This is a genomic window from Martelella sp. FLE1502, assembly GCF_053484255.1.
On sequence record NZ_JBAKFQ010000003.1, the window covers coordinates 1 to 57,492 of the forward strand.

At 61.3% G+C, this 57,492-nt stretch carries 51 protein-coding genes, 1 tRNA gene and 3 pseudogenes (1 of these 55 only partly in view); 25 read left to right on the plus strand and 30 right to left on the minus strand.

Annotation, left to right across the window (positions count from 1 at the left end; all coding sequences use genetic code 11):
• Positions 1-51: 51 nt before the first annotated feature.
• A complete protein-coding gene (cel5A, locus tag V6767_RS03285) occupies positions 52-1,149 on the minus strand; it encodes an endoglucanase Cel5A (RefSeq protein ID WP_448472127.1) in 1,098 nt (365 codons plus the stop codon).
• Positions 1,150-1,470: 321 nt separating this feature from the next.
• Here cel5A and purU point away from each other — a divergent pair, with 321 nt between their 5' ends.
• From purU to V6767_RS03315, 6 genes are all read left to right on the plus strand, one after another.
• Positions 1,471-2,355 carry a formyltetrahydrofolate deformylase gene (gene purU, locus V6767_RS03290; RefSeq protein WP_448472128.1) on the plus strand — a complete coding sequence of 295 codons (885 nt, stop codon included), beginning with the start codon at positions 1,471-1,473 and terminating at the stop codon, positions 2,353-2,355.
• A gap of 543 nt (positions 2,356-2,898) precedes the next feature.
• Positions 2,899-3,105 carry a hypothetical protein gene (locus tag V6767_RS03295; protein ID WP_448472129.1) on the plus strand — a complete coding sequence of 69 codons (207 nt, stop codon included), beginning with the start codon at positions 2,899-2,901 and terminating at the stop codon, positions 3,103-3,105.
• Between the two features lie 87 nt (positions 3,106-3,192).
• Entirely contained in the window at positions 3,193-3,522 is a 330-nt protein-coding gene (locus tag V6767_RS03300; RefSeq protein WP_448432297.1) for a DUF883 family protein, read from the plus strand.
• A 36-nt stretch (positions 3,523-3,558) separates the two neighbouring features.
• Entirely contained in the window at positions 3,559-3,945 is a 387-nt protein-coding gene (locus tag V6767_RS03305) for a hypothetical protein (RefSeq protein WP_448472130.1), read from the plus strand.
• A 70-nt stretch (positions 3,946-4,015) separates the two neighbouring features.
• A complete protein-coding gene (locus V6767_RS03310; protein ID WP_448472131.1) occupies positions 4,016-4,834 on the plus strand; it encodes an aldo/keto reductase in 819 nt (272 codons plus the stop codon).
• Positions 4,835-4,973: 139 nt separating this feature from the next.
• Positions 4,974-5,246 carry an usg protein gene (locus tag V6767_RS03315; RefSeq protein WP_448432291.1) on the plus strand — a complete coding sequence of 91 codons (273 nt, stop codon included), beginning with the start codon at positions 4,974-4,976 and terminating at the stop codon, positions 5,244-5,246.
• 34 nt (positions 5,247-5,280) lie between these two features.
• Here the strand turns inward: V6767_RS03315 and V6767_RS03320 are convergent, their stop codons facing one another.
• The 10 genes from V6767_RS03320 to msrA form a co-directional block, all read right to left on the minus strand.
• The gene (locus tag V6767_RS03320) at positions 5,281-5,802 is read right to left on the minus strand and encodes a hypothetical protein (protein ID WP_448472132.1); all 522 of its coding nucleotides are present in this window, start codon (positions 5,800-5,802) and stop codon (positions 5,281-5,283) included.
• Positions 5,803-5,838: 36 nt separating this feature from the next.
• Positions 5,839-7,167: a thymidine phosphorylase gene (deoA, locus tag V6767_RS03325; RefSeq protein ID WP_448472133.1), complete on the minus strand. Its 1,329-nt coding sequence runs from the start codon at positions 7,165-7,167 to the stop codon at positions 5,839-5,841.
• 3 nt (positions 7,168-7,170) lie between these two features.
• Positions 7,171-7,944, minus strand: a complete 774-nt coding sequence (deoC, locus tag V6767_RS03330; RefSeq protein ID WP_448472134.1) for a deoxyribose-phosphate aldolase — start codon at positions 7,942-7,944, stop codon at positions 7,171-7,173.
• Between the two features lie 3 nt (positions 7,945-7,947).
• A complete protein-coding gene (locus tag V6767_RS03335) occupies positions 7,948-8,742 on the minus strand; it encodes a purine-nucleoside phosphorylase (RefSeq protein ID WP_448472135.1) in 795 nt (264 codons plus the stop codon).
• Positions 8,739-9,137 carry a cytidine deaminase gene (cdd, locus tag V6767_RS03340; RefSeq protein WP_448472136.1) on the minus strand — a complete coding sequence of 133 codons (399 nt, stop codon included), beginning with the start codon at positions 9,135-9,137 and terminating at the stop codon, positions 8,739-8,741. Before cdd ends, V6767_RS03335 begins: the two co-directional genes overlap by 4 nt.
• A 1-nt stretch (position 9,138) precedes the next feature.
• The gene (locus V6767_RS03345; RefSeq protein ID WP_448432279.1) at positions 9,139-10,110 is read right to left on the minus strand and encodes an ABC transporter permease; all 972 of its coding nucleotides are present in this window, start codon (positions 10,108-10,110) and stop codon (positions 9,139-9,141) included.
• Between the two features lie 3 nt (positions 10,111-10,113).
• Positions 10,114-11,226, minus strand: coding sequence for an ABC transporter permease (locus V6767_RS03350; protein ID WP_448472137.1), 1,113 nt, complete (start codon positions 11,224-11,226; stop codon positions 10,114-10,116).
• A 7-nt stretch (positions 11,227-11,233) separates the two neighbouring features.
• Positions 11,234-12,739, minus strand: coding sequence for an ABC transporter ATP-binding protein (locus V6767_RS03355; protein ID WP_448472138.1), 1,506 nt, complete (start codon positions 12,737-12,739; stop codon positions 11,234-11,236).
• A gap of 138 nt (positions 12,740-12,877) precedes the next feature.
• The gene (locus V6767_RS03360; protein ID WP_448432273.1) at positions 12,878-13,870 is read right to left on the minus strand and encodes a BMP family lipoprotein; all 993 of its coding nucleotides are present in this window, start codon (positions 13,868-13,870) and stop codon (positions 12,878-12,880) included.
• 233 nt (positions 13,871-14,103) lie between these two features.
• Positions 14,104-14,754, minus strand: coding sequence for a peptide-methionine (S)-S-oxide reductase MsrA (gene msrA, locus V6767_RS03365; RefSeq protein WP_448472139.1), 651 nt, complete (start codon positions 14,752-14,754; stop codon positions 14,104-14,106).
• A 254-nt stretch (positions 14,755-15,008) separates the two neighbouring features.
• On the opposite strand from msrA, the gene V6767_RS03370 reads away from it, so the two are divergent.
• A tRNA-Ser gene (locus V6767_RS03370) sits at positions 15,009-15,098 on the plus strand.
• Between the two features lie 290 nt (positions 15,099-15,388).
• Here V6767_RS03370 and V6767_RS03375 read toward each other — a convergent pair.
• The 8 genes and pseudogenes from V6767_RS03375 to V6767_RS03410 form a co-directional block, all read right to left on the minus strand.
• Positions 15,389-15,831 (minus strand): annotated as a pseudogene (locus V6767_RS03375) (transposase); the annotation flags it as partial.
• Positions 15,832-16,120: 289 nt separating this feature from the next.
• Positions 16,121-17,173: an ABC transporter ATP-binding protein gene (locus V6767_RS03380; protein WP_448472140.1), complete on the minus strand. Its 1,053-nt coding sequence runs from the start codon at positions 17,171-17,173 to the stop codon at positions 16,121-16,123.
• 68 nt (positions 17,174-17,241) lie between these two features.
• Positions 17,242-19,350: an ADP-ribosylglycohydrolase family protein gene (locus tag V6767_RS03385; protein ID WP_448472141.1), complete on the minus strand. Its 2,109-nt coding sequence runs from the start codon at positions 19,348-19,350 to the stop codon at positions 17,242-17,244.
• Positions 19,351-19,381: 31 nt separating this feature from the next.
• Positions 19,382-20,215, minus strand: coding sequence for a carbohydrate ABC transporter permease (locus V6767_RS03390; protein ID WP_448472142.1), 834 nt, complete (start codon positions 20,213-20,215; stop codon positions 19,382-19,384).
• Complete coding sequence (locus V6767_RS03395; protein WP_448472143.1) at positions 20,212-21,057, minus strand: carbohydrate ABC transporter permease; 846 nt, start codon at positions 21,055-21,057, stop codon at positions 20,212-20,214. The genes V6767_RS03390 and V6767_RS03395 overlap by 4 nt, the downstream gene beginning before the upstream one ends.
• Positions 21,058-21,159: 102 nt before the next feature.
• Entirely contained in the window at positions 21,160-22,476 is a 1,317-nt protein-coding gene (locus V6767_RS03400; RefSeq protein WP_448472144.1) for an ABC transporter substrate-binding protein, read from the minus strand.
• Positions 22,477-22,508: 32 nt separating this feature from the next.
• Positions 22,509-23,513: a LacI family DNA-binding transcriptional regulator gene (locus V6767_RS03405; RefSeq protein ID WP_448472145.1), complete on the minus strand. Its 1,005-nt coding sequence runs from the start codon at positions 23,511-23,513 to the stop codon at positions 22,509-22,511.
• A 707-nt stretch (positions 23,514-24,220) separates the two neighbouring features.
• A complete protein-coding gene (locus V6767_RS03410; protein ID WP_448472146.1) occupies positions 24,221-25,087 on the minus strand; it encodes an AraC family transcriptional regulator in 867 nt (288 codons plus the stop codon).
• A gap of 141 nt (positions 25,088-25,228) precedes the next feature.
• Between V6767_RS03410 and V6767_RS03415 the strand changes: the two genes are divergently transcribed.
• The 12 genes from V6767_RS03415 to V6767_RS03470 all read left to right on the plus strand — a co-directional run bounded on the left by V6767_RS03415 (position 25,229) and on the right by V6767_RS03470 (position 41,814).
• A complete protein-coding gene (locus V6767_RS03415) occupies positions 25,229-26,521 on the plus strand; it encodes an ABC transporter substrate-binding protein (RefSeq protein ID WP_448472147.1) in 1,293 nt (430 codons plus the stop codon).
• 118 nt (positions 26,522-26,639) lie between these two features.
• Positions 26,640-27,497 carry a carbohydrate ABC transporter permease gene (locus V6767_RS03420; protein ID WP_448472148.1) on the plus strand — a complete coding sequence of 286 codons (858 nt, stop codon included), beginning with the start codon at positions 26,640-26,642 and terminating at the stop codon, positions 27,495-27,497.
• A 1-nt stretch (position 27,498) separates the two neighbouring features.
• Positions 27,499-28,395, plus strand: coding sequence for a carbohydrate ABC transporter permease (locus tag V6767_RS03425; RefSeq protein WP_448472149.1), 897 nt, complete (start codon positions 27,499-27,501; stop codon positions 28,393-28,395).
• Positions 28,396-28,399: 4 nt separating this feature from the next.
• Complete coding sequence (locus tag V6767_RS03430) at positions 28,400-29,506, plus strand: ABC transporter ATP-binding protein (protein ID WP_448472150.1); 1,107 nt, start codon at positions 28,400-28,402, stop codon at positions 29,504-29,506.
• Between the two features lie 12 nt (positions 29,507-29,518).
• Positions 29,519-30,535, plus strand: coding sequence for a Gfo/Idh/MocA family protein (locus V6767_RS03435; protein WP_448472151.1), 1,017 nt, complete (start codon positions 29,519-29,521; stop codon positions 30,533-30,535).
• Positions 30,532-31,278 (plus strand): ThuA domain-containing protein, encoded by a 747-nt coding sequence (locus V6767_RS03440; RefSeq protein ID WP_448472152.1) that lies wholly within the window; start codon positions 30,532-30,534, stop codon positions 31,276-31,278. The genes V6767_RS03435 and V6767_RS03440 overlap by 4 nt, the downstream gene beginning before the upstream one ends.
• A 4-nt stretch (positions 31,279-31,282) precedes the next feature.
• Positions 31,283-32,680, plus strand: a complete 1,398-nt coding sequence (locus V6767_RS03445) for a sulfatase-like hydrolase/transferase (RefSeq protein WP_448472153.1) — start codon at positions 31,283-31,285, stop codon at positions 32,678-32,680.
• Positions 32,680-34,218, plus strand: coding sequence for a sulfatase family protein (locus V6767_RS03450; protein ID WP_448472154.1), 1,539 nt, complete (start codon positions 32,680-32,682; stop codon positions 34,216-34,218). Before V6767_RS03445 ends, V6767_RS03450 begins: the two co-directional genes overlap by 1 nt.
• The gene (locus tag V6767_RS03455) at positions 34,215-35,657 is read left to right on the plus strand and encodes a sulfatase family protein (protein WP_448472155.1); all 1,443 of its coding nucleotides are present in this window, start codon (positions 34,215-34,217) and stop codon (positions 35,655-35,657) included. Before V6767_RS03450 ends, V6767_RS03455 begins: the two co-directional genes overlap by 4 nt.
• 348 nt (positions 35,658-36,005) lie before the next feature.
• Positions 36,006-37,541, plus strand: a complete 1,536-nt coding sequence (locus V6767_RS03460; protein WP_448472156.1) for a winged helix-turn-helix domain-containing protein — start codon at positions 36,006-36,008, stop codon at positions 37,539-37,541.
• 242 nt (positions 37,542-37,783) lie between these two features.
• Positions 37,784-41,296, plus strand: coding sequence for a S8 family serine peptidase (locus V6767_RS03465; RefSeq protein ID WP_448472157.1), 3,513 nt, complete (start codon positions 37,784-37,786; stop codon positions 41,294-41,296).
• A 38-nt stretch (positions 41,297-41,334) separates the two neighbouring features.
• On the plus strand, positions 41,335-41,814 hold the full coding sequence (locus V6767_RS03470) for a hypothetical protein (RefSeq protein WP_448472158.1): 480 nt from the start codon (positions 41,335-41,337) through the stop codon (positions 41,812-41,814).
• 322 nt (positions 41,815-42,136) lie between these two features.
• Here V6767_RS03470 and V6767_RS03475 read toward each other — a convergent pair whose 3' ends face one another.
• Positions 42,137-43,036: a LysR substrate-binding domain-containing protein gene (locus tag V6767_RS03475; RefSeq protein WP_448472159.1), complete on the minus strand. Its 900-nt coding sequence runs from the start codon at positions 43,034-43,036 to the stop codon at positions 42,137-42,139.
• A gap of 93 nt (positions 43,037-43,129) precedes the next feature.
• Between V6767_RS03475 and V6767_RS03480 the strand changes: the two genes are divergently transcribed.
• The 4 genes from V6767_RS03480 to V6767_RS03495 are packed head-to-tail and all read left to right on the plus strand — an operon-like array spanning position 43,130 to position 47,302.
• Positions 43,130-44,317, plus strand: coding sequence for a PLP-dependent transferase (locus V6767_RS03480; RefSeq protein WP_448472160.1), 1,188 nt, complete (start codon positions 43,130-43,132; stop codon positions 44,315-44,317).
• Positions 44,318-44,325: 8 nt separating this feature from the next.
• Positions 44,326-45,474 carry an amino acid ABC transporter permease gene (locus tag V6767_RS03485; RefSeq protein WP_448472161.1) on the plus strand — a complete coding sequence of 383 codons (1,149 nt, stop codon included), beginning with the start codon at positions 44,326-44,328 and terminating at the stop codon, positions 45,472-45,474.
• Positions 45,474-46,562 carry an amino acid ABC transporter permease gene (locus tag V6767_RS03490; RefSeq protein WP_448472162.1) on the plus strand — a complete coding sequence of 363 codons (1,089 nt, stop codon included), beginning with the start codon at positions 45,474-45,476 and terminating at the stop codon, positions 46,560-46,562. The genes V6767_RS03485 and V6767_RS03490 overlap by 1 nt, the downstream gene beginning before the upstream one ends.
• On the plus strand, positions 46,559-47,302 hold the full coding sequence (locus tag V6767_RS03495; protein WP_448472163.1) for an amino acid ABC transporter ATP-binding protein: 744 nt from the start codon (positions 46,559-46,561) through the stop codon (positions 47,300-47,302). Before V6767_RS03490 ends, V6767_RS03495 begins: the two co-directional genes overlap by 4 nt.
• 111 nt (positions 47,303-47,413) lie before the next feature.
• Here the strand turns inward: V6767_RS03495 and V6767_RS03500 are convergent, their stop codons facing one another.
• Both V6767_RS03500 and V6767_RS03505 read right to left on the minus strand, forming a co-directional pair.
• Positions 47,414-48,025: a ZinT family metal-binding protein gene (locus V6767_RS03500; RefSeq protein ID WP_448472370.1), complete on the minus strand. Its 612-nt coding sequence runs from the start codon at positions 48,023-48,025 to the stop codon at positions 47,414-47,416.
• A 1,230-nt stretch (positions 48,026-49,255) separates the two neighbouring features.
• A complete protein-coding gene (locus tag V6767_RS03505) occupies positions 49,256-49,471 on the minus strand; it encodes a hypothetical protein (RefSeq protein WP_448472164.1) in 216 nt (71 codons plus the stop codon).
• A gap of 140 nt (positions 49,472-49,611) precedes the next feature.
• Between V6767_RS03505 and V6767_RS03510 the strand changes: the two are divergent.
• Positions 49,612-49,809 (plus strand): annotated as a pseudogene (locus V6767_RS03510) (autotransporter domain-containing protein); the annotation flags it as partial.
• Between the two features lie 35 nt (positions 49,810-49,844).
• On the opposite strand, the gene V6767_RS03515 reads toward V6767_RS03510, so the two are convergent.
• The 5 genes and pseudogenes from V6767_RS03515 to V6767_RS03535 form a co-directional block, all read right to left on the minus strand.
• Positions 49,845-50,147, minus strand: a complete 303-nt coding sequence (locus V6767_RS03515; protein ID WP_448472371.1) for an IS110 family transposase — start codon at positions 50,145-50,147, stop codon at positions 49,845-49,847.
• Positions 50,136-50,840, minus strand: a pseudogene (locus tag V6767_RS03520) (transposase); the annotation flags it as partial. The gene V6767_RS03515 and the pseudogene V6767_RS03520, both read right to left, overlap by 12 nt.
• Positions 50,841-50,904: 64 nt before the next feature.
• Entirely contained in the window at positions 50,905-51,222 is a 318-nt protein-coding gene (locus tag V6767_RS03525; RefSeq protein ID WP_448472165.1) for a YciI family protein, read from the minus strand.
• On the minus strand, positions 51,219-51,686 hold the full coding sequence (locus V6767_RS03530; RefSeq protein ID WP_448472166.1) for a nuclear transport factor 2 family protein: 468 nt from the start codon (positions 51,684-51,686) through the stop codon (positions 51,219-51,221). Before V6767_RS03530 ends, V6767_RS03525 begins: the two co-directional genes overlap by 4 nt.
• A complete protein-coding gene (locus tag V6767_RS03535) occupies positions 51,683-52,420 on the minus strand; it encodes an RraA family protein (protein ID WP_448472167.1) in 738 nt (245 codons plus the stop codon). The genes V6767_RS03530 and V6767_RS03535 overlap by 4 nt, the downstream gene beginning before the upstream one ends.
• Before the next feature lie 220 nt (positions 52,421-52,640).
• On the opposite strand from V6767_RS03535, the gene V6767_RS03540 reads away from it, so the two are divergent.
• Positions 52,641-54,221 (plus strand): IclR family transcriptional regulator domain-containing protein, encoded by a 1,581-nt coding sequence (locus V6767_RS03540; protein ID WP_448472168.1) that lies wholly within the window; start codon positions 52,641-52,643, stop codon positions 54,219-54,221.
• Between the two features lie 201 nt (positions 54,222-54,422).
• On the opposite strand, the gene V6767_RS03545 is transcribed toward V6767_RS03540, so the two are convergent.
• The 3 genes in view from V6767_RS03545 to V6767_RS03555 are tightly spaced (at most 1 nt apart) and all read right to left on the minus strand, a layout consistent with a single transcriptional unit that may run on beyond the window.
• Complete coding sequence (locus V6767_RS03545) at positions 54,423-55,517, minus strand: mandelate racemase/muconate lactonizing enzyme family protein (protein ID WP_448472169.1); 1,095 nt, start codon at positions 55,515-55,517, stop codon at positions 54,423-54,425.
• Positions 55,514-56,332 carry an NAD-dependent epimerase/dehydratase family protein gene (locus V6767_RS03550; RefSeq protein WP_448472170.1) on the minus strand — a complete coding sequence of 273 codons (819 nt, stop codon included), beginning with the start codon at positions 56,330-56,332 and terminating at the stop codon, positions 55,514-55,516. The genes V6767_RS03545 and V6767_RS03550 overlap by 4 nt, the downstream gene beginning before the upstream one ends.
• Before the next feature lies 1 nt (position 56,333).
• Positions 56,334-57,492 carry the 3' portion of a TRAP transporter large permease gene (locus V6767_RS03555; protein ID WP_448472171.1) on the minus strand. The gene runs 131 nt beyond the window's last position, so the window shows 1,159 of its 1,290 coding nt (coding positions 132-1,290); its start codon lies beyond the right edge, outside the window — the gene reads right to left on this strand; its stop codon occupies positions 56,334-56,336.

The following is a 57,492-nucleotide window of genomic DNA, read 5'->3' on the forward strand; positions in this document are numbered from 1 at the left end:
AAATCGCACCAAAACGGAATCCCATACGATTCATTCATCACGCCTGATGCTCTAGTGGGCGTTGCAGGCGAGCCGTGTGTCCGGTTCGTTCAGGACCGGCTGCAGCGTGGTGAGCTGCGCCTTGCCGCCATTGCGCAGATCCGGCTGGATGATCATCGGCGAATTCTTCGGCCACCATTCGCCGCTTGCCCAATATGCCCATCCGATCCAGGCCTTGGGATTTTGCTCGATGATGTCGACCATCTGCTTCAACCCCTTGAGGCAGGAAAGTTGGTCGGTTGTGCCGAATTCGCCGAGGAAGCCCTGGTAATCATTGGCGTTCAGCCAGTTGGTGAAGCTCTGGATGGCGCTCACGGCGCCATCGATCTTGTTGCAGTTGTCGGCTTTGCCCGAAAAATCGTCATCGGCATATTGGTGCACCTCGAAGGCGAAATTGTCGACGGGGTCCTGCACGCCGGTCATCACCGATGCATTGGAGTTGCCGTAGAAACTCTGGCTCCAGCTATGCGCGCCGGACCAGGCGGTGCCGGGCACGAGCACGAGATTGCCGGCGCCGATATCGCGGATCGATTTCAGCGCCGCGTTTGCCGCCGTCAGCCAGTCCACGGCTTCGATGTCATGCGGCTCGTTCATCAGGCCGAAGATCACATCCTCGTCATTGGCGAACACGGCGCCAAGGCGCTTCCAGAAATCGGCGAAGGCTTCGACCGGCACGTTTGGGCTGCCGATCACCTCGCCGCGATAACGCGCGTAATTATGGGGATCGAGGATCACCACCATGTTGTTGGCATGGGCGTCGTCCACCGTTTGCTGAATGCGCGACAGTTCCGTGGAATCCAGTATGCCGTTCAACTGCGGCTGTAGACGCTCCCACAGAAAGGGCAGGCGGATGGCGTTGAATTTGTCATTGGCAAGCGAATCGATGGTTTCCTTGGAGGGATAGATATAACCCTCGCCATAGGGATCGCCCGGCTTGCCGAATTCCGCGCCGGCGACATTGATGCCGCGCAGGCTCATCTCACAATCGGCGGCCATGCCGGCCTGCGCCGAGACCGAAAGGGCGGTCAGCGAAACAGCCGCCGTAAAAAACAGCTTTCTGATGCTGGCAGAGGCGCTGGGGCACGGCAAAAACCCTTTCAGACTTGGCATTCACAAAACTCCGGACATGGCTCCATCAAATGGCGCCTCTATGGTAGCAGCGATGAATTAACAGGAATATAGCGCACACCTTTGTCAATGATACGGCGACATATCTTATTTGGTTTCCCGGCCGTCGTTTTTCCAGTTATGACCGACCTCAGCCTGCTTGCGTGGCGGCAATCGACCTTTATGCGTCGCCAATGCAAAAGCGCGATCGGCCCGCCCATAGTCTGATGCGCTGGACACGGCAGCGGTTGAAAGCGCTGCCGCAAGCTTTTATGACCGATCGGCCGCCGCGACAGGTTGGCCCTCAAGGAATGGGAGACGGCTATGAATGATTATGTGCTTACGGTGACCTGCCCGTCCACGCGCGGCATTGTTGCCGCGATCTCCGGCTATCTCGCCACCGAGGGCTGCAACATCATCGACAGTTCGCAATATGACGACCTGGACACCGGCCGGTTTTTCATCCGCATCAGTTTCATTTCAGAAACCGGCGCCAGCCTCGACAGACTGAAAGACGGTTTCGAGGCGATCGCGGCCCCGTTTTCGATGGATTACAAGTTCCATGACGGCTCCTACAGGATGAAGACGCTGATCATGGTCTCGCGCTTCGGCCATTGCCTCAACGACCTGCTCTATCGCTGGCGGATCGGCGCGCTGCCGATCGATATCGTCGGCGTCGTCTCGAACCATCTCGATTACCAGAAGCTGGTGGTCAATCATGATATTCCGTTCTTCCATATTCCGGTGAACAAGGAGAACAAGGCGGCGGCAGAGGCGCGGCTGATGGAGCTGATCGACCAGACCGATACCGAACTCGTGGTGCTGGCGCGCTACATGCAGGTTCTTTCCGATGCGCTGTGCCGGAAGATGGAGGGGCAGGTGATCAATATCCACCATTCCTTCCTGCCGTCCTTCAAGGGCGCCAATCCCTACAAGCAGGCCTATCAGCGCGGCGTGAAGCTGATCGGCGCCACCGCGCATTACGTGACGCCGGATCTCGACGAGGGGCCGATCATCGAGCAGGAGACAGTGCGCATCACCCATGCCCAGAGCCCGGACGACTATGTGGCGCTCGGGCGCGATGTCGAGGCGCTGGTTCTGGCCCGCGCCATCCACGCCCATATCCATCATCGGGTGTTCATCAACGGCAACCGCACGGTGATTTTTGCGCCGTCTGCGGGCTCCTACGCCTCCGAGCGGATGGGCTGAGGCCCCGGCCTGCAACGCGGTCATAATTCAGGCTGCATCCAGGGATTGTATTTGTTGACGGACGGTCAATTTTATCGGCCGGGCCCTTGTTCGTCGTTTGCCTCGCGCTATCTATGGGAAGGCGGAGGATTACGGACCCATCGGTGCTTTCGCCCGGAAAATAAATTTCAATTTTTCGAGCGATTGTGTCATGAATTTGAAGAATATCCTCATTATCGGTAAAATATAACTCTGGTATTCGTGGCCGGTTTTGGCTATCAGGATAACCGGAATGCGGCCCTGTGCCGTTTCAGGGAGAGGAGGCGTTCGATGCCCGTCGAGATGGATACTTTAGAAATCAATCAACGCCGATATCTCAATTATGTCCTGTTTTGCGTCTGTCCTTCGAAAGGCAGTGCGGCATGACCCATCAACCGGAGCCCGGCTTTGGCTTTGTCCTGAGAAGCGCCCGGTTTCATATGCGTCGGACTGCACACGCAGGTTGAAAACATACGTCTAAAACATAAGAGGCCGGCCGCTTTTCAAGGGTCGGAGGTGCATTTCATGAAAAAGCAGATGGTTGAATTCGCCGGCCAGCCGGTCGGCATCGTCATCCCCGAAAACGGTCGCTTGAAGTTCGTGGCGGTGAAGTTTCACGTGCATGGTCTCGACGGCCGGTTCTACGAGACGATGGAAGAACTGCGCCTTGCCATCCGCTCCCATGTGGAGACCTTTTATCGTGAGGGGCCTGATCAGGCTCTGGCGGGCTGATTTTCGCGTTCCCTGTTGCTTTGATCTGGAACAAGGATCATGCTCGGGCGTTATCGTAAGGAAGTAGCCTAATTTCAGGAGTTCACAATGGTAGCCAATAAATCGACGGAAGCCCAGGCGGGCAAGACGACGGAAGCCGACATTCAGGCGCAGATCGATCAGCTGCGCGGCGATATCGCCGAACTGACGAAGATGATCGGCGCGCTTGGCAATCAGAAGGCCAGTGACGCTCGCGTCAAGGCCGAGAAGTTCCGCGACGATGCGATCAAGAGCGGTCAGGATGCCTATGACCGCGCTCGCGACGAGGCGCTTTCCTTCGAGGAAGATGTTGAGGATCATATCCGCAGCCGTCCGCTTCAGTCGATCCTGATGGCTGCAGGGTTCGGATTTCTGATGGCGCTCCTGACGCGGCGCTAGATGATGGATCGGCTCATATCACTCGTGGCGGCCGCCATGGCAGTGGATGGCCGCATCATTGCGCGTTCAGCCAAGCGGAACGCGGTTGTCGCCGTTATTCTGTTCTTCCTGTTTCTCGCCGCCTTTGTCAGCGGCGTTGCAGCGCTTGCCATCTATCTTGCGGAAAAATTCGGCCCCCTCGGCGCCACCTTGACGATCGCCATCGCTTCGCTCGCGCTGGCGCTGTTCGTCCTTGCCTATGCGATGATGATGAACCGCATGGAGCGGCGGCGTTTCCACGCCGCGAAATATGCGACCGAGGAGATGCTTCAAAGCGTGGTCGGCGTCGTGCCGACCATGATCAACCAGAAGCCGATCACGGGCGTCGCCTCCATCGCCGCGCTGGCCTTCGTGCTGATGCGCGCCTACCAGAAAAAGAATTGACGACGGCAACGGAAAACGGTCGGCGGGCTTGCCCGCCGCCTTTCCGTTCGCGCGTCGTAGGGAATGATACATGACAATGAAGACCGTCAACGGCATACCGCAGATGGGATTCGGAACCTGGAAGCGGAATGACAGCGAAGCCTACGATACGGTGATCGCCGCTCTCGAAGCCGGCTACCGCCACATCGATACCGCCCAGGCCTATGACAACGAAACCGAAGTCGGCAATGCGATTTCCGATTCCGGCTTCACGCCTGCGGATATCTTCGTCACTACCAAGGTCTGGATCGACAATTACGGCCCGGCTTCCTTCCGTCCGAGCGTGGAGGAGAGTATGGCGCGGCTGCGGCTCGACAAGCTCGATCTGCTCTTGCTGCACTGGCCCGGCCGCCCGGACGGACCCGCGTTCGAGGACTATATCGGCGAACTCGCCGCTGTCTATGACGACGGCCTGACCAAACGTATCGGCGTGTCCAATTTCAACACGACCCTGCTGGCGGAAGCTGCGCGTCTTCTCGGCGACCGCAAGATTTCCACCAATCAGGTCGAGTGCCACGTGTTCAACCAGAACAGGGTCGTGGCCGATTACTGCCGGGCGCACGATATCGCGCTCACGGCCTACTCGCCGCTCGCCCAGGGCATGGTTGTCGGCAATCCGATCCTGAAGGAAGTGGCGGACGCGCACGAGACCGGCGAAGGCGTCATCGCGCTCGCCTTCCTGATGGCGGAAGGCCATGTGGTGATCCCGACCTCAAGCCGGCCCGAACGGGTGAAGTCCAATCTGGACGCGGCGTCGATCCGGCTCTCCGGCGAGGAGGTCATGCGCATCCGCGAGCTCGATGCGGGCATGCGATTGATCGATCCGGAATGGGCGCCCGATTGGGACTGAGCCTTTCGGATTTCTTGGCAGCACTCAAGGCGAAGCGCTGCCAAGATATCGAATTTGTTTATTAAAACGAAATTTTCAGATTGAAGCCGCCGGCAAAATACGTCAGCCTCTGATATTGTCAACGATAATGAGGTGGACCATGAAACTTGCATCGGACTTCGAGTTGCAGCTTGCCGGCTACGGGCTCACGACAGCGCATATCCTCTACCGCCTGCCGGATTTCGAAAGCCTGCTTCAGACCTATGTCTGGCAGGACTACGATCTTGCCCCCGACTTTCCCGAGATGCACAAGTTCCTCGATTTCTGGCGGGAAAAGCTCGACGGGCCGCTGCATTCCGTCCGCTACGCCCACAGGCGGCTGATCGGCCCCAATGAATGGCGACAGGTGTCGGGGGAATTTACGATCCACTGAGTTGATATCCGCATTTGTCGGAGAGCCGGCTCGCTCACTCCTCGGTATCGATCACGGCCTGCAACTGCTCCTTGGCCGAGATTGCGATGCCGTCGGGATTGGTCGCCAGAATATCGTCGATGCGGGCAACGCCGTCTTCCTCCACGAGGGTAAAACGCGCGGTCGAAAAGATCTGGTATTCATCGGCTTCGCCCATGCAGGCGAATGACTGGAACTCCACGGTGACATGGGTTGCTGCACCGTCCCGGGTCGGCGGCGAGATCATCACGTTTTCGAGTGGGCAACCGTCCTGGGCATTGGTCACGACGTCATAGTCGAAGGGGGAGCCGGCTTCCGTAGCATAGGGCGTTTCCATCGCCTCGGCATAGAGCGTCTGGAAATCCGCGCTGAAGAGACGGGACAGGCGTTTGTCGGAGAACAGCGGCTCGTAGTCCGAGGCGCCTTCGGCCCAGTTTTTCTCCGTCACGGCCATCACCTCGCGCACCGGCTCTGTCGGCTCGGCGGCAAATGCCGGGGCGGAGAGAACGAGAATGGCGAGCAGGGTCTTGAAGGTCATCGGTGCGTCCTTCTGCTGATGCATGTGTTGCCGAGACTACAGGTCGTCGCCCCGCAGGTCGACCCGGTCAAGGATGAGTGGGCGTTCTACCGGTGGGCTGTCGGTGATGGTGATGGCCGCGCGCAGGCTGGCGGCGGCCTGCCGCCAATCGTCCTCGCCGGCGGCATGAAGCATGGCGAGCGGTTCGCCGGCCTCGATCCTGGACCCGAGCGGCTTCAGCCCGGAATAGCCGACGCTGTGGTCGATGCGGTCCTTTGGAAGCTGCCGCCCGCCGCCGAGCGATACCACGCTCAGACCGATCGCCCTGGCGTCGCAGGCGGAAAGATAGCCGGAGGTGGGGGCTTCGACCGCGCGGATAATCGCGGCCTTTGGAAGATAGCTCTCCCAACGCTCGACGAAGTCCGCCGGCCCGCCAAGACCCGACACCATCCGGCCGAAACTCTCAAGCGCTCTGCCGCTTGTTAGCGTCTCGAGCGCCATTTCGCGCGCGCGGTCATGGTCTTCGGCAAGGCCGGCATTGGCGATCATCTCGGCGGCGAAGGCGAGCACCACCGCTTCAAGCCGCGTCCCGGTCTTGTCGCCCTTTAGAAACGACAGCGCGTTTTCGATCTCCACCGCATTGCCGACGGCATCGGCGAGCGGCTCGTTCATGTCGGTGACGAGCGCCGTGGTGGCGAGCCCGGCGCCGCTTGCGACCCGCACCAGAAGGCGGGCGAGAGCCTTGGCGTCCTCGGGATCGGTCATGAACGCGCCATTGCCGAACTTCACATCCAGCACCAGCGTTTGCAGCCCGGCCGCGAGCTTTTTCGACAGGATCGACGAGACGATCAGCGGCATGGATTCGACGGTGGCCGTGACATCGCGTATCGCATAGAGCCGCTTGTCGGCCGGCGCGAGTTCCGCCGTCTGGCCGATGATCGCTGAGCCGGTCTCATTGATGACCCGCCGGAGCGTCGTTTCATCGGGACTGATATTGTAGCCGGGTATCGATTCCAGCTTGTCGAGCGTGCCGCCAGAGGGGCCGAGCCCGCGGCCCGAGATCATCGGCACGGCCAGGCCCGCGGCGGCCGCGATCGGGGCAAGCATCAGCGAGACATTGTCGCCGATGCCGCCGGTGGAATGCTTGTCGGCGATCGGACGCTCGATGCCGGGCCAGGACAGCACATGGCCGGAATCGCGCATGGCAAGCGTCAGCGCCACGGTTTCCGCTTCGTCCATGCCGCGGAAGAACACGGCCATGGCGAAAGCGGCGGCCTGTGCCTCCGAAAGCGTCTCGTCGCTGAGCGCGCGCACGAAGCTGGCGATCTCCTCGCCCGAGAGCGTCAACCCGTCGCGTTTCCTGCGGATGATCTCCTGGGCGAGCATGGCTCAGTAACCGCCGGACGCCGCGCTCGACTGCTTGCCGTCAAGCACGGCCTGGATGTCGTTCAGAAGGCCGGATGCGCCGAAGCGGAAGGTCGTGGGCATCACCCAGCCTTCGCCCATCACGGTTTCGGCGAGGCTCAGATAGAGCTGGGCGTCGCGCACCGAAGAGATGCCGCCGGCGGGCTTGATGCCGACCTTGCGGTCGGTCTGGCGGATGACGCCTAGCATGATGTCGGCGGCTTCCAGCGTGGCGTTGATCTTGACCTTGCCGGTTGAGGTCTTGATGAAGTCCGCGCCCTCGGCAATCGCGAGCTCCGCGGCCTTGCGGATCAGGCCGGCATCGGCCAGTTCGCCGGTCTCCAGAATGACCTTCAGCAGCACCGGTTCGCGGCAGAGAAAACGCACGGCGCGGATCATCTCACTGACAGCCCATTCATTGCCGGCCTTCAGCTTGGCATAGGGGATCACCAGGTCAATTTCGTCGGCGCCGTCGCGGATCGCCTGTTCGGTCTCTTCCTCCACGGCCGAGATCGACATGTCGCCCGCGGGAAAATTCACCACGGTCGCGATCTTGATCAGATGGTCGGGGCCGAGCATCTGCCGGGCAAGGCTGACGAAGCGCGGCCAGATGCAGATCGCCGCCGGCGTGCCGTAGGGCGTATGGGCGCGCTCCAGCAGCGTCTCGATATCCTTGTCGGTGCAGTCGTCGTTCAGATTGGTCAGGTCAAGCAGCGAAAGCGAGACCGACGCGGCCTCCTGAAGCGTGTGGTGTTTCATGGCTTACCCCTTGCCGATCGCGCGCTTGACGATGGCGGCCAGTTTCCGGCCGCCGATCGGCGCCATTTTCTTGGTTTCGTCATGGTCAAGCTCCCCCTGGCTCATACCCGCCCCGAAATTGGTGATGACGGAGGCCGCGGCGACCTTCAGACCCAGAAAGCGCGCCAGTATAACCTCGGGCACCGTCGACATGCCGACTGCGTCGGCGCCGAGCACCCGGGCCATGCGGATCTCCGCCGGCGTTTCGAAGCTCGGTCCTGAAAACCACATATATGTGCCTTCCGCAAGTATTATGTCGAGATCGGCCGCCGCCGCCCGCATGGCGTCGGCGAGTTCGCGGTCATAGGCACGGCTCATTCCGGTGAACCGTCGGTCGGATGTTTCACCGATCAGCGGGTTCATGCCGGAATAGTTGATATGGTCGGTGATCAGCATCACCGAGCCGGGCGGCATGTCCTCATGCAGCGATCCGGCGGCATTGCTGAGGATAAGATTTTCCACTCCGAGTGCGGTCAGCGTTTCCAGCGGCAGGCGCATCGCCGCGGCATCGCCCTGCTCGTAATAATGTACGCGTCCGGAAAGCACGACAACCGGTGTGCCGGCAAGAAGGCCGGCAACGAGACTGCCGTGATGGCCGCTGACGCCGCCTACGGGAAAACCGGGAAGCTCGGAAAAGGCAAAGCGTGTCGGGTTTTCGATCTCGTCCGCCAGCCCGCCAAGGCCGGAGCCGAGCACGATCGCATGGCGCGGCGAAAGGTCGCCGAGCGCCTCCTTCAGCAGAAGCGCTGCCTCGGTCATCCGATGTCCTCGGTATCGAAGGCGTGGGGCAGTAGGCCGCCGACGGTCACGGTTTCGCGTACGCCGGCATCGTCGCAGAGATAGACTTCAGCCCCGGCATCGGAAAATTCGGCAAGCTTCTGGCGGCAGCCGCCGCAGGGCGAGCACAGCGCCAGACGCGGCGCATAGACGGCAACGGCCTTGATCTTCGTCGCGCCGCCCATGATCATGTGGCCGATCGCGACGCCCTCGGCGCAGATGCCTTCCGGATAGGCGAGGTTTTCGACATTGGCGCCGGCATAGATCGCGCCGTCCTCGGCAAGGATGGCCGCGCCCACCGGAAACTTGGAATAGGGCGAATAGGATTTGGCGCTTGCCGCGCGCGCGGTCTCGAAAAGATCTGCGGGTGTCGCCATGTTAGCGCTCCTTGGTATAGGGCACGCCGCCGGCCTTGGGCGGGCGGGCGGTGCCGATGAAGCCCGCCAGGAGGACGCAGGTGAGGATATAGGGCATGGCCTGGAACACCTGCACCGGCACCTCGCCGATCAGCGGCATGGATTTGCCCTGCATGAAATTGGAAAGTGCCTCGAGGAAGCCGAACAGCAGGCAGGCAAACATCACCGGAACCGGCTTCCACTTGGCGAAGATCAGCGCCGCGAGCGCGATATAGCCCTTGCCGGCCGACATGTTGTTGATGAACGACGCCGACTGCGCGATCGCGAGATAGGTGCCGGAAAAACCGCAGAGCAGGCCGGCAAGGATCACCGCCCGGTAGCGAAGCCACGTCACCGAAATGCCCGCCGTATCCACCGCGCCTGGATTTTCGCCGACAGCGCGCAGGCGCAGGCCGAAGCGGGTCTTGTAGACCACCCACCATACGATCGGCACGGTGATGAAGGCGATATAGACGAGGATGTTGTTGCCGGAAATGACGTCGGAATAGAGCTTGCCGAAGAAGCCCATCTGGCTCGCCGCCTCCGCGCCCGGAAAATCGATGCCGGTAAAGCGGGCGCTGTTTTCAAGCTGCGGGGTGCGTCCGCCCTGGCGGAACCAGGCATTGCCGAGCACCACGGTCAGCCCCGCCGCTACGAAATTGAGGGCGACGCCCGAGACGATCTGGTTGCCGCGCGCGGTGATCGAGGCATAGCCGTGGACAAGGCTGAAGACGATCGAGATCAGAATGCCGCCGAGCAGCCCGAGCCAGGGCGAGCCGGTGTAATAGGCAACGACGGCGGCCGCGAAGGCCGAGGCCAGCATCTTGCCTTCCAGCCCGATGTCGAAAATGCCGGAGCGCTCCGAAAACAGGCCGGCAAGTGCCGTGAAGATCAGCGGAATCGAAAGGCGGATGGTCGAGCCCAGCATGCCGATGATGATGTCGATGCTCTGCATGGCTCAGGCCTCCGCCGTCATCTGTCGTCTGGAAAACACCCTGACCAGCGCCGGCCGGTAGAGGAATTCCAGCGCGCCGGCGAACAGGATGACCAGACCCTGGATCATCACGATCATGTCGCGGGTGATCTGCGGCATCATGAAGGAAAGCTGCGCGCCGCCCTGGTAGAGAATGCCGAACAGGATCGCGGCGAGCACGATGCCCAGCGGATGGTTGCGGCCCATCAGCGACACGGCGATGCCGACAAAGCCCGCCCCGCCGACGAATTCCACCTGCAACCGGTCCGCCGAGCCCATCACCACATTGAGCGCCATCATGCCGGCAAGCCCGCCGGACAGCAGCATGGTGACGATCACCGTGCGGGCATAGGGAATGCCGGCATAGGTGGCGGCCGACTTGCTCATGCCGAGCGCGCGCACCGAATAGCCGAACTTGGTGCGCCAGATCAGGAACCAGACGGCAACGCCCATGACCAGCGCGATGAGGAAGGAGACGTTGAGGGGCGCGGGACCAAGCCTGGACCCGAACATCGCCATCAGCCAGTCGAGGTTCGGAAGCTGGCCGCCGGGCGCGAAGCCACGCGTTTCCGGCGACATCGCGCCGGCGGGTTTGAGCACATGCACCAGCAGATAGACCATCAGCGCCGCGCCGATGAAATTGAACATGATCGTGGTGATCACGATGTGGCTGCCGCGCTTGGCCTGCAGCCAGGCCGGAATGAAGGCCCAGGCCGCGCCGAATATGCCCGCGCCCAGAACGGCGAAAGGCATGGTCACATACCAGGGCACGTAATTGCCGAGCGACAGCGCCACCAGCGCGCAGCCGAGCCCGCCGACATAGGCCTGGCCCTCCGAGCCGATATTGAACAGCCCGGCGTGATAGGCCATCGCCACCGAAAGCCCGGTGAAGATGAAGTTGGTCGCATAAAACAGCGTGAAGCCGATTCCCATCCCGCTGCCAAGCGCGCCGTTGATGAGAATGCCAAGCGCCTCGAACGGGCTCTGGCCGATCATCCAGATCACAAGGCCGGAAATCACCAGCGCCGTGACGAGGTTGAGCAGCGGCATCAGCAGGAAGGTGACCCAGGAGGGCAGGGGCGTATTGGCGGCGCTCATGAGGTCCTCAAGATGCTATCCCGGCCATCATCAGGCCGAGTTTCTGTTCGTCCGCCGTTGGCGTGGTTTCGCCGACGACCTCGCCGACGAACATCACCAGAATGCGGTCGGCAAGGGCGCGGATCTCGTCAAGCTCGACGGATACGAGCAGCACCGCCTTGCCGCCGTCGCGCATGTCGATGATGCGGCGGTGGATGAACTCGATCGCGCCGATATCGACGCCGCGGGTCGGCTGGCCGACAAGCAGGATGTCCGGATCGCGCTCGATCTCGCGGGCGACCACGATCTTCTGCTGATTGCCGCCGGAGAAATTGGCGGTCTTCAGCATGGGGTTGGGCGGGCGGATATCGTATTTCTCGATCTTCTCGCGGGCATCCTCCAGGATCGCCTGACGGTCGAGAACGCCTGCGCGGCCGTATTTCTCAAGATGATGATAGCCGAGAATATTGTTCTCGCGCTCCTCGAACGGCAGGATCAGCCCCATATGGTGGCGGTCCTCGGGAATATGGGCAACGCCTGCGTGCCGGATCTTCGCCGGATCGGCGTGAACGACCTTCTTGCCATCGATCCAGATTTCGCCGGAATGCGGCTTGCGAATGCCGGACAGCGCCTCCAGCAGTTCCGACTGGCCGTTGCCGGCAACCCCCGCAATGCCGACGATCTCGCCCTTGCGCACATCGAAGGAGACGTTCTTGACCATCGGCACGCCGCGGCTGTCGTGAACGGTGAGATTGCGCACCGAAAGCGCAACGTCGCCCGGCTTGGCCTCGCCCTTTTCCACGCGCAGCAGCACGCGGCGGCCGACCATGAGTTCGGCAAGCTCTTCCACCGTCGTCTCGGCGGTATCGCGGGTCGCCACCATCTCGCCGCGGCGCATGACGGAGACCTTGTCGGTGATCGCCATGATCTCGCGCAGCTTGTGGGTGATGAAAATGATGGTCTTGCCCTGGTCGCGCAGCATGCCGAGGATGCGGAACAGGTGATCGGCTTCCGACGGCGTCAGCACGCCGGTCGGCTCGTCGAGAATCAGGATTTCGGCGCCGCGAAACATCGCCTTCAGGATTTCGACGCGCTGTTGCAGCCCGACCGGCAGTTCCTCGATCACGGCGTCGGGATCGACCTCCAGGCCGTATTCCTCCTCAAGCCGCTTCAGTTCCTTGCGGGCAGCGCTCGCGCCCTTGGCAAGCAGCGCGCCGCCTTCCGCGCCGAGCATGATGTTTTCCAGAACGGTGAAATCCTCCACCAGCATGAAGTGCTGATGCACCATGCCGATGCCGGCATCGATCGCGACATCGGTGTCGGCGATCACCAGCTTCTCGCCATTCACCCGGATTTCGCCGTTATCGGCCTGGTAGAAGCCGTAGAGGATCGACATCAGCGTGGACTTGCCCGCCCCGTTTTCGCCGATAATGCCGTGGATCGTGCCCTTCTCAACCGTGAGATTGATGTCCTTGTTGGCATGGACCGGGCCAAAGCTTTTGTCGATGCCGATGAGTTCGATCGCGGGGCTCAAATGCTCTTACTCTCCAACAGGTCTTGCCGCAGCCATTGACAGGCGGGCAGGTTGACGCCGCCCGCTTGACGAAAATCGCGGGGCGGAAATCAAAAAGCGGGCGTCTGCGACACGCGCAGACGCCCGCCAGGGTTCACATCAATAGGGGCAGGTGTTGTCGACGGCGTAGTCGTGGACTTCGATCTCGCCGGAGATGATGCCTTCCTTCGCCTTTTCGACGGCGGCCATCATATCTTCGGTGATCAGCGCCTTGTTGTTGTCGTCATAGGCCCAGCCCACGCCGTCCTCGGCCACGCCAAGGCTGTTGACGCCGGCTTCGAAATTGCCGTCCTGGCTGGCCTTGAAGGCATCGTAGACGGCGTTGTCGACGCGCTTGACCATTGAGGTCAGAACCGAGCCGGGATGAACGTAGTTCTGGTTGGAATCGACGCCGATCGAATATTTCTCGGCGTCAGCCGCGGCCTGCAGCACGCCGAGACCGGAGGCGCCGGCTGCCGCGTAGATCACGTCGGCACCCTGGTCCATCTGGTTCTTGGTAAGCTCGCCGGCCTTGACCGGGTCGTTCCAGGCAGCGCCCGTGGTGCCGACGAAATTGCGCAGCACCTTGACGTTTTCATTGGCCGCATGGGCGCCCTGGGCATAGCCGCAGCCGAATTTGTGGATCAGCGGAATATCCATGCCGCCGACAAAGCCGACCGTGCCGGTTTCCGATTTCATCGCGCCGAGAAGGCCAACGAGATAGGAGCCCTGCTCTTCCTTGAAGACGACGGACTGGACGTTCGGCGCGTCGATCACGTCATCGACGATGTAGAACTCGGTATCGGGAAACTGCGGCGCGATCTTTTCGACAGCCGACTTCCAGGCGAACGACAGCGCCACGACCGGGTTGAAGCCCATCGATGCGAAGTTCAGGATCGCCTGTTCGCCCTGTGCATCGCCGGTGGGTTCGAAATCGCGGTATTCAACGCCGGTGTCGGCCTTGAATTTTTCGGCGCCGTTATAGGCGGATTCATTGAAGGATTTGTCGAACTTGCCGCCCGTGCCGTAGACCAGCGCCGGTTTGAAATCGGCGGCCAGCGCGGTGGTCGACATGGCGGCTACAGCCATAAGGCTCAAAATGGTCTTCTTCATATCGCAGCTCTGTTCCCTGTGCGTGAAACCCTGAGATCCCGGCCCCTGTCCGGGAAGGTCGCCGGCGCGCAATGGCCGACCCTGCCTTCATCGTTGCACGGCTCAGACAAAATTTCATCACAAAATTTGCCCGAAGGGTAAAAAACGGCGCGGGGTTATCAACAGGCAAGACAAACGAAAAGGGAGCGCGAACGCTCCCTTCGGCAAGATCGGTTTGCGGCAAGCCGATAAGCTCAGCCGATCGGGCAGGAGACGCCGGTGCCCCTGAGCCCGCAATAGCCGGCGGGGTTCTTCGCCAGGTATTGCTGGTGATAATCCTCGGCCGGGTAGAAAGCGCCGGCCTTCGCGATTTCCGTGGTGATCACATCGCCGCGGCCGTTTTCCTTCAGGGCAGCCTGGAAGCGATCGCGCACGCGTTCGGCAAGCTCAAGATCATCTTCGTTTTCAAGGTAGATCGCGGAGCGATAGGTGGTGCCGATATCATTGCCCTGGCGCATGCCCTGGGTCGGGTCATGGGCCTCGAAGAAGATCGCGAGCAATTGTTCGAGGCTCACCTGCTGCGGGTCATAGACCACGCGCACCACCTCGGTGTGGCCGGTCATCCCCGTGCAGGTTTCCTCATAGGTCGGGTTGGGGGTGATTCCGCCGGAATAGCCGGCGACGGTCACATAGACGCCGGGCGTCTGCCACAACAGCCGTTCCGCGCCCCAGAAGCAGCCCATGCCGAGCATCACTTCCTTCAGGTGGTCGGGATAGGGCGGGGCGAGCGGACGACCATTGACGAAGTGTTCGCGCGCCGTGGGGATCGGCTCGGCGCGGCCGGGCAGCGCGGTCTCGGCCGTCGGCAGCGTGGTCTTTTCCTTTTTCAGGGTCGAGAGAAACATCTGATTCTCCTTTGAACGGGTAGGCCGGCTCCGCTTTTCCTGCGCCGCGGAACGACGGCGATAGATGCATATTAGATAAGCATCGAAACGATCGGGCACAAGTTCCGGTTCCGCGGCCGGCCGCCAGAGCCGCGCAATTGCCGACCGGCCGCAATCATTTCAGGAAACTGACAAATTCGGGTTGATCATCGCGCCTTCATCGGTATATATCGCGCCGTTCCCGCCGCTCGGTTTCGCCGAAGCAGGCATTGAACGGACAGGTGGCCGAGTGGTCGAAGGCGCACGCCTGGAACGCGTGTATACGGGCAACCGTATCGAGGGTTCGAATCCCTCTCTGTCCGCCATTACCTCGGCCCAAGGTCATGATTTTATTCATGGTTTTCTTTCCAAGGTTGGTTGAGGTACATTTCAAGGTACATTCTGGCGCAAAAGTCGAGGCCGAGCTTTCTTGTTCTGGTTTTCCGACTCTGCCTTTCCTACCGTAGCCGATGAAGCCGGCGTTCGCTATCGTGGCTGGTTCGTTTCCTTGTCATTAGCCGTTTCTCTCGTACTGACTTCCAGGATGCCGGTATCCTGTGTGATGCTCTCGAGCATTTTCTCGAGACGTTTACCGACCAGTTCGCGTTCCTCCATCAGCCAGATTGTCGAGAATGAAGATGTCGCCTCTGGACAGCGTCGGCGCGAGCTGGGTCTCGATATAGCTATCGAAGGCGGCGCGGTTCATGACCTTGTCGATGATCCAGGGCGCGCTCAAGCCGTCGCAGCGCAGTGCGGCGATGAAGGTCGGCGTCCCCCAATGGCCAAACGGTGCATGTGCCCTGAGGCGGTCACCCTTTCGACTTCGCCCACGCAGGCGCGTCATTTTGGTGGTGACGGCGTTCGAGAGCCACTCGTCTCTCTCACCATCGATGAAGACAAGACGGCCCGGTTGTTCGCGCATGAGCGGCTGACGCGACTGCCGCCATATTCGCCGGGCTTCGGCGATGCCAGCAGCGTTTTTTTATAGGAGAAGCCGCAACGGCACAGAAACCGGGAGAGTTCGGCCGGATCAGCTTTCATCTGATGGGTTTCAAACAGATGCGGGCTGCCGCCAAGGCCGAACAGTTGCGGGTGTGGTGGCACAGTATCTAGTATTTCTTCCGACAGAAGATGTTGCCCGTCGATCTTCAATATGTCCATGCCGCCTGCGACCATCAGCCGGAATTTGCCGATATCGCGATCGTTGCGACGGCAAAAGCACGTGGATTGATAGTGCTGACCCGCAATGTCCGTCATATCGACTCCTCTCGGGGTGCCGATAATCGAACCGTTTCAGTTGCTCGTTCTCTTCCAGAGTGACACTGCCAGCCGAAGGAATAGGTTCTTTCTAAAGAGCCTCTCCCGATTTTGCATCGAAATAGTGGGTGGCACCGTGATCGAGCCGAACTTGCATCGAGGTGCCATATTCTATGTCGATGCGTTCGCGGAATACCGCGGAAACAGACTGCCCGTGGACAGTGAGCTGGGCAAAAATTTCCGAGCCCGTCGGTTCCACCACGCCGATCTCCGCCGTCACGCCCTTTTTTGTCGCCAGCAGGTCCTCTGGCCGTTTGCCGACAAGAATGGTGCGTCCCTCCTCAATGCCGGCAGGGGCTGAAAGACTACTCGGCGTACCGTTCTCGAAAACGAGCTGTCCGGCTCGGTTTGTCAGTGGCAGCAGGTTCATCGAAGGGGAGCCGATAAACTGTGCGACGAAGGCATTTTGGGGGGTATCGTAAAGCTCAAGCGGAGATCCTGCCTGTTCGATGCCGCCGCCATTGAGCACCACGATCTTATCCGCCATCGTCATCGCTTCGACCTGATCGTGGGTCACGTAGATGATGGTGGTCTTGAGCCGTTTGTGCAGCGCCTTGATCTCCGCACGCATCTGCACCCGCAGCTTGGCGTCTAGGTTGGACAGCGGCTCGTCGAACAGGAAGACTTTCGGATTGCGGACGATCGAACGGCCCATGGCAACACGCTGGCGCTGCCCACCAGACAATTGCCGCGGATAGCGTTTCAAAAGTGGCGTGAGGCCAAGGATCTCGGCCGCTTCCGACACCTTTTTTTCCTTCTCCTGAGCGGGGGCCCCAGCCAGGGTCAGCGAAAAGGCCATGTTCTCAAACACTGTCATGTGCGGATAGAGCGCGTAGTTCTGGAACACCATCGAGATGTCGCGCTGTTTCGGCGGCAGATCGTTGACCACTCTGCCATCGATCGCAATCTCGCCGCCACTGATGTTTTCAAGCCCGGCAATCATCCGCAAAAGCGTCGACTTCCCGCAGCCGGAAGGACCGACCAGAACGACGAACTCTCCATCTTCGATCTCAACGGAAATGTTTTCCAGCACGTTGACGCTACCATAGTCTTTTCTGATGTTTCTGATCGAAACCGGGGCCATGTTTTCCTCCCGAGGATGCGGATCACACCGCACTGCTCATGTAAAATTCAAATGCGAAGTGAGCCGCTTCAGACCGGCCCGATACTGATTCTGTCGGCGGAAACCGCACCTTCATGGACGATAAGGCCGATACCGCCATCGCAAATGGCTTCGGCACTGTCGTCGGTTGCCGAGATCGCGATGCCATCGACGACCGCTGTAATCTTCCGGCCTTTGGCCCTCGCAGCAATTGCGACCGGGCGTTCGAAGGCAAACGTGTAATCCTGTTCGGCAAGCACCGTGACCGTCTCGTCGCGTACACGCACGATCTCGATCTTGTCGGCGCGGGTGACGCGCACGGCGTAGTAACGTCGCAAACCCTGAACCCTCAGAGCAACCCCGGCATGGTTGCCGAGGTGAATGAGCAGTCCGGTTTCAACCGCATAGTCTGTCCAGTCACGTGTCCCATGGGCAATCAGGCCCTCGCCATCGGACTGGGAGATGCGGAAACTTGCAGGAAAGTTCCGGGAGAAGAAGCTGACGCCGTTGACCCAGGCCTTGCGCCAGAAGTCGCCGTCGCCAGATGGTCGCTGAAGCACCATGTTAGGCGTGCCGTCAAAACGCATATAGTCGACGAGCACTGCGCCATCGGCGCGTTTTCCGTCCGGGCGGATGACAAGGCCGAGTTCGGCGATCGGCTGGCCGCCGGTCGCGGGCAGTCGCCATTCGAGGACGGTTTCGCCGCCGGGCGCCAGTGTCTCAGCGGGGCCTTCCACCGGGACCAGCTGATCGCTGCCGTCATAATGCCGTATCGTCAATGCGACTGCGACATTGCCGTTGTTGTCTGCAGGCGCCATCACCCTGGCACGAACGGTCTGGCCCGGATAGACGAGTGGCGTCGCCATCAGGTCATAGGTGCGCATTTTCAGCAGTTCGGGTGGCGAGAACACCGGGGTCATCGCTGCCGCTTTCTGGCCGGGTGCCAGCGCCGAATACCGGATGGCAAGCGCTCTGCCGCTGTCGGTCGCGATACTGGAAACCTGCGTAGCGGCATTCACGTCGAAGCCGCTTAACGGCCTGAAGCCCTGGGTGCTGCCGGGCAGCGAAAAATGGAACCGTGCGCCATCCTTCGGTGGGTTCAGGGACGCTTGACCTGCAAGCTTCAGACCCAGATCGGCGATGTAGCAGGCCATGCGGACGGCGTCATTGATGGAATTGCCGCCGTCTGCCGTCGAGACCAGCATGCGGTCGGCAAGCGGCCCGCGCCAGTCCGGCCCTGCTTCCAGGCCATCGAGACCGAGCATCAGGCCCATCAGGCAGCCGACATTGCCGGCATTGCAGTCGGTATCCCAACCGCATGTGTTGATGATCATCTGCGCCCTCTGGAAGTCGTCGGGCGCATAAAGCATTGTCATGATCATGATCGCGTGGTTCGGCACAACATGGCAGTTGCCTGGGAACTTGTCGTAGCCGTAGGTATCCGCAATCTTCTGGCGGGTGTCCCGCCATTCGGTATTCTCGCGATGCCATGTGCGGACATCGGCCACGATTCGGGCGATCAGGCAATCTTCGGGGATCTGTGAAAGAGCGGTGTCGATCAGGTGATCTATGTCTTTGGAGCGGAAGGCTTCCGCCTCCATGGCCGCCCACAGCATGGCGGCATAGACGGATTCGCCGTCATGGCTGACTTTTCCCGCCTGTTCTGCAAGTCTTGCGGCCAGTTCAGGTTTGCCGGGGGCGACCATCGCCCATCCGTCGATGAATATCTGGGCGCCGATCTGTTCAGCCACAGCCTCGCCGTTCTGGGCAATGGAGCCGGATTGCGGGGCCGGGATGCCCTTTTTGAGGTTCAGCCACGCCGTATGCTCGGTCGAGTTACCGTTGCCGCCCCACCAGAGAATGGTGCGCTCCTCGATAATGTAGTTCAGCCATGCGCGGCCGATATCGGCGGCAGAAAGGTCCGGCGAGATACCGTAGTCCTCAAGAGCCCGGATAAAGGTGAACGTGCCGGAAACATCGTCATCGGTCACGACCAGCGGGTCGCCGAGCCGGTCATGGACGTAATAGTCGATCGGTCCCAGTTCCCTGGTGATGCGCTCATAAGTCCAGCCTTCGAAGGGACGGCCGAGATAGACGCCGATCAGCTTGCCGAGAACGCCTGCATAGACACGTTCGAGGTAGTCGTTGGGAATGGTCACTTGAACCCCTTTGATAATCGAGAAGGCTTCTTCAGCCCTTGACCGAACCGCCGGCCATGCCTTCGATGAAGCGGCGCTGAAGAAAAATGAAGAGAATGACGATGGGCAGAATGATGATTAGCGCTGCGGCCATGACCTCACCCCAATCGGAAGAGTACTGGCCCGACAGCAGGAAGAAGGAAACGACAGCGGTCATTCTGTCCTGCCCTTGCAGGAAGGTGGTCGCGATCAGGAATTCGTTCCACGAATAAAGGCCGATAATCAGCGCGACGGTCAGAATGCCCGGCGAGACGATGGGCAAGAAGACACGCCGGAACACTTGCCAGTGCGTTGCGCCATCGATCAGCGCGGCCTCTTCCAGTTCCTTCGGAACGGCAAGAAAATAGGTGCGCAGCAGCATGATTGCGAAAGGCGAATAAATGGCTGTGTAGACGAAAGCCACCGCAATCGGATTATTGATCAGACCGAACTGTGCGAAGCCAAAATAGAGAGGGAACAGGAAGAGCTGGATCGGGGCCGTCGTCGAGGCAAGAAGGTAGAAGGTCAGGATCTTCCAGGATTTGATCTTCTTGCGCGCCAGAACATAGGCCGTCAGCGAAGACGTGGAGCAGACCAGCACGATAGTCATAGCGGTCAGCACCGCCGAGTTGAGAAGCGTGCGTGCGAAATTCGCATCAGTCCAGGCGCGCGTGAAATTGTCCCAGCGCAGTTCTGAAGGCATCGAAAGAGGGCTCTGGACGATCTCGGTTGAGGGCTTGAGCGAGTTCAGCACCATCAATGCGATCGGAAACAGGGTGATGATCAGAAGAACTGTCAGCGTCGTGTAGACGAGGATACGGGAGATACGGCTTTCTGAAGTGTTCACTGTTCGAGCTCCTGGGCCTGAGAGCGGATATAGAAGATCGTTGCTACAAGCCCGAACAGGCTGATGATGAGCGAAATCGCAGCGGCCTTGCCGACCTGCAGGTCGTAAAACGCCGAACGGTAGGCAAACGTGGACAGCACTTCGGAAGAATAGGCCGGGCCGCCGCCGGTGAGGATGTAGACGAAGTCGAACACCAGAAACGACCAGATCACGGTCATGATCATCATCAGCATGATGGTGGGCTTGATGCCCGGCAGCAGGACATATCGCATGGTCTGGAAGAATGTCGCACCTTCAACGCGGGCCGCTTCGACCTGCTCTGCGGGCACCTGGCGCAAGGCTGCGAAGAAGATGACGCATAAAAACCCCCACCAGTGCCATAGATCCACGGTGGCGATCCCGTAAAGCGCGGTTGAGGTTTGCGTCAGCGGATCCGTGACGTTCAAACCCAGGCGCTGCAGCAGGCCTGTGATGCCGGACACGGGCGAATAGATCATGCCCTGCCAGACGCGCGCGGTGATCGCCGTAGCAATGATCACGGGGAGAAAATAGATGACCTGGAAAAAGTTGGATCCGCGCCGCGCCACCAGCATCATCGTCGCGGCCAGCAGACCCATGCCGATCGGGATCGTAAGGAAGATCAGGGTCCATACCAGGTTATTTCTGAGGGCAATCCAGAAAACGCCGTCATACCAGAGCGCCTCAAAATTGCCGAGTCCGACGAACTGAGGTGCGCTGATGCCGTCCCAGTCAAAGAACGCCAGCATGATCGTCAGCAAGGCCGGTATCGCTATGATGACGATATTGATGAGCAATGTCGGTATGACATAAAGTCGGTGCATCGTATTACCTTTTGAGGGCTAGGGACTGAGCCGCTGGCATAAGACGAAACGATGGTGGCGCGCGCTGCCAAGGGTCACGCGCGCCTCATGTTGCTGGTCTGACTAGCGGGCCGGGACTGCGGGCACTTTGCCGGCCTTCAGTTCTTGCTGGAAACTCCTGTCGAGATTTTCCAGAAACGCTTCGGTCGTCAGCTTGTCCAACCAGACCTGCTCGATGCCATTGATCAGGTAGTTGTCCGTTGCCGGCGGCAGGAACGTCCATGTGGAATAGCCGTAGTCGCCGTCATTAACCGCTGTTGCTAGTGTGTTCATCGCTTCCGTAAAGATCGGCGTGACATTGTCGCCCATCGTTGCATCGGAAATATCCTTCAGCGGGATGTTCCATTCGCCCTGCCAGGCCGAGTTCATCGACCCGTAGACTTCAGGCGAGAAGATGAAATCGATCACTTCGGCCGCCCCGTCGGGATTTTTGGCTTTGGAGGCGATGGAGAAGGTCGAGCCCACACCAAGCGGATAGACCGGGTTGCCGCTGGCACTTGGGAAGCCTGCAAAGCCAGCTTCGGTGCCATTTTGCGCGCTATAGGTCGCGACGTTCTGGAATTGCCAGGTGCCGGTCGGCATCATGCCAGCCTGCCCGGAGGTCATCAGGCTTGCGGCCTGCTCGTCGCCGTTCAATGAGAAATAATTCTTGCCGAAATAGCCCTGCTGCCACCACGAATTCAGCCGATCGATGGCGTCAACAAACGGCTCTGCCGTCCATGGAATTTCGCCACGCAGAGCCTGGTTGATGGCTTCGGGTCCGGCAACGGCATTGAGCGCCAGCGTAACCTGCCATTCATTGGCGCCGCGCCAGCCCACATTGCCCGCAGCAAAGGGGATGATGTCCATTTCGAGCATTTTACCGGCAACCGTTTCCAGCTCGTCCAGCGTTTGCGGAACAGTCCAGCCATTCTCCTCGAAAAGCGACTTGTTGTAGAACAGGCCGAGCGTTTCGTAGGTCTTGGGCAGGGCATAAAGCTCGCCGTCATATTTGCCCATGTTCAGCAACACCGGCAGAATGCGGTCATCCCAGCCGTATTTCGTTGCGTAGTCGTCGAGCGCCATCAACTGACCGCTCTGGGCCATTTGGGCCACGTAGCTCGGGCCGGGCGTATAGACCACATCGGGGCCATTCCCAGAGAGCAGCGCAACGCGAAGCTGCTTGTCCAGCTCGTTGCCGCGATAATCGACCCGCAGCGCGTAGTCGGGATGCGCTGCGTCGAAAGGCACGATGATGTTTTCTTCGATCAGCTTCTGCTGATCGGGGGTCGCCTGTTCATACCACCAGGTTACGGTTTCGGCGGCATGAGCCTTTGTCAGGGGCAGTGCGGCGCCAGCCATAAGTACGGCGGTCGTCGCGAGAAAAACGCGTCTCTTCATTGTACTCTCCTCCACATTGATTTTTTGTCGCCTCAGACAGATTCCCTTTCAATCAGCTGAAAGGGCATTTCATGGGTGCTTCCGGCACCCTCCCGCTCGCCGTTCAGGCGTTCGAGAAGAATGGCCGCAGCCTTTTCACCGAGATCTTCCTGAAACTGGGTCACAGTCGACAGCGGCGGCGAGACAAGCCGCGCGGCCGGAATATCGTCGAAGCCGAAGACCGCAACGTCTTTGGGAATATCGAGGCCGCGCTCCCTTAGCGCCCGGATGACACCGATGGCCATCAGATCGTTGGCGGCGAAGATCGCGGTCGGCTCGAAACCGTCTTCGAGAATGCGTTCTCCGGCGCGCAGGCCGCCAACCTCGTTGAATGCCTCATCCACGATGACATGCGGTTCTGCGCCAAAGGCCGAAAGCTGCTCCCGGTATCCCTCGACGCGAACGCGTTCGGGGCCACCAGCGCCGGCAACCATTGCAATGCGGCGGTGGCCGGCCCGCCAGAGCCTTTCGGTGACGGCCATGCTGGCTGCCTTGCTGTCGATGAAAATGTCGTCGATCGGCTTCGCGCCGCCGATCTTGCGCGACGATTCGACACGGACGACCGCGATACCGGCATCGAGCAAGGGCGACAGGTCCGGGACCCGCAGATGGAAAAATACGCCGATCACGCCGTCAACCCGGCCCTGCATTGCCCATGAAAGGAAGTGTCGTTCACGGGAAGGACTGCTGTCCGTGTCGACCGTCATGACATCGTAATTATGAGCGCGCGCGACATTCTGAACGCCGCGAATGAGGCGGGGATAGAACGGGTTGGTGATATCGGGAACGATACAGGCAACCGTCATCGTCTTGCGGGTCTTCAACGCCTGGGCAAAACGGTTCGGCGTATAGCCGATCGCCTTGGCAACCGCCTTGATACGCTCGACCGTTTCCGCCGAAACCGTACGCGCGCCGGCATTGTTCAGCACCATAGATACGGTGGCCTGGGAAACGCCTGCCTTTTCGGCAACATCTTTCTGGGTCGGTCGACTATGCATTCTCGGCGTCCAGTTATACGAATAAATAATACGTATAACTGAAATCAGAACGTGTCAATCGTCTCGTCGGTTCAGGAGAGCAACGGCCGCTCTTCTGCCTTAAAAGCAGGGGCGATTAGGTCCAGCGAGGGCAAGGGAGAGGTGCTTGTATGGAAACATCATTGCGAAGCCGATCAGCGGCCGAACTGCCGCAAAGACAGAACTCAACGGGCAACCCGAAGACATTCTCGCCAGATCTTGTTCATGAGCTCTGAGCTTGAAGAGCAGTACTGGTTTTCCTGAGCCGGGTCGTTCGATCTTGCGCCCATTCAGGTCATCGATTTCTCACACCCGTTGGCCGACATCGACCATAGCTGGATTCATGCAGCCATCGGCAAACCCGGCGCGGTTCAATCTCACTTCCCGTCGATCCGAGAGCAAAGCCTGAATTCTTCTCAGATCCGTGCTTATGCTAGGTCATCACATTGGCGAAGCTTCCTGAGGACGAACTGCTATTTCTAACTGTCTGAGGAACATCGGAAATCGGCCTGCCATAATGCTTCAATACACCCGGTCGTCGGTTCAAATCCCATCAAAACCTGATGCTGGAAAAGTGTAAGGACCCGGGAGACATCCTTCTAATTTACTTTCTCAGCAAGGATGAAGAGATTTCCAAACGCTGGCCTATACCTCACTTATCCGCTGTTCGTCGGCTTTCCCAACTCACGCTAGGGGTCGACGAGATCGACCTGTTGCCTGCGTCGGTAGCGTCGGGGACTTACGCCGTGGGTCTGGCGGAAAAGCCTGTAGAAGTGGCTGAGGTCCTCAATGCCGCAGGCAAGCGCGATGTCGAGGATCGGCTGATCGTCGCTCAGGAGCAGCCGGGCGGCCAGCGACATGCGCATGCCGTTCACCCAGGAGGAGGGCGTCTGGCCGAAATGGCGGCGGAAGCTGCGCGCCACATGTTCATGGCTGCGGCCCGAGTTGCGGACGAGGAACTGCACCCCTTCGCGCAGCGACGCGGGGTCATGCATTGCCTCACAGGCATTCAGCAACCATGTGGGCGCGGTTCCCGGCACCTCGGTTTCATTCGACAGCAGCGTCGTCATCACATGGAGCAGGAAGGCCTCGATCCGCGCGGGCGTACGGGCGCCGCGATCGAGCGCCTTTTCCAGATAATCCAGTTCATCGAGGCTTTTCTGGTCGAGCAGGTAGGATGAGGGGTTTTCGCTTTCGGACCAGAAGAACCGGCTTCCAAGCTCATCGCCATAGCGATCCTGCAGAAAGCCGGCTGTTGCCTGCGAAAAGGCCACATTGATCATCCGGCATGGGGCGGTACTGAAATTCTGAAAGGCGTGCGTGTCGTCCGGTCGGATGAACGCCAGCATGCCCGGCGTGATCTGCTCCTCCCGCGCGTTGATGAAATGCGTGCAATAGCCGGTCGTGATCCAGAACACCTCGAAAAACTCGTGTCGGTGGCGCATCACCGGCGGCGTGCGGCGCACGAGACTGCGGCTTATATGGAAGGCATCGGTGGAGCCGAGTTCCGCCGCGAGGCTGACGACGCGAACACCGGCTTGATCAATATTGTCCACTTTTTTGTCAATCTCCCCCAAGAAATCCCTGAAAATATGGTCTTTAATTCCTCGCAGCATGTCAAGACAGGTCAGTGTAGCCTAAAACGGGCTCACATGAGGAAGGCCTTCGAAGTCTGACATCACCATGGGAGGAAATCTATGAAGCTGAAACTTATCGTCAGTGGTCTCGCGCTCGCCGCCGCTATGGGACAGGCCGCCATGGCCGAAACGGTTCGCATCGCCGAGCATCGTCAGGCACGCATCGATGCGATGAACGCGGTCGTTCCGGCGCTCGAAGAAGCGACCGGAGTCGATATTGAAGTCGTGGAATATCCCGGTCCGGATCGCGAATACATCACCAAGCTGCTGACCGAGCTCAGCGCTGGCACCGGCCCCGATATCTTTTCGCTGCCGTCTTCGGGCGAAATCGTGGATTTCGCATCGGCCGGCTATCTGACCGACGTCACCGATATGGTGAAGGGGTCGGAAGCATGGTCCCAGATGTACGACATCGCCAAGGATCTGAGCGTCAATCCCGACGGCAATATCTACATCATGCCCGTCACGCTGGCGATGCAGCAGTTCTACTATCGCAAGGACCTCTTGGAAGAGGCCGGCGTTTCGACCGAACAGCCCGAAAGCTGGCAGGACCTGCTTGATCGCGCGATCGAGGCCAAGGAAAAGACGGGCAAGTATTCGCTGCTGATGCCGATGGGCGTCACCTGGGGCGGCGGCTCCTATATCGAGAGCTTCCGTCTGCTGATCGCCCAGTCGTCGACGCCTGAGCTCGTCAACGAGGACGGCACCTTCAACCTGACGTCGGACGGCGTTCGCGAGGTCTTCGAATTCTACCAGAGCATGGTTGACAACGAGCTTCTGCCGGTCGATCCGCTGCTCGGTCCCGATCCGTGGGTCATTCCGAAATACGAGATGTTCCCTGATGGCGAGCTGCTGATCACCACCTGCGGCTCCTGGTGCTACATCTTCGACTGGGGTTCTCAGTCCAAGACGCCGATCCCCGATGTCGAGAATGTCGTCGGAACCTGGCAGGTGCCGCACGTCAATGGCGGCGACACCCATGTGCTCGTCGGCGTCAACCATCCGTGGATGGTCTCAAGCGCGGCCGTAGACCGGGATGCCGCAGTCAAGGTGCTGGAAGCCATGGGCGGTATTGCGACCGAAGTCAGCTACGCGCAGAAGTCCGGCAATCTGCCGGCCCGCAAGGACGCGATCGACTCTCCGGAGTTTCAGGAGCTCACTCCGCTCGTCGGCCTTCTGGACCAGCTTGAAGACGGCGTCTCTGTCGAGACCGCTCCGGGCTTCTCCACCGTCATGGAAGGCATTGGCCGCGGGACCGAGGCACTGCTGCTCGGCAATGCGGACGCTGCCGGCGCGCAGCAGATTCTGATCGACTACGTCAAGAACACGCTTGGCGATGACATGGTAAAATAGGTTCGGGTGCGCATCGGCTACGGGCGCAAGGCCGCCCGTGGCCACCCCGATGGCATTTTGCCGTCCTTCTCCTGATTTGGAAGTCTCGACAATGTCCGCTAGCTATCAACGCAGAGAGATGGCCCGAAACCGGTACCTGGTTTTGCCCTCGGTCATACTCCTGACGGCCTTCGTGCTGTATCCTTCGGGCGTGGCGATCTATACCAGCCTGACCAACCTGTCGCTGACCGGTCCGGCCGCGCTGAACCCTCGTTTTATCGGCCTTGGAAACTACGCCCGGCTGATGCATGACGGGTCGTTCTGGCACTCGCTGGTCGTCACATTCTGGTTCGTGCTGTTCTCCGCGATCATCGGCCAGCTTGCCCTGGGGCTTGCCTCGGCAGTGCTGATGCGGCGCAGGTTTGCGTTGCGGCCGTTTTTCAACGCCATCATCCTGATGCCGAATGCCGTTCCCGGCGTGGTGGCCGCGCTGATGTGGTCTTCGATGCTGGCTTCCGGCGATTACGGCACGCTCAACAAGATCGTCGCCTGGTTCGGCGTCGATCCGCAGCGCTGGCTGGTCACGTTTCCGCTGTCGATGATCATCATCATCAATATCTGGCGCGGCATCGGCTTCGCCATGATCCTGATGACCTCGGGGCTTTCGGCAATCTCGGACGAGCTTTACGAGGCCGCCCGCATGGATGGCGCCACGCCGTGGCAGAGCTTCCGGCGGATCACGCTGCCGCTCCTGGTACCGACGATCTTCCTCTATCTCCTGGTCTCGACGGTGACGACGATCGCGATCTTCTCGCTGATCTATGCGCTGACGCGCGGCGGGCCGGCGGGCGCTACCGAAATCATCGGCATCTACGTCTACAACCAGAGTTTCGACGCCTATCGGCTTGGCTACGGATCGGCGATCGCGGTCGTGCTTCTGATCATCTCGCTGAGCATCGGCATGTTCTATGTCCGCGCGTTGAAGGTGGAGGTCTGAGATGGCGCTCGCTGTTTCCCGCAAGGCCGAGGCCGGCCGTTTCGGCATGCTTTTCGTCATCGGCATCTACTGCCTGATGCCCTTCGTCTGGCTGCTGCTCGCGGCCTTCGATCCCGATGCCGGACTGTTCATCAAGATGCCGGCCGAGATCGACCTCAGCAATTTCTACCGCGTCTTTGCCCAGGAAGACGGCTTTCTCTGGCTGTTCAACTCGCTTGTCGTGTGCGGCGGAGCGACGTTGCTGGTGCTCGTGCTCTCGGGCTTCGGCGGCTACGCTCTGTCGCGAACGCGGGCATGGTGGAAATTGCCCTTCCTCTATTCGATCATCCTGATCCGGGTGATCCCGCCGCCGGCGCTGATCGTGCCGCTCTATCAGGTGATGCTTGCCGCCAACAAGGGCATGCAGACGATCGTGCGGGCCACGGTGCCCTCGGATCATTATCGCGAGACCATGCGGATCGTCGGCTTCATCGACGGCTATCTCGGGCTCATCCTGCTCATGGCTGCGCTGCATCTACCGCTGGCGCTGTGGATCATGAAGACCTTCTTCGACACGGTGAGCCGCGAATATGAGGAAGCGGCCGTCATGGACGGCGCCACATTCGGCCAGCGCCTGCGCCGTGTGTTGATCCCGCTGGCAATGCCGGGTCTGGCGGCGTCGGGCCTGTTCGCCTTCATCGCTTGCTGGGACGATTTCCTCGTCCCGCTCACCTTCATCTCGTCGCCGGAACTGCGCATGCTGCCGCTTGGCATCTACAGCGCCTTCCTGCGCGACAACCAGATCGACTACGGCCTGTTGGCCGCAATCGCCGTCATCTACACCATCCCCGCCGTGGCCGCCTTCGTGCTCGCCCGCCGGTTCCTGGTGCAGACCTTCGGCGGTGGACTGAAAGGCTGAACCCATGGCTAGCATCAAACTTACAGGCGTTCGCAAGAACTTCGGCGCGGTCGAAGTCATCAAGGGCGTCGACATCCGCATCGAAGACGGCGAGTTCGCAGTCTTCGTCGGTCCCTCGGGGTGCGGAAAATCCACGCTGCTCAGGATGATCGCCGGGCTGGAGGATATCTCCGGCGGCACGTTCGAGCTCGACGGGCAGGTGATGAACGACATCTCGCCGGAAAAGCGCGGCATCGCGATGGTGTTCCAGTCCTACGCGCTTTATCCGCACATGACGGTGGCCGAGAACATCGGCTTCTCGCTCGATCTCAAGGGCACGCCCAAGGAGGAGATCAAGCGCCGGGTAGGCGAGGTGGCCGAACGGCTGCAATTGTCGCCCTATCTCGACCGCAAGCCGCAGGCGCTCTCCGGTGGCCAGCGGCAGCGCGTCGCGATCGGCCGCGCGATCATCAAGGAACCCTCGGTCATCCTGTTCGACGAGCCGTTGTCGAACCTCGATGCCGCGCTGCGCGTCCAGATGCGCGCCGAGCTGCAGGAACTGCACCGCTCGACCAAGGCAACGATCGTCTACGTCACCCATGACCAGGTCGAGGCGATGACGCTCGCCGACCGGATCGTGGTGCTGAAGGATGGCGAGGTGATGCAGGCCGATCACCCGATCACGCTCTACAAGCAGCCGGCAAATGCCTTTGTCGGTCAGTTTATCGGCTCGCCCCGCATGAACCTGTTTCCGGGCAAGCTCGAAAGCGTCTCCGGGGGCACCGCGCGGGTTGCCACGACGTCCGGCTGGACATTCGATGTACCGGCTCCGGCGGGCCTTGCCGCGGGACAAACGGTCAATCTCGGTATTCGTCCGGAGGATCTGGTTCCGGCCGAGCCGGGCGCTGACGCGCAGATCGAAAGCCGCGCGATCCTTGCCGAGCGTCTCGGCATGGAAACCTATCTCTCGTTCGATACCGGCGGCGAACCGGCGATTGCCCGTATCCAGGGCGATCACCGCATCGCCTCCGGCACACTCGTTCGCCTCGCCGTCGATCCGGCGTGCTGCCATCTCTTCGAGCCGGAGGGACGGGCGCTGACCTCCCCGGACGCAACAGCCAGCATCGCATAAGGAATACCGAACTTGTCACTTAGACTTGGAATTATCGGCTGCGGCCTCAAGGCCGCAAGCTATGCACGAAGCTGGACGGCCGGCCCCGTGCCGCCGGAAATCGTCGCCATCACGGACACCAGCGCTGCCTCGGTAAAGCGCTATGCGGCGATCGTGACGCAGGCGGGCGGCGCCGCGCCGAAGGTCTATCCCGATGCCGATGCGCTGCTTGCGGCCGAAGCGGGAAATCTGGATGCGGTCTATGTCTCGACGCCTCATGCCTTTCACCAGCTCTATGCCAAGGCATCCCTGAAGGCGGGGCTTCATGTGCTGCTCGAAAAACCGATGGCGCTCAACGCGGAGGAAGCCCGCGAGATCCTGGCGGCCCGCGATGCCGCCGGCAAGCAGATCGTCATTGCCTATCAGTCCTCGCTCTCACCGCTGATCGCCGGCTATCGCAAGCGGTTCCAGGCCGGTGAATTCGGCGTTCTGCTTTCGGTCACCGGCGAGGTCTGGGAGCATTGGGAAAGCCGCTATGCCGGCAACTGGAAGCAGGTGCCGGAGCTTTCGGGCGGCGGGTTCATCTGCGATACCGGATCGCATCTCTTCAACGCGGTGATGCAGGTGACCGGGCGCGGCTACAGTCACGTCGCCGGCCGTCTCAACTCGCTCGGACGCCCGTATGAACTCGTGGGCGGCATCCTGGCCGAGATCGATGGCGCGGTTCCTGTGACGCTTACCTTCTGCGGCAACACCACGCCGGGCTGCGAGAGCACGCTTTCGCTGTTCTTCGAAAAGGCGATCCTGCGCCTCGATATCTGGGGCAAGTGGGCCGAACTGCGCCAGGGAACCACGATCACCCGCGAGATCGGCGGCGAGCCGAACGACGCCGTGCTGGACGTTTTCACAGCCGTGGCGCGCGGCGGCGTCAACCCCGCGACCGCCGAACAGAGCCTGCACCTTGCCGAGCTCTGGGACCTTATCAAGCAATCCAGCGCCGAGGGCAGCGTTCCGCTGGCGCTCACGACACGACCGGAGATAGAACAATGACGAAAATCCGCATCACCATCTGGAACGAAGGCCACCACGAGCGCGAGCATCCGCATATCCGCGAGGTCTATCCGACCGGCATCGGCAATGTGATTGCCGACGGCATTGCCAGCGACGATTTTGAGATCAGGTCGGTCACCTTCTACGATGACGAGCACCACGGCCTCGGCGGCGATATCCTCGACAATACCGATGTGCTGTTCTGGTGGGGCCACTGCATCCACAAGCTGGTTCCCGACGAGCTGGTGGATCGCATCCAGCAGCGGGTGTTGGACGGCATGGGCCTGGTGGTGCTGCACTCCGGCCATCATTCGAAGATCTTCAAGCGGCTGATGGGCACCAATGCCAACCTTTCCTGGCGCGAGCACGAGGGCGGTGAGCGCGAGCGCATCTGGGTCATCGACCCGGCCCACCCGATCGCCAAGGGCGTACCGTCCTCGATCCTCGTTCCGCAGTCGGAAATGTACGGCGAGCCCTTCGATATCCCGCAACCCGACCATCTGGTGTTCGTATCGTGGTTCGAGGGCGGGGAAGTGTTCCGCTCGGGCTGCTGCTACCATCGCGGCCGCGGTCGGATCTTCTATTTCGGCTCGGGCCACGAGGCGTTCCCGATCTATTACATGCCCGATATCCACACCGTGCTGAAGAACGCGGCGCGCTGGGCGGCGACCCCGCACGAGGATGGCGTGAGAATGGTCAATCGGCATATCATCGAGCCGCTCGAAGTCATCGGGCGCGCATAGGGCGATGACCAGGCAGCCGAACATCGTCCTGATCGTCGCTGACGATTTGCGCTGGGAAAGTCTCGGCGCAACCGGCTGCAGCGCGGTTGCGACGCCGAACATCGACAGGCTGGCGGCGCGCGGCATCTCGTTCGACGGCGCGCATTGCCAGGGCGGCATGCACCCGGCGGTCTGCGCGCCGAGCCGGGCCAGCCTGATGACGAGGCGAAACATCTTCGCCTCGTCCAAGGACCCGGCGGGGCGGGATTTCGGCGGTCGCGCCTTCGCCATTCCGGCGGGCATGGAAACCGTGCCCGAGCGCCTGCGGCATGCCGGCTATCTGACGCATCACATCGGCAAATGGCATAATGACCGGGAGAGCTTCGCCAGGTCCTTTGCCGGCGCGTCGCGGATCATGTTTGGCGGCATGAGCGATCACGACCATGTGCCGCTGCATGCCTTCGATCTGGAAGGCCGCTATCCGCCGGAGGCCGCGCGCACCGAGGACGGTCTTTCCACCGACCTCTTCGCCGACGCGGCGCTGGACTTCCTCGACGACAGGCCCGATGATCAGCCCTTCTTCCTGCATGTGGCCTTCACCGCGCCGCACGACCCGCGCACGCCGCCGCCGCGCCATTGGGTCGATCCCGCCACCGTTGCGCTGCCGGCGAACTATATGCCGACGCACCCTTTCGATAATGGCGAAATGCTGGTGCGCGACGAGCTTCTCGAGGCCACGCCGCGCACGCCAGACGCGGTTCGCCGCCATGTCGCGGATTATCTCGGCATGGTGCAGCATCTCGACGAGGCGGTCGGCAGGATCTGCGACCGTCTCGATGCTCTCGGCCTGACGGATGATACGCTGGTGATCTTCACCGCCGATCACGGCATCGCGCTCGGTCAGCATGGGCTGATGGGCAAGCAGAACCTCTACGAGCACTCGACCCGCATCCCGCTGATCGTCGCCGGCCCCGGCATCGACCCGGCGGGGCGCAGCGATGCGCTGGTCTGGCATGCCGACACCGCCGTCACGGTCCTTGCTGAGGCCGGCCTTGAGGCTGCCGGCGCAACGGAGGGCGCAAGCCTGTTGCCGCTTGGCGGCGGGCCTTCACGCGAAACTTTCGTCTCCGTTCATTGCGAAAGCCAGCGCGCCGTCCGCGACCGCCGCTGGAAGCTGATCCGCTATCTCCCCAATGCCGCGCCCAAACTGGCATCCGCACCGGAGGGCCGCACCAGCCGGGGGAGCGCGGTCGAGCAGCTTTTCGACCTCGAAACAGATCCCGGCGAAACCGTGAACCGCGCCTCGGATCCCGCGCTCGGCGACATTCGCGCCGGCCTCATCGACGCGTTGCTGGCCTGGCAGGAGCGGGTTGAAGACCCCATGAGACATGCCTTCCGGGCTTCATTCGGGAGAAAAGACTGATGAAGCGGCCCAATATCCTGTTCATCATGTCGGATGACCACGCCGCGCACGCAATCTCGGCCTACGGGTCGCGGGTGGCGCATACGCCGAACATCGACAGGATCGCCGAGGGCGGCATGCGGCTTGACCGCTGCTATGTCACCAATTCGATCTGCACGCCGAGCCGCGCCACGATCCTGACCGGCACCTATAACCACGTCAATTGCGTGACCACGCTCGACACCCACATCGACAACCGCCTGCCGAATGTCGCCCGCACCCTTGGCGGCGGCGGGTATCAGACCGCCATTTTCGGCAAATGGCATCTGGGAGAGGGGCCGGCGCACCAGCCCTCAGGCTTCGATGAATGGGCGGTGGTGCCGGGGCAGGGCGATTATTTCGACCCCAGGATCATTGACCGCGACGGACAGCGGATCGAGAAAGGCTATGTCTCAGACATCATTACCGATCTCTGCCTGGACTTCCTCGACCGGCGCGATCACGACCGGCCGTTCTTCCTGATGTGTCACCACAAGGCGCCGCACCGCCCCTTCGGCCCCCATCCGCGCTATGATCGTCTCTATGCAGGCGATCTGCCGGTGCCCGAGACCTATGATGACGATTATGCGGAACGCGCCGCAGCGGCTTCGGCGGCTAAGATGCGGGTGCGGGCGGATTTCTTCTATGAAGACCTCGGCCTGGTTCAGCCGGAAGGCGGCGAAGCGATCGGCGACCGCGTATGGCCGGATCAGGATATCCGCAAGGTGCCGGAAGGCTTCGAGGGGCTGACATTGATCGACCGCGCCACAGGCGAGCGGTTTACCTTTGCCGACCAGCGCGAACTCGACCTGTTCAAGTACCAGCGCTACATGCAGCGCTATTTGCGTTCGGTTGCAGGCATCGACGACAATGTCGGGCGACTGCTCGACCGGCTCGATGTCGAGGGGCTCGCCGCCGACACGATCGTTATCTACACCTCGGACCAGGGCTTCTTTCTCGGCGACCACGGCTGGTTCGACAAGCGGTTCATGTATGAGGAATCGCTGCAGATGCCGTTTCTGGTGCGTTACCCGCGCGCCGTCGCCGCGGGGACGGCTACGGACGGCATCGCCATGAATGTCGACTTCGCTCCGACCTTTCTCGATTATGCCGGGATTACCGTCCCGAGCTACATGCAGGGCACGAGCCTTCGGCCGCTTCTGGAAGGGCGGGTGCCGGAAAACTGGCAGAATATCGCCTATCATCGCTACTGGATGCATCGCGATGAGGTGCACGACGCCTACGCCCATTACGGCATTCGTGACCAGCGCTTCAAGCTGATCTACTGGTACAATGATCCTCTGGGACAGCCCGGCGCGCATGCGGGCGGGGCCGCACCGGAATGGGAGCTGTTCGACTGCGAGGCGGACCCTCATGAACTGCACAATCTTGCCGCCGACCCGGCCCATGCCGACAATTTCCGGCGGATGCTTGGCAAGCTCGACGCCAAGATGGCCGAGATCGGCGATCTGCCCGAGCACGACAGCGACAAGGTGCTTGCCAGCCTCGGTGCGTCATGACCCGGCCAAACATACTCTTCGTCTTTCCCGACCAGTGGCGGGGCGACTGGCTCGGGGCGCTCTCGCCCGAACTGCCGCTGCGCACCCCGACGATCGACCGGCTGATCGCGGGCGGCACGGCATTTCGCCGGGCCTGGACGCCAAGCCCGCTCTGTGTTCCCGCGCGCTCCTGCCTTGCCACCGCAAGGTCCTACGGGCGAGCGCCGGCCCCCGACAATACCTGCACCAACCCGGTCGACGCCGATACATTCTACCAAAGGCTCTCCGAGGCCGGCTATGAGGTCGCAAGCTTTGGAAAGACCGATCTCTTCAAGCCCGACAGGAGCTGGGGCAAGGACGGCCGCCACCGGGTAAACGGCGTGGACAAGCTTGCAGCAATCGGCATTCCGGCGGGCAAGGATATCGCCGGCAAGCACGATTCCGCCGAGGCGGCGGAAGCGGGTTGCTCCGACCCCTACACCGACCTGTTGGCGCGCGCCGGCGTGATCGACAGCTATGTGAAGGACCTCGCAGAACGCTCCGAAGATTCGCCGCTCCCGGTCTCCGACTGGGAAGCCGGCGTCATTACCGAGCCGGAAACCTGCTACGCCAATACAGCACCATCGCCGCTGCCGCCCGAACTCTACGCGGATAATGTCGTCGGCCAGGATGCGCTCGATTATCTCGGCGCGGTGAACGCGGACGCGCCATGGTTTTTGATGGTCAACTTCCCCGGCCCGCACGAGCCGATGGATGTGACCGGGGACATGATCGAAAACTGGCGGGATGTGACCTTTCCGCAGCCCTACGGCCGGCGCGCCGAAGATCGCGAACTCCAAAACGAGATCCGCCGCCGCTATGCCGCCATGCTGGAAAACATCGATGTCTGGTTCGGCCGGATGATCGCCGAATTGTCGCGTCGCGACATGCTGGAGAACACCGTGATCGTGTTCGCGTCGGATCACGGCGAGATGCTGGGCGACCGCAATCTATGGAAGAAGCAGGTCCCCTTTGAACCCTCCCTCAATGTGCCGCTGGTCTGGAACGGCCCCGACATTGCCGCGCGCGGGATAGAGGATGCGCCCGCATCGCTGATCGATATTCCAGTGACCCTGCTGTCGCTCGCCGGGGCAGCGCCGCTTACGGACGCCGATGGCATGGACCTGTCCGGCTATCTCCAAGGGCGCGAAGCCTATCCCCGCCTGTTTACACATGCCGGCCTGGGCGCTTGGCGCGCGGTAACCGATGGGCGCTGGAAGCTGGTGCTCGGCTACCGCAACGACCAGCCTTTATCAAAGATGCAGTTCGGCTCATTCCAGGCCGATATCACAGCGGCGGCGCGGCTATATGATCTGAATGCGGATTTGCTCGAAACAACCAATCTGTGGGACATATGCTGCGAGGAAAGAAACAGGCTCATGGGCGAACTTCGCAATTCTGAAGGAGAACCCGTCCGATAATATCCTGCACGCAGCTTCTTCTACCCTTGATCAATCCGGGCGGAAAGATGGTCAGCACGGCGGACACGGCTCCGCTTTCCGCAGTCCAATTCGCGCAAGCCGACTGAAAATACCGAATATACTTCTGTTCGGTCCTGAAACGCTCGAGACGTTCACCGTTTCAGCCACCATTTTCAGGGCCGGAACAAGAGCAGTTCATAATCCTGCGCCAGGCTCAATAAGTCCTGAACCTAGACGTGGCGCGCCTGCAATCGAAAACGAGAAATGAAACACGGTTTGCGATCAGAGGTTTCGCGGCTCGCGCAAGGCGTGCTTTACCATGGGCCGACCAGACCATAGGGTCGGTGCATGCGGTATCTTGATATTGAATTTTCAGAGGATTTTCTGACGGCTGTCCGCGACGGGGATGGTGCGCGACTAACATTCACGCGGCAGGAAAGAATTCTGCTGCAACATTTTACGGCCAATGCCGAGCGGCTGCTCAGCCGCGATGACCTGCTCTCTGTTCTCGGCGGGCAAAGCGAGACCATCAGCGACCGTCATGTCGATTTCCTGATCAACCAGCTCCGGCGGAAGCTTCAGGACGTGCCGCGCACGCCCCGCTTCATCCGAACGCAGTATGGCGAGGGTTATGTCTGGATTGCGCCGCACGCGTCGGTGACTGCCGAAAACCCGGATGCGTTTCTGGTCATCGGACCCGTCCGCGGCCTGAAGCGCGGCGGCGCGGAGGCGGGGCGCTATCTCGCCGAGCTCCATCAGGCGTTTCAGTCGGCCCTCGGTTCCGAGAGGACGGTGATTGTCGCGGAGTCCGACAGGGTCGCAACACGGCATTTCAGTATTGAGGTGGTTTTTCATCGTCATGACGAGGTTCTTCACGCCGCGCTGCTTCTAAGGCATGCCGACCAGTTTATCGGCATGAAACGGGTCGATCATCGCGCAGGCAGCAATGCGGTCGGGATAGAGGACATCATGCAGGCCATCTGGTCGCATCTCGCCCTGCCGCCGCAAAGCGGCGGGCTGCCCGATGACCTGCCGCCATGGATCCGCCAGCACGACGCGGCGCTGACGCTCAGCGGCAATCCCGACAAGGTGAGCTGGCGGGATAATGCGCGCATGCTTGAGCGCGCCATGGCGGAAAGCCCGCATGATCAACGGCTGAACGTGATGTGGGCGCTCAATCTCTATGCCCGGCTGCTGCAGAGCATGAGTGAACCGGATCAATGGTTGTCCCAGCAGGAGTGGCAGGCGATCGAGCAGGAGATCGAAGAGACAAGCCTGTCCGTTCTGGGTGAGCTGCCTGGCATGCCCGAAATGGGGCTGGCCGTCGCCAAGCTGCTTCTGTTCGTCAACAACGAACATACAGCGCTCGCCGAAAGTCTGGTGGATCAGGCGCTCCGACATGGTTCTGCCTTTGCCACCGCGGCGGCCCTGCGCGGAGAAATCGCGGCGATCGAGGGAGATATCGACGCCGCGTGCCAGCTCTACGACGAGGCGCTGGAACTCGCCGAGCCGGGCACGGAGTTTTTCATCTATTTGATGCTGCTGAAGGCCGGTGCGCTGCGCGCCGGACACAGGCTGGATGCGTTGCAGGCGCTTGCCGAGCGTCTGCGCATGACAGCGCCGCTGGCGCATGCCCGTCTGGGTCTGTTGCTCGCGCCCGAACTGAACGAAGGTCATATGAGCCGGACGGTCGCGGGGGCCGAACTGACATTTGCAGTCGCGGCGCACATGCTTCAGCTGCTCTATAATGTCTTCGGCCGCCGCTTCAAGAAACGCGAGCATCGCCGAAACATCATGAACACGCCGATAGCGGCGTTTTCGGCCGCCTTTGGCGAAGATGTCGTCAGCGAGAGCATCAGATCCGGCGTATCCGATCCGGCCTAAGCCGGCGTGGTGGCGATAAACTGCAGCGCTTGTGCGGGGCAGGGGCGTCCATCACGCAGACGGTGGAAACTTGCGAAAAGTCAAGAAAATCGCCGTTTCAAATACTGAGCAAACATTGTTGTGACATGACCGGACCGTTCTGTTTCGCGCAGGCGGACGGGGCGGGCGGGTTCTTCCACCCGTTCGGCGCCGTCTGCGGCTGCCGAAACGCGTTTTGTGACCGGTCATGATTGGACGTGCATATGCCCATACCCCCTGCCTTTCCTCGCCCCCGTCTCTCCGGCCGGTTCGGAACGATCGCCGTCTCGGCGATGCTGGCCTCGACCCTGCTGGCGACCGGCACATTTGCGAACGATCGTCCGACGCGACCAGTCGAAGAGAGCGAGGCCATTGCTGATCGATCGTCGGCAGCGGTAAGGGCGGCGCTGCAGGAGGCAACCGCCTTTGGTCGCAAATCGTTTCTTGCCAGTATCGTCGAAAATGCCCGGCTGACTCCAGAACGCGCAGATCTGATCGAGACGGAGGCGCGGAGGCTTCGGCCCGATCTTGCCGCATCGATCGCCAGGGCAGCCGCATCCGGTCGTCACCTCGCAGGCCTGTTTCCCGAGGCTTCGGTGTCCCGATCCGCCCGAACGCAACTTTTGGCATCCGCCCCGGCTGCGCGCGACACGCCGTATCCCGGGGGCAATCCCAGCATTCCGAAAGAGGCGCTCAGTGAATATCAGCGCAACTATTCGCTCGATGCCATGCATGCCGATGCAGCGCTTGAAAAAGGTTTGACCGGCAAGGGCGTTGTCGTCGGCGTGATTGACACAGGAATCGCCATCAGCCCCAACGGGACTGTTCACCCTGAATTCGAAGGGCGCGTCGATCCTCGCTCAAAGAGCTACCTCTACTGGTTTGACACCAGTGTCGAGGGCGAGCACCTGACCCAGGAACAGTTTGAGGCCGCTTTCGAACAGGGGCCGGACGACCCCTATGATATCGATGGCCACGGAACCCATGTCTCCGGGATCATTGGCGCAGGTCGCAACGGTTTCGGCATGGAGGGTGTTGCCTCGCAGGCAACCATTCTTTCCGTTGGAGCGATACCGGGAGGCGATGGCGAAGTCTTCGTCGACGGCGAGGATTTCGATATCGATGATTTGCAGTATTGCGGGCCATCCCTGTTGAATGGAACCTGCGAGCCCATCACCGGTTCACGCGTTCCCGATACTGTAGGGTTTGAATATCTGTCGCAGTTTTCGGATGTGAAGGTGATCAATGGCAGCTTCGGCTCCAATGCCGAACCGGATCAGAAAACCTGGGATATACCTGTCGAGGAGCAAGCTCAGTTCATGGCTGACGCCGAAGCCATGAGGCAAAGCCTTGATGCCGGTCAGGTGATCGTCATGTCTGCGGGCAATGAATTCCTTGAGGCTCCAGTTCTTGCGGAAAATCCTTTCAGCAGTGGCCTTTTCCCCTTCATTCAGCCTAAAAATGAAGCGGCTACGAACTCCTCGGGCAGTCTGGTCTATGATGATCATGGCACCGGGCTTGACCTCAGCTTCACGTCCGCCGAAGCACTGGCGGCTGCGGAAAAACAGGATGGCATTGCCCGGGGTCGAATCGTCGTCGTCGTCGCGCTCGATGCTTATAATCGGATCTCCAGCTATTCCAACAGATGCGGCGTCGCAAAAGAGTGGTGCATTGCCGCGCCGGGCGGTGATCAGCCATCGGGAGCGGATAGCGGTATTTATTCGACCGTCCCTGAAAATCTGGTTCCCAGCGGCTATGAATCCTACTCAGGCACCTCGATGGCAGCGCCGAATGTGTCCGGCGCGGTCGCCGTCCTGACCGAGGCCTATCCGAGCTTCACCCCGGCGGAAATCGTCGAAATCCTGTTCATGACCGCCGAGGATCTCGGCGCTGCGGGGATTGACGCGGTCTATGGTTGGGGGCTGGTGCGGCTTGACCGCGCGCTTTCGGTCGGACCGGTCGGCATGACCGGCGAAGGCGTTTACACGGTCGGCGCGGACGGTTCCGACACGACCTGGATCGTCTCGTTTACGAGCGACGGAAGCCTTGAGAAGCAGGGCGGCGGCACGCTTTCCATCCTCAACGCCGCAACCTTCAGACAGGGCGCGGGCGTCGAAGGCGGATTGCTGGCGGTTGATGGCTCGCTGACGACGCCGGAACTGCATGTCGGCAGAAACGGCACGCTTGGCGGTACCGGGCGCGTTGTAGCCGATGTGGATGTCGCGGGCACGCTTGCGCCCGGCCAGTCGCCCGGCACGATGACAATTGCCGGCAATCTGCGCCTTCAGCCGACGGCAACCATGGAAATCGATGTCGATGGCACGGGGACAGAGAACGGGGCCGGCAATTACGACCGTCTTCTCGTGACCGGCGCGGGCAATGACTTTGCCGCCAACGGCACCCTTCAACCGCGGTTGCGCGGCATTTCCGGCGCCGCCACCAATGCCTTCACGCCAATGCCCGGCGAACTTTTCACCTTTGTTCAGGTTGCAGACGGCAGCGTCACGGGCGGTTTCGCTGGCCTGGACCAGCCGGATGCGGGTCTTGCGCCGGGTACGCGCTTCGATGTGCTCTACGCGGCGGATGCGCTTTCGCTGGCCGCCACGCCGGAGCGCTATGCCGATCTTTCCGTCTTCGGCATCTCCGCCACGCAAAACGAAAGGGCTTTGGGCACCGCGATCGACAAAAGCCGGCCTGCGGCGGGCCTGCGCCCCGATCCCGCCTATAATGACAGTTTCAACACGCTTTATGCCGCCGACATCGACGCGCTTGCCGGTGGGCTCCCGTCGCTGACGGGCCAGATCCATGCCGAGATGGGCACCAGCGCCGTGCGCGCCATCGGCCGCTTCGCCGACCGGATCGGCGAGCGCCAGATGGGCCTTGCTTCCGGTTGGCTCTCCGAGACGGGGACGCCCTATGGCGCCGGCGAGGTCTGGGTCAGCGGCAATCACGCTCACACCGATGTAGGGTCCGCTGGCGCGATCTCCGGCTATGACGTCAACGCCAATAATGGCGCGTTCGGCATCGACTGGCATTTCGGGCAGACCATTGCCGGCGTCGCGGGCTCCTATGAATATGCCGACGTCTCGGCGAATGCGAACGGCGACGGCAATATCGGCACCTACCAGGCCGCAGCCTATGCCACGTTTGAAACCGGTGGCCCGACCGTCGCCGTGCGCGGCGGGCTTTCCTATGGCGACCTTTCAACGAGCCGTCTGACCACGCTCGGCGATTATGCCGCTATGGCCAACGCCTCGGGCCACGGCATGGGCGGCTTTGCCGAAGTCAGTGCCTTTCAGGATTTCGAAATGGCGGCGCTGACCCTGACGCCATCCGCCACGCTCGGCTATCGCGGCTTCCACCGCGACGCAATGACCGAGACGGGCAGTCTTTTCGCGCTGTCATTGCCGGATGAAACCTTCTCCGAAACGCAGACCACCTTGGCCCTGTCCGCCTCGCATCGCTTTGCGTTCGACAGCGGGCTGAAGCTGGAGCCGGTGTTGAGCGCGGGCTGGCGCCATGACTTCGGCGATCTGAACCGCTCCTCGAACCTCGCCATCTTCGGCAGCGGCTTTGATGCATCCGGCGCGGATATCGGGCGCAACGCCTTTATCGGCCGCGTTTCCGTCAATGCCATCGCGTCGGACCGTTTCACCTTCGGCGCAAGCTACGAGGCGGAGCTCCGGGACAATCTCACCAGCCAGACCTTTTCCGCCAATGCCAGCCTCAAATTCTAGAGAACCATGTTCAAGCTCAAAACAGGGGATATAGTTTCATGAAACGCGCTCATTCTCACGTCACGTCGTCATTGCTGGTCGGGGCAGGTCTTCTGGTCGTCGCCGGTCTGGCTGGCTGCGAGGTATCGGACGGCTCCATGCCATCGGTCTCGACTTCGCCCAGCTACCAGACGACCGCGGCCGCGCAAAAGGAGATGAAGGATTCGGTTGTGGGGAAATGGAAAATGTACCCGGCCATCGGCCCGACCAAACGCAGCTGCTCGATCGAATTCAAGGCGAGCGCCTTCAACGCGCATAAGGGCCGCGTCAGCACGTTTGCCTGCAACCAGGTCGAGGGCCTCGGCAGCATCAACGGCGTCAGCCGCATCAATGGCTGGGAACGCAAGGGCCGCACGATCATCCTGTCCGCCATCGCGACGCCCAATATCGGCTCGTTCGACCTGCCGATCGATTCCTACCGCGACCGCGTCTACGGCAGCACCAAGGACGACATCCGCTTTGTGATGGTTCGAGATTGAATTTGATTGCCACGTGGGCCCCGCTGCCGAAGCTGGTCAGCTTCGGCGGGCGAGCGCTAGAAAAATGGGGGCCGATGCAGGTCTGCTTTTTCTTGTCTGGTCCTCGGGATAATGGACCAGGGAGGGCATTATGAATGTTGGCTGTATTGTCAGTATGAATCAACAACCCGATGATAGCCGTTTGTGCCCAACAAGTTAGCCAAGCAAAGCGCTTCGCGGCGGAATCCGCGGATCGAATATGTTCAAGACCTTGAAGCAGCCCGTCAGAATGGGCCATGTAGCTGGAGCACAGCGGCCGCCCAGCAGTCTGCTTTCCGCTTTCCTATACCGTTGGTATCTCGAACCTGTTCCTCAGTCGGAAAAGTTCGGCCGTGAAACTGCGGACGAGGGTGGATTTCTGGATGTCGGCGGGAAAGAGGAGGTAGACGCGGAACATCACGTCGGGCGTGAAGGGGCGCAGAGCGACGGTTCTGCTTTCTGCTTCGCCGATGACCAGCGGGTTCACCAGACCCACGGCGTCGCCCTCCTGCGCCAGTGCGCAGATCGTGGCGGCGTTCGGGGTCTCGATCACATATTTTGGCTCGTGCCCGGCTTTCCTCATCGTCTCGTCGAAACGCTGCCGCGCCCGGTCCTCGGGGCTGAGGCCGATCAGCGGCCATTCCGCGATCAGATCGGGGGTGATCGACTTGTGAAGGGTCAGCGGATGGGATTTCGGCATGGCGACGAGGCCCTGGAAGCTGCCGAATAACTGGCTGTCGATGCCCGAGCGGTCGATTTCGTCAGCTGCGAGCCCCAGATCATACTGCCCATCTGTGATGCCGTTGCGGATCGCCGACGACCAGGTGATGTGGAAGGTGATCCTGACGCCCGGATTCTGTTTCCGGAAGGTGCGGATGGCGGCGGGCGCCAGAATGGCCCCGGCTGCCGCCAGCGAGGCGATCTTCAGCGTGCCTGCGCCATAATCCCGGATGCTGGCCGCCGTTGCCTGCAGCCGGTCCAGCCCCTTGAAGCTGACCTCGACCTCCCGGAAGAACAAGGTTCCCTCGGGCGTCGCGATCAGCCGACCGCGCACCCGATCGAACAGCGAAAACCGGACCGCCGCTTCCAGTTCGGCGATCAGACGCGACACGGCCGGCTGGGTGACGCCCATCAGCTCGGCGGCCCGTACGGTCGAACCCGAGATCATGACGGCGTTGAAGGCTTCGAGCTGGCGAAAATTCATGTCTATAAGCTTTCCGCATAGAACTATGTGTTTTGATCAGTATTCCTGCTTCACTGAAAAGGCAATGATGGCTCCGACATTTCAGGAGTTCACATGCGCGACGCAACAAGAAGCGTTCATCACCCGAATATCAGCGAAGAGGGCTATGCCGCTCTCGGCGTTCCGACCCACCGGGCATCCACCATCGTCTTTCCGGATGCGGAAGCCTATGCGACGCGCTCGCAGCGGGACCTCGACGGCTATTCCTACGGCCTGCACGGCACGCCGACCCAGCGCGTGCTGGAGGCGCAGTTATCGGCGCTGGAAAACGGGTTGAAGACGGTCATTCTGCCCTCGGGGCAGGCTGCGATTGCCGTTTTGCTGCTCTCGTGCCTGAAGCCCGGCGACCATGTTCTGGTGGCCGACAACGCCTATCCGCCCGTTATCGGCCTTTGCCGTAATTTCCTGGAGCCGCGCGGTATCGAATGGTCCGTGTTCGAGCCGGGTATTGGCGCCGGTGTCGAAGGCGATGTGCGGGACAACACAAGGCTGATCTGGATGGAATCGCCGGGTTCCACGACCATGGAAATCGAGGACGTGCCGGTCATCACCGCGATCGCGAAACGGCGCGGCATCCTGACCGGCATCGACAATACCTGGGCAACGCCGCTGCTGTTCAAGCCGCTCGACCATGGCGTCGACTTCTCGATGCAGGCGCTGACCAAATATCCGGGCGGTCACTCCGACCTGCTGATGGGCTCGGTCAGCGTCAACGATCTGGATCTGCGCAAGGCCTTGCGCGACACCATGCGCATGCTGGGCTTCGGCGTTTCGCCGGATGCTGTGCAACTGGTGCTGCGCGGGTTGGATGCCGGGGCGCTCGCCTCCGTCCGCGCGACGATGGCGGACAATCCGGACGACTACGTCATCTTCCCGGCAACGCCCTACATGGACGCGCTGACGCCCGCCGTCCGCCATGGCGATGATCAGTGGCTCGATATCGTGACATGGTCGATCCAGGCGATGATCGCAGCCGAGGCATTCGGGCTTTCCAGCGAGAATATCGACGACTATCTCGACAGTGACGATCCGCGCATCCGCCGCTTTCTGGGCACGGATCCGGGCAATGGCGCGGCCCTCGGCCTCAGCGACGATTTCGCCTATCGGATCGTGAAATCCGTCGGGAATTACGCCGAGGTCTATGATCGCAATGTCGGCATGGACAGCCCGCTGAAGCTGGAGCGTGGCCACAATGCACTGTTCAACGACGGCGGGCTGATGTTCCCGCTGGCTTTTCAGTAAAGCCGGTCATGCTGTCGCTCTGGTACTCCCAACGGGCCCGTTCGTGGGCCATGCAGATCGCCCTTCTGGGCGGTCTGGTCCTGTTCGTCTGGTGGCTTGCGGGCAATACGCATGAAAACCTGACGGAACGCGGCATCCGCACCGGGTTCGACTATCTCTGGCGGCCGGCGCGCTTTCCGATCTCCGAAAGCATCGTCCGCTATGATGCATCGGACAGCTTCCTCTGGGCCTATGTCGTCGGCCTCGCCAATACGCTGTGGCTGTCGTTCCTGTCGATCCTGTTTGCAACCGTGCTCGGTCTGGCGGTCGGGCTGTCGCGCCGCTCGGCCCACCCGCTGCTGTCGCGTTTTGCAGGCGTTTATGTCACGGTGCTGCGCAACGTTCCGCTGATCGTCCAGCTTCTCTTCTGGTATGCGATCGCCACGTCACTCTTTCCGGTTCCGCGCGAAGCGCTCAATCCGCTGCCCGGCGTGTTTCTCTCCATTCGCGGCGTCTATGCTCCGGCCCTGACGCTCGGACCGGGCGCCAGCATGCTGCTGATCGTTGCGGCAATCCTGATGGTCATTGCAATCGCCGCCGGCTTCAAGCTTTCCGCCGGAAAGCGTCTGCCGGCAAAAGCCGCGAGCGTCGGCCTTTCTGTCTGCATCTGGGCGGCAGCCGTAATCTGGCTTTCGGGACGGTTCGGCCATCCGATCGGCCTTGAGGCGCCGGCCCTGAAAGGGCTCAATTTCCGGGGCGGCATGGTGCTCTCGCCCGAATTCGCCGCGATCATCACTGGCCTGACGATCTATACCTCCGCCTTCATCGGCGAGATCATCCGCGGCGGCATCGACGCCGTGGAAAAGGGCCAGTGGGAAGGCGCGCGCGCCCTGGGGCTCGGCGAACGTCACATCATGTTCCGCATCATCTTGCCACAGGCGCTCAGGATCATCGTGCCGCCCATGACCTCGCAATATCTCTCAACCGTCAAGAACACGACGCTTGCCGTGGCGGTTGGCTATCCCGAACTCGGCCTCGTGGTCAACACGGTGATCAACCAGACCGGCCAGGCGATCGAAAGCATCCTGATCATGCTGGCGGTCTTCCTCAGTATTTCGCTCTCCGTTTCCGCTTTCATGAACTGGTACAATGCGCGCGTTGCGCTGGTGGTGCGCTGATGACAGATATTACCTTTAGCACCGCTGCCGATGCGCCGCAGAAACCGCCGAAGGCCAACCGCAAGCCGCTGCTGAAGCTGTTGTTCGGTGATCTGCTGTCGGCATTCCTCACGGTTCTGGCCGTCCTGATCATCCTCGGCCTCGTCCCGGCCTTCAACTGGGCCGTACTGGACGCGCACTGGGTGGGCGGCCCGGCCGCCTGCCAGGGGGGCGGGGCGTGCTGGACCTTTATCGGCGCCAAGGCGCGGCTGATCCTGTTCGGCCTCTATCCGCCGCAGGCGCAATGGCGGGCCACCATCGTGATCGTGATGATCCTCGCCATGGTGCTCGTTTCGCTGTCGCCGAAATTATGGAATGCGCGGCTATTGCTGGTCTGGGCTCTCGCCATTGCCGCCATGCTGGTGCTGATGGGCGGCGGCGTGCTGGGGCTCGACTACGTGCCGACGTCGAAATGGGGCGGCCTGCCGGTGACGCTGCTTCTGGCGGTTCTTTCGCTCGGGCTTGCCTTTCCGCTGGCCGTGCTGCTTGCGCTGGGGCGGCGGGGAAAACTGCCCGTGGCGCGCGCGATCAGCATTTTCGTGATCGAGCTTGTGCGCGGTCTTCCGCTGGTCGGCCTGTTGTTCGTGGCGGCCATCCTGCTACCGCTGCTCCTGCCGCCGGAATGGACGGTCGACAAGCTCGGCCGCACGCTCGCGGCGTTGACGATCTTCGCCGCCGCCTATCTGGCGGAAGTCATTCGCGGCGGCCTGCAGGGGCTTGACGACGGGCAGATCGAGGCCGCCGAAGCGCTCGGCATTCCCTACTGGAAGATGATCTGGCACATCGTGTTGCCGCAGGCGATCCAGAACGTGATCCCGCCGCTCACCAACACCGCCATCGTGATGATCAAGAACACCTCGCTGGTGCTGATCGTCGGCGTGTTCGACATGCTGAGCGCGGCGCGCAGCGCCAGCACCGACCCGGCATGGCCTGCGCCTTCCACCGAGGCCTATCTGTTCGTCGCGGCGATCTACTTCATCATCTGCTTTTCCATCTCAATCTATTCGCGCCATCTCGAACGGGGCGTAGCCGCAAGGACACACGGATGAAACCTGCGATCGAAATCGATAACATCGACAAATTCTATGGCGATTTTCATGTGCTCAAGGGCGTTTCGCTGACGGTTGCGGCCGGTGAGAAGGTGGTGGTGTGCGGGCCGTCGGGCTCTGGCAAGTCGACGCTGATCCGCTGCATCAACCGCCTCGAGGAGCACCAGGCGGGCCGGATCGTCGTCAACGGCGTCGAGCTTGGCGACGATCTGCGCAATCTCGATGCGGTCCGCCGCGATGCCGGCATGGTGTTCCAGCACTTCAACCTGTTTCCGCATCTGACAGTGCTCGAAAACTGCGTTCTGCCGCAGATTCTCTCGCGGCGCACGCCGCGCGCGGAAGCGGAGGCGGCGGCGAAAACCTTCCTGAAGCGCGTGCGGATTCTCGATCAGGCGCCCAAATTTCCCGGCCAGCTTTCCGGCGGGCAAAAGCAACGCGTTGCGATCGCGCGGGCGCTCTGCATGCGGCCGCGGATCATGCTCTTTGACGAACCGACCTCGGCGCTCGATCCGGAAATGATCAGGGAAGTCCTCGACGTGATGGTGGAACTCGCCGTTGACGGCATGACCATGGTGGTCGTCACCCACGAAATGGGCTTCGCCCGCCAGGTCGCTGACCGCGTCGTCTATATGGAAGCCGGCGAAATTGTCGAAACCGCCGCTCCGGATCAGTTTTTCGATGCGCCGGAGGACGAGAGAACCCGACGTTTCCTCTCCAGTATCCGGACGATGATCCACTGACGGTTCGGACCCATTAGCCCGTAGGCAGGAACATCAGCGCCCAACGCGTCGGCAAACCGGTGCGTCCGGCCCTGGAAGGCCGGACGTCTGTATCCACCTTTCGTGCAAGGCTCAGTGCGCAAGCATTTCGTCAACGATCTGGTCGCTGTCGAGCGATGAGGGGTAGTAGGTCGGCCAGTTGGTCAGTTCTTCCAAGAGGGCCGCACGGTCGTCGCCCCAGTAGAGGTGATAGTGATCGGCGTCCGCCGGTGCGATCCGGTGGTCGGAGAACTGGATGAACTGCGGCGCGGCTTCGTCGCCGCCGGCCTTTTCGAAGATGAAGCGAACGCCGCGGTTGCCCTTGGCATAGGTCAGGATTTCGTAGCCGTCGCTTTCGTAGTGGCCTTCAACGGCCTTGCCATCCCGATAGAAGGTGACCACGTCGCCTTCGATGGTGATGCGCTCGACATCGGTCTTGTAGCCGGTGTCGTAATAGGCCTTGTATTCTTCGGCGGTCATGCTGCCGGTCTCGGCCTTGTGCGCCATTACCGGATCGAGCGTTCCGTCCTGAAGATAGGGATAGACCGACTGCCAGTCGCCTTCCCAGTCGGAAAGCGGACGATCGGCGATCTGGCTGTCCTCGAAATAGCCCTTGTAGATCTGCGGGTCGCCATGATCGTGAGCGTCGTGCTCGCCTTCATGCACCATTCCGCTGCCGCCGGCAACGGCGATATTGTAGGGCATGCCGCCAACGTCGATGGTGCCGACTTCCGTCAGGTCCTCCTTGGCGATGCGGCGGACGAGGCCTGCATTCGGATCGCTCATCACGATTTCATCGCCGGCCATGGCGATGCGCGGACGCGGGTCGTTCCAGTGACCGTCCATCGAATAGGGCCCGGTGACCTTGGCGCTTGTCGTGAGGCTGGCGGCCAGAATGTCGATCTGGTGCAGGCTGCCGTCCTCGGTCAGCACATAGCCGTAGCGGGCATTCGCCGGATCGAGCGCGAAGTCGACGCGGCGGAAGGGCAGGTCGATATAGCTGAAATGCGGCTCATCCGCCGGGTCGATGACGACGAGGCCATCCTTGCCGTAATTGCCGAGAAACACCTGCATGCTTTTCGCGCCGAGCAGGGTGCCCGTAGTCTCGCCTTCCGGCAGGTCGTCGGGGTAAGTCAGCATCTCGAAGACGGGGCCGTCTTCGCCCGGTGTCACGGTCAGCACACCTTCCTGGCAACCGGCCGCGAGATAGGCGCCGGAGAAGGCTTCGCCGTGAATGCCGGTGCAGGTCGCGACATCGCCGGTCGGCTCGCCGTCTTCGCTCACGGCGCGCAGGCCGATGCGGGTGCCGTCGACTGGCGTATCGGTGGCGACCGTCGTGACCCAGTACTGGCCGACGGGGGCGGCAAAGCCGTGATGGGCGCGGTCCTGTTTCAATTCGCTGGTTGCAATCTCGCCATGGGAAAGTTCATGGGCATCGACAATTGCGGCATAGCCACCCTTGTCGAAATTGATGACCACCTTGCCGTCATGATCGATGATGTGGAACGGGCGCGGGCCGGTGAGGCTGCCCTCGATGGCGGTGGGCTCTTCGATAGCGATGTCGGCGTGATCGCCATGGGAATGCAGCGAGATGCCGCTGTCGATGAAATGCACCGCATCGCTGTCCGATTGCACGGCGACGATGGCCGCGCCGTCATTGACTGCGTAGAGCTTGGTCTGACCGGCGGTGTCAAAGGACCAGCGATGGTCGGGTTCGCTGAGGTCGAAGGCGGTGACCTTCGCACCCGCATGGTCGCCGACGAAAACGCGGTAGAGGGTGACGCTTTCCTCATGGTTTTCGGCAAACGCCGCCGGCGCGCCGAGCGCAATCGCGAGCGTGGAAGCGCCCAGGATCCATCGTTTCATATCTGTCTCTCCTTGATGGTATAACGTAACGTTGAGGGGCAAGGTTCAGCCTCGCCCTGTTTATTGTTGTCAGCCGTTGTTGACGGCGGCGGCGAGTGTTTTGACGTTGTGTCGCCTCATTTCGATATCGCGCGGGGCGGCGTCATCGACTGAAGACAACGCGTCCGAAGGGCGCATTTCGGGTTTTCGCTCTCTATCGCCGACAACGCCGGTCAGGTCATGCACGGCCGGAGGCCGGTCATATCCAAGCGTCAGATCGGGAAAGGTCAGGCAAGCCTCGGCCATAGAGATCCTCATTCGGGTTGGCAGATTGGTAATGTAATATCATTACGATTATCGAACGCGTGATATGAAAGCAACCGCCTTTTTCCCTTTCCTGAAAGTATCCCTCATATTTGAAGTGTTCCCAATAATTCGCGAGCCTTATGGAAGACAATTCCGGCATCGATCTATGGGTCACGGGCTATGGGGACTGGAGCCGCACGAAGGGCGACAACCTCGGTGAACTGAAGGGATCTGTCGGAGGCCTGTTCGTGGGCGCCGACATTCCGGCCTTCGACACAATGCGCTTCGGCGCTGTGGCCGGCTACGGGGCGACAAGCTACAAGAATGACTCGCCGGCTTCTTCGGCCACAAGCCAGGATTTCACCCTTGGTCTTTATGGCGGCGGCGTCTGGGATGCGATCAGCGCCCTGATCGCCCCGTCAACGGCTTCCAGTTGGTCTTCGATCTGCTTGAGCCGAGCCTCGTTCTGTTTCCTGAGCAGACGCTGGGTTATATTCTTCTGCCGGTTTTTGGCGGCCGTCCTGTCTTTGACGAGGGCAAGCCGCGCAACATGCAATTCCTTCAGATCATTGAGAATATCGGAATTTTCCTGAAGCATGCGCGGCTCAAGCAGCATGCCGAACCGGGCCAGGAGTTCAGCATCGATCCGGTCCGTCTTGGCGAGCCTGCCATCCACCGTGCGATGATCGAGATAGAAGAAGCCCTTCGGCTTGCCGTCGCGCACCATATAACCGGCATCCGGGTCGGTGCGCGATACCTTGGTTTCCTTCTCCCGAGGCGCACGCTCCTTCTCCTTCAGCGGCTTCTGCCCATGAGCCTGCCGGTCGGCCGCAATCGCCCGGTCGAGATCAGCCCAGTAATCGGCGCGCGATTTCTGCAGCAGCGCCAGATCGTATTTGCCCTTGTTGGCATTGGCCTTCAGATGCGTCGAATCCGTATAGAGCACCGTGCCGTCGACCAGCCCGTGGCCGATCGCCTGTTCCACGATGGCATCGAAGATATCCTGCGCCACAGAGGTATCGCTGAAGCGGCGGCGGCGGTTCTGCGACAGCGTCGAGGCATCGAACACCGTGTCCGTCAGCTTCAGCTTGAGAAACCAGCGATAGGCGACATTGACTTCGATTTCGCGCACCAGTTGGCGCTCGGAGCGGATGCCGAACAGATAGCCGACGAACAGCGCCTTGAACATCAATGTCGGATCGAGCGGAGGGCGGCCGTTATCCGGGCAATAAAGCCCGGCAACGCGATCATGGATAAACGAAAAGTCGATCACCGCGTCGATCTTACGAAGCAGGTGATCCTTCGGCACCAGCTCATCGAGCGTCACCATCTCGAGAGCTGTCTGTTCGGGAGCGGGTTTCTTCAACATGTCCCACTGAATCACAAACCCCCGGCAATCGCCAGGGGTTTGTCAGCAGTCTGAGGTCTCAATATCATTGAGACCTTTTCGATTTGGTCATCAGCTTTACCCAGTCGACAAAGCGCATGTCGAGAATCTCGATCTCGCCCCATATGCCCTGGCGGGCGTAGACCTCACGCGCAAGATAGGCGTCGAGCGCGGCGCGATCCTTGAACTGGCAGAGCACGACGGAACCGATCATGTTGCCCTCGGCATCCATGATCGCGCCGCCGTCGATGATGGTGTTGGCGGCCTTTTCAACCTTCAGCCCGGCCATGTGCTCGGCGCGCGCCGCCAGTCGGCGTTCCAGCGCACCGGGAGCGTCGCGGCAGATCAATGCGAACTGTCTCATGGGTCACGTCCGGCAATCTTTGGCGGCGTCATCTGGAAGCCGCGCGCCCGATAATCGAAGTCATGGAGTTTGTTGACCGGTTGCGATTTATCGACGGGGCTTGCGTAATAGGCGCGGATTTCCTGGATCCTGGTGATATCCGTGTTGAAAATATACCATTCGTCACCGCGTAGCGTTTCGTTGACGGCGGTTTTCCAGTGGGTCCATTCAATCACCGCTTCGCGCCCGTCGGCGCCCGCGAGCACTTTCTCGACGGTCCATTTCGATCCCATCGTCTCTACGCAACAGACCCAGCCATCGGCGATGGCCTCGGCGCCGCGCCAGGGTGAGCCGGGCAGGCCGGGCGGAAAGTAGTGCACCGCATCGGGGGTGAAGCAGTCGATCAGACCCTGCCGGTCGGCCATGTTGCACATATCGAAATAGTGCCGGATCAGCGCCTCGGCGCGTTTTGACGGCGTACTCACAGATCGTTCCCCGCTGCCAGCCATTTTTGGTATTCAGTCAGCGTCTCGGGTCCTGCGGGGTAGGTGCCGAAGAGAGAGGCGCCGGCGTCGATTTTGGTGAACAGGAATTTTTCGCGCCGTTCCTGCTCATGGGAATCCTCGGCCACCTCGGCGGCGATCGGACGGGGGATGACGGTCACGCCATCGGCATCGCCGACAATGATATCGCCTGGATAGACCGCCACCTCGGCGCAGCCCACCGGTTCCTGCATCGCGATCGCGCGGTGATAGGCCGGACGGGTCGTGGCGGTGTTGGCGCGGCAATAGGCCGGAAAGGCCATCTCGGAAATTTCGGCGCCATCGCGAAAGGCGCCGTCGGTAATCGCGGCTGCGACGCCTTTGCGCATCATGCGGGTCATCAGCATGTTGCCCGCAGAGGCCGCGCGCGGGTCGTTGCGGCTGTCGATCACCAGAACCTGACTGGCTTCGATCGCCTCGACCGCTTCCCATTGAACATTATCTTCGCCGCGCGACTTGAGGTCGCCGAGATCCCAGTCCTTGTCTTCGCGCGAGGGGATGAAGCGCAGGGTGAAAGCCTCGCCGGCGAAACGGCCGGTGGTCTTGCTCAATGGTGACAGACCGACGAGAAACTGCTGGCGATAGCCGCGTTTGAACAGTTGCGTCGTCAGCGTGCCCTGGCTGCATTTCTTCAACTTGTCCAAAGTCTCTTGTGTGATGATTGTTGTGCTGGACACGTTTTGCTCCTCGAACTGTCTTCATATGGGTGTGCCGCGTCACCCGCCGATCGCCCTGTGCCGGCGATCCGAATTTCGAGGGGCAATTTATCCCAGCGCCGAGGAGGGGACAAAGCGACGCACGCGGGCGTTATCACAATGCGATAGAGGCGATGATTGACAGTGGCCTCGAGGGCCTTTGACGTGTCACAATCGGGCAGGAGAAGGAAGGGACTGTAACATGGCCGCTGATGCCGGGCCGTCCGCGCCGCAGGGCACGGGGCTTTTGACCAAGGCTTTCGACATTATCGATTTGATCGCGCAGCATCACGGGCACATCGGCACGCGAGAAATCTCGGAGCTGACCGGCATCGCCCGCCCGACGCTTTATCGCATCCTCTCGGCGCTGACGGCGCGCGGCGTCGTGCGCTGCGATCCGGAGACGCATTGCTATTTTATCGGATACCGGACGCTCGACATCGCCCAGCAGGTCTGGTCCTCCTCCGATCTTACCTCGGTCAGCGCGGGCGAGTTGCGACGCCTGCGTGATGTCACCGGCGAGACAGCCTATCTGGCTGTGGCTGAAGGCAACCACGTTCTTTCGATCGGGCGGTTCGAGGGCGTGCATCCGCACCGCTCCTCGGCGGCGTTGGGGTCGCTCAAGCCGATGTATTGCACCAGTCAGGGCAAGGCGATGCTGGCTTTCATGCCGCCAGAGAAGCGCGAGCGTATCCTTGCCCCGCCACGCGAACGCCTTACCGAACACACAATCACGGATCGTGCGGCGCTGGAGGCCGAGCTGGGCACGGTCTACCACCGCGGCTATGCCATCGATGACGAGGAGATCGTGCTCGGCACCCGCTGCGTGGGCGCGCCGGTGATCGATCGGGACGGGGCGGTGATTGCCGCGATTTCGATTGCCGGTCCCGCTTTTCGCATCGCCCACGAGCGGGTCAAGGCTCTGGCGAAGGAACTGACCGAAGTGGCGCGGGTGATCGGCTCGCAAGTGGCGCCGAAAACGCCGGAAAGACCCCGCAGCTCCGAGTTCTTTCCCGTCACCAAACAACCCGCCTTCGCGGGCGCTTCGCCGCATTGGGATACGGTCCGCCAGAGCCTGTGGTGGATCGACCGGCTGGCGCCCGCCGTATTCGAAAGCGGCTCGCAGGGCACGCGGATCGTGCGCGAGTTCTCGTCCCGGCTCGACGCGCTGGTGCTGTCGCCATGGTACGGGCCGTTTGTCTTTCTTGGCGATGGCGTGGCGCGGTTGCGCGACGGGGCCGAGTTCTGTGCTCCTGCCGACGTTCAGGCCGCGGCGCATATTCCAGGAGATGGCCGACTGCTCCTGGCTGTCGACTCTGAAACCGAAGGCAGCAGTCTCCTGGTCAAGATGACCCATAACGGGACGTTTTCGCCGATGACGACGCTGGCGGGCCCGGTCAGCGACCTCGTTGTCGCGTCTGACGGGCGGACTGCCTATGCTGCCTCCGCCGAGCGCGGGACGGTGGTCATTGCCGATCTTGCCACGGGCAAAAGCCGGGTTCTGGCGCGCATACCGGCCGCTTCGGGTCGCCCCCGGTCCTGTAAGCTCGATGCGGCGGGGCGGCTTTGGGTCGGGCTGATGAATGGCTGGAGCGTGGCGCGGATTGACGAACTGGGCGAGATCGCCGAGCGGCTTCCGGTACCGGTTCCCAACCCGACGGGCCTGTGTTTCGGCGGTGAAGACGGACGGACGCTCTACGTCACCACGGCGCGCATCGGCCTCGATCGCTTCGACCTGTCGAATGCGCCGTTGTCGGGGCAGTGCCTGCGCTTTGTCGACTAGAGCAATTCCAGGTGAAGTGGACACCGGTTCACCGTCCGGAATTGCTTAAAAACAAAGAGATAGAGCCCTTTTGCGTTTCCGTGAAACGCGGAATGGCTCTAGGCGCGGTTAACCCCTGAATACGCGCAGGCTGAAACGGGCTGTCAGACTGTTCCCCACAGCGATCTCTTTCATCGAAGCGGCCGGCCGCCGCGCCATTGTTCATCGAACGCGGTATTGCTCGATCACCTCGGCGTCAGGGTCCATGCCAAGGCCCGGCCCGTCGGGGATTGCAATCCACCCGCGTGCGGGCTGCGGCATCGCCGGAAAGAGCCAGGCTTCCGGCCAGACGAACAGATATTCGAACAGGCTTTCGGGCCCCAGTGCGGCGCTCAGTTGCAGTGTTGCGAGATAGCCGGGACCGAAATAGGGCGAATGCGGCATGACGGTTAGCCCCGCCGCCCGGGCCTCGTTCATCACCAGAAGAAACTCGGATATGCCACCCACTTTGGTGACGCTTGGTTGCGGGAAGCGCACCGCGCCCGAAGCGATCAGCGGCTGGAACTGCCAATGGGTGCAAAGATTTTCACCCGCCGATAGCGCGAGATCAGGCGTCGACTGCGCCAGCCTTGCCAATTGCTCCATATCTTCCGGCGGGAAGGTCGGCTCTTCGAGCCAGGTTGCGCCCAGCTCTTTCAGCCAGAGCGCCATGTCGCGGGCCTCGTCTTCGGGCCATGCACAATTGACGTCGATCATCAGACGCGCATCGCCGCGCACGGCATTGCAGGCGGCGATATCGCGCCGGGTGATCTCGTGCAGTTTAATGTGTTCGAAGCCATCGGCGACCGCACGGGCGGTGAAGTCGGCAGCGACATCCGGCGCGCCGTAGCGAACAAGGCTGGCATAGGCCTGCACCCTGTCTCGGGGCGACGCGGTGATCATCTGCGCGATGGATTTGCCTTCATCCTTGCCGCGCAAATCCCAGAGCGCGATATCGATGCCTGAAAGCGCGAAGATCGAGATGCCGTAGCGACCGAACAGGGCAAGACGCTTCTGCAGTTCGAGCGAGATCGCCGCCGGATCGTCGATCCGCCTGTCCTTGAGCAGCGGGATGACCGAACGGTGCAGAAAGGCGTCGACGGCATCGGCGCAAAAATAGCCGAAGCATTCTCCCCAGCCGGACAGCCCGCTATCGGTATCGATCCGCACCAGCAGCATTTCGAGCGTATTCCAGCGGCCGGGCGTCAGACCCTCGCCCCGCCCGCCATCGGCGAACGGAATATCGACCCGCAGGGTTTCGATATGGGTGATCTTCATGATTTCTCCCAATCATCGCGGTTGGCGCGGAAATTCGCTGCGGCATAACCGCCACCGATGGCCGCGCCCTCCATGCCCGGTGCGGGTGGATGGGTTGCGATGGCCGGGTCTCCAAGGTTGTCCTGCGGCCGGTCCTTCGCGGCAAAGCCCATGGCCCGCGCGCCGTCATTGTCGAAGAATGGCGTCGGGCAATCGGCGGTGGCAAAGACGGCGCGATGGCCGAAATCCGTGCGTTCGAGCGATAGCCGGATCAATTGCGCCAGATCGGCGAAGCTGATCCACATGTGCTGGCGGCGTTCGTCTTCGACCACCGGGCCGCAATTGCCGATCCTGAGGCTCGTGGTACGGATCCCGCATGTGTCCGCATAAAACGCCATAACCGCCTCGCCGAAGATTTTCGAAACGCCGTACCAGCCATCCGGTCGCGGTGGGGCGGTTTGCGGCAGCGGGCTCGCCTTGCGCGGCCACATGCCCCAGCCGTGGTTGGAACTGGCGAACACCACATGTTTTACGTCTTCGGCGACAGCAGCGTCCATCAGCGCGACAAGGCCGGCGTAATTGACATCCAGCGTTTCCTCGAAGGCGATCCCCGTTCCGTGGACGGCAGCGAGATGCAGGATCGCATCACAGCCTTTGACAGCACGGGCGATGACCTCCGGCGCCGCGATATCGCCGATCACCGTCTCGACATCGGCGTCGAGGTCCGGCATGGCGCGGCGACGCGCCAGACGCAGATCGTAATCGGTTTCGAGGTAGGAACGCAGACCGGTGCCGACAATCCCGCTGGCGCCGGTGACGAGTAGCTTCCGTTTCATGTCAGTGTCCCATCACCTGGTTGGGCAGCCAGGTCACCAGACCCGGCACAAGAGCGAGCAGCAGGAAAGTGGCGAGCATGACCAGCAGGAACGGCGTGCTGCCGCGGATATAGTCCCTGAGCGACACATCGAGCATGCCGCAGACGGTGAACATGCCGACGCCGATCGGCGGGGTGTTGCCGCCCATGGTGATGATGGTGACCATGAGCACACCGAAATGGATCGGATCAAGGCCCTGCGCCTGCAGGATCGGCATGAAAAGGGGCGTCAGCAGGAGCACGTTCACGGTCGCTTCCATAATCGTGCCGGCAATGATCAGAAAGCCCAGAATGAGCAGCAATGTCACGGTCGGGTTCTCGCTGATCGCGGCTACGCCCGCGGCCAGTTTCGTCGGCGCCTGCTCCAGAACGATGACGTGACCAAGCACGGCGGCCATGATGATGATCAGCATGATCATGCCGATATCGTTGAGCGATTGCTGGACCGCATCCCAGAGTTTCCGCCATGTCAGGTCGCGATAGATGAAGGCGCCGACGACCAGAGCGTAGACGATGACGAAGGCGCCCGCCTCGGTGGCGGTGAAAAAGCCGAAGCGGAAGCCGACCAGCAGGATGATCGGAAACATCAGCGCCCAGAACGCCGCCTTGCCGGAGCGGTAGACCTCGCCGCGCGTCGGCACGGTCGCGCCTTCATCCGCGCCATAGCCGTAATGGCGGGCGGCGAAATAGGTGTAGCTCATCAGCGCCGCGGTCAGGATCAGCCCCGGTATAATGCCCCCGAGAAGCAGTTTGCCGACCGACTGGTTGGCGATAAACCCGTAGACGATCAGCCCGATTGACGGCGGGATGGTGGCGGTGATGATCGAGGAATAGGCAATGACGCCGGCGGTGAAGCCCTTGCTGTAGCCTTTCGCGATCATCGGCCCGCCCAGCAGGCGTGACTGCATTGCCGTGTCGGCAACCGCCGATCCGGCGATGCCGCCCATCAGAAGGCTGAGAATGATCGAGACCTGCGCCAGTCCGCCGACCATCCAGCCGACCAGAATCCGCGAGAAATCCACCAGCCGCCTGGCGATTCCGGAGGCCGCCATGATATTGCCCGCCACGACGAAGAAGGGAATCGCCATCAGCGGATAGGACTGGGTGACCTGCACCATCTTC

Bases quoted from the DNA above. Each gene is read 5' to 3' on its own strand.
- V6767_RS03450 (WP_448472154.1), top strand. From the start codon at position 32,680: ATGAAGCGGCCCAATATCCTGTTCATCATGTCGGATGACCACGCCGCG.
- V6767_RS03455 (WP_448472155.1), top strand. From the start codon at position 34,215: ATGACCCGGCCAAACATACTCTTCGTCTTTCCCGACCAGTGGCGGGGC.
- msrA (WP_448472139.1), bottom strand. From the start codon at position 14,754: ATGTTTCTCTCGACCCTGAAAAAGGAAAAGACCACGCTGCCGACGGCC.
- V6767_RS03495 (WP_448472163.1), top strand. From the start codon at position 46,559: ATGAAACCTGCGATCGAAATCGATAACATCGACAAATTCTATGGCGAT.
- V6767_RS03350 (WP_448472137.1), bottom strand. From the start codon at position 11,226: ATGAGCGCCGCCAATACGCCCCTGCCCTCCTGGGTCACCTTCCTGCTG.
- cdd (WP_448472136.1), bottom strand. From the start codon at position 9,137: ATGGCGACACCCGCAGATCTTTTCGAGACCGCGCGCGCGGCAAGCGCC.
- V6767_RS03470 (WP_448472158.1), top strand. From the start codon at position 41,335: ATGAAACGCGCTCATTCTCACGTCACGTCGTCATTGCTGGTCGGGGCA.
- V6767_RS03380 (WP_448472140.1), bottom strand. From the start codon at position 17,173: ATGGCCCCGGTTTCGATCAGAAACATCAGAAAAGACTATGGTAGCGTC.
- V6767_RS03360 (WP_448432273.1), bottom strand. From the start codon at position 13,870: ATGAAGAAGACCATTTTGAGCCTTATGGCTGTAGCCGCCATGTCGACC.
- V6767_RS03480 (WP_448472160.1), top strand. From the start codon at position 43,130: ATGCGCGACGCAACAAGAAGCGTTCATCACCCGAATATCAGCGAAGAG.
- V6767_RS03395 (WP_448472143.1), bottom strand. From the start codon at position 21,057: ATGCACCGACTTTATGTCATACCGACATTGCTCATCAATATCGTCATC.
- deoC (WP_448472134.1), bottom strand. From the start codon at position 7,944: ATGAAACACCACACGCTTCAGGAGGCCGCGTCGGTCTCGCTTTCGCTG.
- V6767_RS03315 (WP_448432291.1), top strand. From the start codon at position 4,974: ATGAAACTTGCATCGGACTTCGAGTTGCAGCTTGCCGGCTACGGGCTC.
- V6767_RS03445 (WP_448472153.1), top strand. From the start codon at position 31,283: ATGACCAGGCAGCCGAACATCGTCCTGATCGTCGCTGACGATTTGCGC.
- V6767_RS03500 (WP_448472370.1), bottom strand. From the start codon at position 48,025: ATGCCCTACAATATCGCCGTTGCCGGCGGCAGCGGAATGGTGCATGAA.
- V6767_RS03430 (WP_448472150.1), top strand. From the start codon at position 28,400: ATGGCTAGCATCAAACTTACAGGCGTTCGCAAGAACTTCGGCGCGGTC.
- V6767_RS03485 (WP_448472161.1), top strand. From the start codon at position 44,326: ATGCTGTCGCTCTGGTACTCCCAACGGGCCCGTTCGTGGGCCATGCAG.
- V6767_RS03425 (WP_448472149.1), top strand. From the start codon at position 27,499: ATGGCGCTCGCTGTTTCCCGCAAGGCCGAGGCCGGCCGTTTCGGCATG.
- cel5A (WP_448472127.1), bottom strand. From the start codon at position 1,149: ATGCCAAGTCTGAAAGGGTTTTTGCCGTGCCCCAGCGCCTCTGCCAGC.
- V6767_RS03305 (WP_448472130.1), top strand. From the start codon at position 3,559: ATGGCAGTGGATGGCCGCATCATTGCGCGTTCAGCCAAGCGGAACGCG.
- V6767_RS03295 (WP_448472129.1), top strand. From the start codon at position 2,899: ATGAAAAAGCAGATGGTTGAATTCGCCGGCCAGCCGGTCGGCATCGTC.
- V6767_RS03460 (WP_448472156.1), top strand. From the start codon at position 36,006: ATGCGGTATCTTGATATTGAATTTTCAGAGGATTTTCTGACGGCTGTC.
- V6767_RS03440 (WP_448472152.1), top strand. From the start codon at position 30,532: ATGACGAAAATCCGCATCACCATCTGGAACGAAGGCCACCACGAGCGC.
- V6767_RS03310 (WP_448472131.1), top strand. From the start codon at position 4,016: ATGACAATGAAGACCGTCAACGGCATACCGCAGATGGGATTCGGAACC.
- V6767_RS03465 (WP_448472157.1), top strand. From the start codon at position 37,784: ATGCCCATACCCCCTGCCTTTCCTCGCCCCCGTCTCTCCGGCCGGTTC.
- V6767_RS03545 (WP_448472169.1), bottom strand. From the start codon at position 55,517: ATGAAGATCACCCATATCGAAACCCTGCGGGTCGATATTCCGTTCGCC.
- purU (WP_448472128.1), top strand. From the start codon at position 1,471: ATGAATGATTATGTGCTTACGGTGACCTGCCCGTCCACGCGCGGCATT.
- V6767_RS03300 (WP_448432297.1), top strand. From the start codon at position 3,193: ATGGTAGCCAATAAATCGACGGAAGCCCAGGCGGGCAAGACGACGGAA.
- V6767_RS03335 (WP_448472135.1), bottom strand. From the start codon at position 8,742: ATGACCGAGGCAGCGCTTCTGCTGAAGGAGGCGCTCGGCGACCTTTCG.
- V6767_RS03345 (WP_448432279.1), bottom strand. From the start codon at position 10,110: ATGCAGAGCATCGACATCATCATCGGCATGCTGGGCTCGACCATCCGC.
- deoA (WP_448472133.1), bottom strand. From the start codon at position 7,167: ATGCTCGCCCAGGAGATCATCCGCAGGAAACGCGACGGGTTGACGCTC.
- V6767_RS03420 (WP_448472148.1), top strand. From the start codon at position 26,640: ATGGCCCGAAACCGGTACCTGGTTTTGCCCTCGGTCATACTCCTGACG.
- V6767_RS03475 (WP_448472159.1), bottom strand. From the start codon at position 43,036: ATGAATTTTCGCCAGCTCGAAGCCTTCAACGCCGTCATGATCTCGGGT.
- V6767_RS03540 (WP_448472168.1), top strand. From the start codon at position 52,641: ATGGCCGCTGATGCCGGGCCGTCCGCGCCGCAGGGCACGGGGCTTTTG.
- V6767_RS03405 (WP_448472145.1), bottom strand. From the start codon at position 23,513: ATGCATAGTCGACCGACCCAGAAAGATGTTGCCGAAAAGGCAGGCGTT.
- V6767_RS03490 (WP_448472162.1), top strand. From the start codon at position 45,474: ATGACAGATATTACCTTTAGCACCGCTGCCGATGCGCCGCAGAAACCG.
- V6767_RS03400 (WP_448472144.1), bottom strand. From the start codon at position 22,476: ATGAAGAGACGCGTTTTTCTCGCGACGACCGCCGTACTTATGGCTGGC.
- V6767_RS03505 (WP_448472164.1), bottom strand. From the start codon at position 49,471: ATGGCCGAGGCTTGCCTGACCTTTCCCGATCTGACGCTTGGATATGAC.
- V6767_RS03550 (WP_448472170.1), bottom strand. From the start codon at position 56,332: ATGAAACGGAAGCTACTCGTCACCGGCGCCAGCGGGATTGTCGGCACC.
- V6767_RS03525 (WP_448472165.1), bottom strand. From the start codon at position 51,222: ATGAGACAGTTCGCATTGATCTGCCGCGACGCTCCCGGTGCGCTGGAA.
- V6767_RS03320 (WP_448472132.1), bottom strand. From the start codon at position 5,802: ATGACCTTCAAGACCCTGCTCGCCATTCTCGTTCTCTCCGCCCCGGCA.
- V6767_RS03415 (WP_448472147.1), top strand. From the start codon at position 25,229: ATGAAGCTGAAACTTATCGTCAGTGGTCTCGCGCTCGCCGCCGCTATG.